Origin of the sequence: uncultured Brevundimonas sp., from assembly GCF_963975535.1 — a bacterium.
GTDB lineage: Bacteria > Pseudomonadota > Alphaproteobacteria > Caulobacterales > Caulobacteraceae > Brevundimonas.
Genome location: NZ_CAXBHE010000004.1, coordinates 164832 through 219559, shown reverse-complemented (window position 1 = coordinate 219559; position 54728 = coordinate 164832). Strand labels below are relative to the sequence as shown.

At 68.9% G+C, this 54728-nt stretch carries 59 protein-coding genes and 1 tRNA gene (2 of these 60 cut by a window edge); 29 read left to right on the top strand and 31 right to left on the bottom strand.

The annotated features are described in order from the left end of the window. The 7 genes from secF to serS all read right to left on the bottom strand — a co-directional run. Nucleotides 1–281, bottom strand: partial view of a protein translocase subunit SecF gene (secF, locus tag AACZ75_RS07335; protein WP_339872140.1) — the beginning only. The gene continues 688 nt to the left of window position 1, outside the view; 281 of the gene's 969 nt are visible here — the first part of the coding sequence; it begins with the start codon at nt 279–281; its stop codon lies off the left edge, out of view. Next, on the bottom strand, nt 281–1873 hold the full coding sequence (gene secD / locus AACZ75_RS07330; protein WP_339872138.1) for a protein translocase subunit SecD: 1593 nt from the start codon (nt 1871–1873) through the stop codon (nt 281–283). The genes secF and secD overlap by 1 nt, the downstream gene beginning before the upstream one ends. A 31-nt stretch (nt 1874–1904) precedes the next feature. Further along, nucleotides 1905–2210: a preprotein translocase subunit YajC gene (gene yajC, locus AACZ75_RS07325; RefSeq protein ID WP_339872136.1), complete on the bottom strand. Its 306-nt coding sequence runs from the start codon at nt 2208–2210 to the stop codon at nt 1905–1907. A 111-nt stretch (nt 2211–2321) separates the two neighbouring features. Further along, a complete protein-coding gene (locus AACZ75_RS07320; protein WP_339872134.1) occupies nt 2322–3380 on the bottom strand; it encodes a M23 family metallopeptidase in 1059 nt (352 codons plus the stop codon). 93 nt (nt 3381–3473) lie between these two features. Next, the gene (locus AACZ75_RS07315) at nt 3474–4118 is read right to left on the bottom strand and encodes a protein-L-isoaspartate(D-aspartate) O-methyltransferase (protein WP_339872133.1); all 645 of its coding nucleotides are present in this window, start codon (nt 4116–4118) and stop codon (nt 3474–3476) included. 163 nt (nt 4119–4281) lie between these two features. Next, nucleotides 4282–5073: a 5'/3'-nucleotidase SurE gene (gene surE / locus AACZ75_RS07310; protein ID WP_339872132.1), complete on the bottom strand. Its 792-nt coding sequence runs from the start codon at nt 5071–5073 to the stop codon at nt 4282–4284. 152 nt (nt 5074–5225) lie between these two features. Then, a complete protein-coding gene (serS, locus tag AACZ75_RS07305) occupies nt 5226–6674 on the bottom strand; it encodes a serine--tRNA ligase (RefSeq protein WP_339872131.1) in 1449 nt (482 codons plus the stop codon). Between the two features lie 183 nt (nt 6675–6857). On the opposite strand from serS, the gene AACZ75_RS07300 reads away from it, so the two are divergent. Further along, nucleotides 6858–7244, top strand: coding sequence for a VOC family protein (locus tag AACZ75_RS07300; protein ID WP_339872129.1), 387 nt, complete (start codon nt 6858–6860; stop codon nt 7242–7244). Between the two features lie 1403 nt (nt 7245–8647). Continuing rightward, nucleotides 8648–10504: a DNA mismatch repair endonuclease MutL gene (gene mutL / locus AACZ75_RS07295; protein ID WP_339872128.1), complete on the top strand. Its 1857-nt coding sequence runs from the start codon at nt 8648–8650 to the stop codon at nt 10502–10504. Nucleotides 10505–10507: 3 nt separating this feature from the next. On the opposite strand, the gene AACZ75_RS07290 is transcribed toward mutL, so the two are convergent. From AACZ75_RS07290 to AACZ75_RS07280, 3 genes are all read right to left on the bottom strand, one after another. Continuing rightward, nucleotides 10508–10723 carry a hypothetical protein gene (locus AACZ75_RS07290; protein ID WP_339872127.1) on the bottom strand — a complete coding sequence of 72 codons (216 nt, stop codon included), beginning with the start codon at nt 10721–10723 and terminating at the stop codon, nt 10508–10510. Nucleotides 10724–10817: 94 nt separating this feature from the next. Then, nucleotides 10818–11612, bottom strand: a complete 795-nt coding sequence (locus tag AACZ75_RS07285) for a MerR family transcriptional regulator (protein ID WP_339872125.1) — start codon at nt 11610–11612, stop codon at nt 10818–10820. 47 nt (nt 11613–11659) lie between these two features. Beyond that, the gene (locus AACZ75_RS07280) at nt 11660–11965 is read right to left on the bottom strand and encodes a hypothetical protein (RefSeq protein WP_339872124.1); all 306 of its coding nucleotides are present in this window, start codon (nt 11963–11965) and stop codon (nt 11660–11662) included. Between the two features lie 99 nt (nt 11966–12064). Here AACZ75_RS07280 and AACZ75_RS07275 point away from each other — a divergent pair, with 99 nt between their 5' ends. Both AACZ75_RS07275 and AACZ75_RS07270 read left to right on the top strand, forming a co-directional pair. Continuing rightward, the gene (locus AACZ75_RS07275) at nt 12065–12568 is read left to right on the top strand and encodes a sigma-70 family RNA polymerase sigma factor (protein WP_339872123.1); all 504 of its coding nucleotides are present in this window, start codon (nt 12065–12067) and stop codon (nt 12566–12568) included. After that, nucleotides 12565–13149 (top strand): hypothetical protein, encoded by a 585-nt coding sequence (locus AACZ75_RS07270; protein ID WP_339872122.1) that lies wholly within the window; start codon nt 12565–12567, stop codon nt 13147–13149. The genes AACZ75_RS07275 and AACZ75_RS07270 overlap by 4 nt, the downstream gene beginning before the upstream one ends. Here the strand turns inward: AACZ75_RS07270 and rsmD are convergent. Both rsmD and AACZ75_RS07260 read right to left on the bottom strand, forming a co-directional pair. Beyond that, nucleotides 13136–13699: a 16S rRNA (guanine(966)-N(2))-methyltransferase RsmD gene (gene rsmD / locus AACZ75_RS07265; protein ID WP_339872121.1), complete on the bottom strand. Its 564-nt coding sequence runs from the start codon at nt 13697–13699 to the stop codon at nt 13136–13138. The genes AACZ75_RS07270 and rsmD overlap by 14 nt on opposite strands. A 3-nt stretch (nt 13700–13702) precedes the next feature. Further along, nucleotides 13703–15295, bottom strand: a complete 1593-nt coding sequence (locus AACZ75_RS07260) for a pseudouridine synthase (RefSeq protein WP_339872120.1) — start codon at nt 15293–15295, stop codon at nt 13703–13705. Between the two features lie 12 nt (nt 15296–15307). Between AACZ75_RS07260 and tadA the strand changes: the two genes are divergently transcribed. Both tadA and AACZ75_RS07250 read left to right on the top strand, forming a co-directional pair. Continuing rightward, nucleotides 15308–15769: a tRNA adenosine(34) deaminase TadA gene (tadA, locus tag AACZ75_RS07255; protein WP_339872118.1), complete on the top strand. Its 462-nt coding sequence runs from the start codon at nt 15308–15310 to the stop codon at nt 15767–15769. 37 nt (nt 15770–15806) lie between these two features. After that, nucleotides 15807–16244 (top strand): MliC family protein, encoded by a 438-nt coding sequence (locus AACZ75_RS07250; RefSeq protein WP_339872117.1) that lies wholly within the window; start codon nt 15807–15809, stop codon nt 16242–16244. 7 nt (nt 16245–16251) lie between these two features. On the opposite strand, the gene AACZ75_RS07245 is transcribed toward AACZ75_RS07250, so the two are convergent. From AACZ75_RS07245 to AACZ75_RS07235, 3 genes are read right to left on the bottom strand one after another with little or no spacing between them, the layout of a single operon-like run. Beyond that, entirely contained in the window at nt 16252–16845 is a 594-nt protein-coding gene (locus AACZ75_RS07245) for a GNAT family protein (protein WP_339872116.1), read from the bottom strand. Beyond that, nucleotides 16842–17948 (bottom strand): 3-dehydroquinate synthase, encoded by a 1107-nt coding sequence (aroB, locus tag AACZ75_RS07240; RefSeq protein ID WP_339872115.1) that lies wholly within the window; start codon nt 17946–17948, stop codon nt 16842–16844. The genes AACZ75_RS07245 and aroB overlap by 4 nt, the downstream gene beginning before the upstream one ends. Beyond that, nucleotides 17945–18502: a shikimate kinase gene (locus tag AACZ75_RS07235; protein ID WP_339872114.1), complete on the bottom strand. Its 558-nt coding sequence runs from the start codon at nt 18500–18502 to the stop codon at nt 17945–17947. The genes aroB and AACZ75_RS07235 overlap by 4 nt, the downstream gene beginning before the upstream one ends. Nucleotides 18503–18624: 122 nt before the next feature. On the opposite strand from AACZ75_RS07235, the gene AACZ75_RS07230 reads away from it, so the two are divergent. From AACZ75_RS07230 to AACZ75_RS07215, 4 genes are all read left to right on the top strand, one after another. Then, nucleotides 18625–19530 carry a tyrosine recombinase gene (locus tag AACZ75_RS07230; RefSeq protein WP_339872113.1) on the top strand — a complete coding sequence of 302 codons (906 nt, stop codon included), beginning with the start codon at nt 18625–18627 and terminating at the stop codon, nt 19528–19530. An 88-nt stretch (nt 19531–19618) separates the two neighbouring features. Continuing rightward, a complete protein-coding gene (locus AACZ75_RS07225) occupies nt 19619–20569 on the top strand; it encodes an acetyl-CoA carboxylase carboxyltransferase subunit alpha (protein WP_339872111.1) in 951 nt (316 codons plus the stop codon). Nucleotides 20570–20655: 86 nt separating this feature from the next. Beyond that, nucleotides 20656–21249: a response regulator gene (locus AACZ75_RS07220; protein WP_339872110.1), complete on the top strand. Its 594-nt coding sequence runs from the start codon at nt 20656–20658 to the stop codon at nt 21247–21249. Beyond that, nucleotides 21246–21722 (top strand): chemotaxis protein CheE, encoded by a 477-nt coding sequence (locus AACZ75_RS07215; protein ID WP_339872109.1) that lies wholly within the window; start codon nt 21246–21248, stop codon nt 21720–21722. Before AACZ75_RS07220 ends, AACZ75_RS07215 begins: the two co-directional genes overlap by 4 nt. Here AACZ75_RS07215 and AACZ75_RS07210 read toward each other — a convergent pair. From AACZ75_RS07210 to AACZ75_RS07195, 4 genes are all read right to left on the bottom strand, one after another. Then, entirely contained in the window at nt 21719–23482 is a 1764-nt protein-coding gene (locus tag AACZ75_RS07210) for an ABC transporter ATP-binding protein/permease (protein ID WP_339872328.1), read from the bottom strand. The two genes, AACZ75_RS07215 and AACZ75_RS07210, sit on opposite strands and share 4 nt — an antisense overlap. A 174-nt stretch (nt 23483–23656) precedes the next feature. Then, a complete protein-coding gene (locus tag AACZ75_RS07205; protein ID WP_339872108.1) occupies nt 23657–24865 on the bottom strand; it encodes an acyl-CoA dehydrogenase family protein in 1209 nt (402 codons plus the stop codon). Between the two features lie 108 nt (nt 24866–24973). Beyond that, entirely contained in the window at nt 24974–25279 is a 306-nt protein-coding gene (locus AACZ75_RS07200) for an SCP2 sterol-binding domain-containing protein (RefSeq protein ID WP_339872107.1), read from the bottom strand. Nucleotides 25280–25310: 31 nt separating this feature from the next. Continuing rightward, nucleotides 25311–25658: a hypothetical protein gene (locus AACZ75_RS07195; protein WP_339872105.1), complete on the bottom strand. Its 348-nt coding sequence runs from the start codon at nt 25656–25658 to the stop codon at nt 25311–25313. A gap of 847 nt (nt 25659–26505) precedes the next feature. On the opposite strand from AACZ75_RS07195, the gene AACZ75_RS07190 reads away from it, so the two are divergent. After that, nucleotides 26506–26823 (top strand): autorepressor SdpR family transcription factor, encoded by a 318-nt coding sequence (locus AACZ75_RS07190; RefSeq protein WP_339872103.1) that lies wholly within the window; start codon nt 26506–26508, stop codon nt 26821–26823. Next, nucleotides 26820–27446, top strand: a complete 627-nt coding sequence (locus AACZ75_RS07185; protein ID WP_339872102.1) for a hypothetical protein — start codon at nt 26820–26822, stop codon at nt 27444–27446. The genes AACZ75_RS07190 and AACZ75_RS07185 overlap by 4 nt, the downstream gene beginning before the upstream one ends. A gap of 144 nt (nt 27447–27590) precedes the next feature. Here the strand turns inward: AACZ75_RS07185 and AACZ75_RS07180 are convergent. Beyond that, a tRNA-Ser gene (locus AACZ75_RS07180) sits at nt 27591–27682 on the bottom strand. A gap of 130 nt (nt 27683–27812) precedes the next feature. Between AACZ75_RS07180 and AACZ75_RS07175 the strand changes: the two genes are divergently transcribed. Genes AACZ75_RS07175 through AACZ75_RS07155 form a run of 5 tightly spaced genes read left to right on the top strand, consistent with a single transcriptional unit; the run spans nt 27813 to nt 33504 of the window. Next, nucleotides 27813–29414, top strand: coding sequence for an exopolysaccharide biosynthesis polyprenyl glycosylphosphotransferase (locus AACZ75_RS07175; RefSeq protein WP_339872101.1), 1602 nt, complete (start codon nt 27813–27815; stop codon nt 29412–29414). Nucleotides 29415–29427: 13 nt separating this feature from the next. Continuing rightward, nucleotides 29428–30879: a lipopolysaccharide biosynthesis protein gene (locus AACZ75_RS07170; RefSeq protein ID WP_339872100.1), complete on the top strand. Its 1452-nt coding sequence runs from the start codon at nt 29428–29430 to the stop codon at nt 30877–30879. Next, nucleotides 30876–31817 carry a glycosyltransferase gene (locus AACZ75_RS07165; RefSeq protein ID WP_339872099.1) on the top strand — a complete coding sequence of 314 codons (942 nt, stop codon included), beginning with the start codon at nt 30876–30878 and terminating at the stop codon, nt 31815–31817. Before AACZ75_RS07170 ends, AACZ75_RS07165 begins: the two co-directional genes overlap by 4 nt. After that, on the top strand, nt 31814–32557 hold the full coding sequence (locus tag AACZ75_RS07160) for a polysaccharide deacetylase family protein (protein ID WP_339872098.1): 744 nt from the start codon (nt 31814–31816) through the stop codon (nt 32555–32557). Before AACZ75_RS07165 ends, AACZ75_RS07160 begins: the two co-directional genes overlap by 4 nt. After that, entirely contained in the window at nt 32554–33504 is a 951-nt protein-coding gene (locus AACZ75_RS07155) for a glycosyltransferase family 2 protein (RefSeq protein WP_339872097.1), read from the top strand. The genes AACZ75_RS07160 and AACZ75_RS07155 overlap by 4 nt, the downstream gene beginning before the upstream one ends. 9 nt (nt 33505–33513) lie before the next feature. Here the strand turns inward: AACZ75_RS07155 and AACZ75_RS07150 are convergent, their stop codons facing one another. Together AACZ75_RS07150 and AACZ75_RS07145 are read right to left on the bottom strand one after the other, a co-directional pair. Further along, nucleotides 33514–34212 carry a hfsB gene (locus AACZ75_RS07150; RefSeq protein ID WP_339872096.1) on the bottom strand — a complete coding sequence of 233 codons (699 nt, stop codon included), beginning with the start codon at nt 34210–34212 and terminating at the stop codon, nt 33514–33516. Nucleotides 34213–34261: 49 nt separating this feature from the next. Continuing rightward, a complete protein-coding gene (locus AACZ75_RS07145; protein ID WP_339872095.1) occupies nt 34262–35707 on the bottom strand; it encodes a chain-length determining protein in 1446 nt (481 codons plus the stop codon). Nucleotides 35708–35836: 129 nt separating this feature from the next. Between AACZ75_RS07145 and AACZ75_RS07140 the strand changes: the two genes are divergently transcribed. After that, nucleotides 35837–36586, top strand: coding sequence for a polysaccharide biosynthesis/export family protein (locus tag AACZ75_RS07140; protein ID WP_339872094.1), 750 nt, complete (start codon nt 35837–35839; stop codon nt 36584–36586). A gap of 9 nt (nt 36587–36595) precedes the next feature. Here the strand turns inward: AACZ75_RS07140 and AACZ75_RS07135 are convergent, their stop codons facing one another. After that, nucleotides 36596–36904, bottom strand: coding sequence for an SEL1-like repeat protein (locus AACZ75_RS07135; protein WP_339872093.1), 309 nt, complete (start codon nt 36902–36904; stop codon nt 36596–36598). 191 nt (nt 36905–37095) lie between these two features. Next, the gene (locus AACZ75_RS07130; RefSeq protein ID WP_339872092.1) at nt 37096–37815 is read right to left on the bottom strand and encodes a glutathione S-transferase N-terminal domain-containing protein; all 720 of its coding nucleotides are present in this window, start codon (nt 37813–37815) and stop codon (nt 37096–37098) included. Nucleotides 37816–37990: 175 nt separating this feature from the next. On the opposite strand from AACZ75_RS07130, the gene AACZ75_RS07125 reads away from it, so the two are divergent. Further along, nucleotides 37991–38536: an RcnB family protein gene (locus AACZ75_RS07125; RefSeq protein ID WP_339872091.1), complete on the top strand. Its 546-nt coding sequence runs from the start codon at nt 37991–37993 to the stop codon at nt 38534–38536. Nucleotides 38537–38698: 162 nt separating this feature from the next. Further along, on the top strand, nt 38699–39640 hold the full coding sequence (locus AACZ75_RS07120; RefSeq protein WP_339872090.1) for an RcnB family protein: 942 nt from the start codon (nt 38699–38701) through the stop codon (nt 39638–39640). Nucleotides 39641–39704: 64 nt separating this feature from the next. Here the strand turns inward: AACZ75_RS07120 and AACZ75_RS07115 are convergent, their stop codons facing one another. From AACZ75_RS07115 to AACZ75_RS07090, 6 genes are all read right to left on the bottom strand, one after another. Continuing rightward, nucleotides 39705–39998 (bottom strand): hypothetical protein, encoded by a 294-nt coding sequence (locus tag AACZ75_RS07115; RefSeq protein ID WP_339872089.1) that lies wholly within the window; start codon nt 39996–39998, stop codon nt 39705–39707. Between the two features lie 2 nt (nt 39999–40000). Beyond that, nucleotides 40001–41515 carry an Asp-tRNA(Asn)/Glu-tRNA(Gln) amidotransferase subunit GatB gene (gene gatB / locus AACZ75_RS07110; RefSeq protein ID WP_339872088.1) on the bottom strand — a complete coding sequence of 505 codons (1515 nt, stop codon included), beginning with the start codon at nt 41513–41515 and terminating at the stop codon, nt 40001–40003. Nucleotides 41516–41559: 44 nt separating this feature from the next. Then, nucleotides 41560–41943: a DUF559 domain-containing protein gene (locus AACZ75_RS07105; RefSeq protein ID WP_339872087.1), complete on the bottom strand. Its 384-nt coding sequence runs from the start codon at nt 41941–41943 to the stop codon at nt 41560–41562. Nucleotides 41944–42111: 168 nt separating this feature from the next. Continuing rightward, nucleotides 42112–43590 (bottom strand): Asp-tRNA(Asn)/Glu-tRNA(Gln) amidotransferase subunit GatA, encoded by a 1479-nt coding sequence (gene gatA, locus AACZ75_RS07100; protein WP_339872086.1) that lies wholly within the window; start codon nt 43588–43590, stop codon nt 42112–42114. 2 nt (nt 43591–43592) lie between these two features. Beyond that, nucleotides 43593–43880 (bottom strand): Asp-tRNA(Asn)/Glu-tRNA(Gln) amidotransferase subunit GatC, encoded by a 288-nt coding sequence (gatC, locus tag AACZ75_RS07095; RefSeq protein WP_339872085.1) that lies wholly within the window; start codon nt 43878–43880, stop codon nt 43593–43595. An 82-nt stretch (nt 43881–43962) separates the two neighbouring features. Further along, nucleotides 43963–44496, bottom strand: a complete 534-nt coding sequence (locus AACZ75_RS07090; protein ID WP_339872084.1) for a hypothetical protein — start codon at nt 44494–44496, stop codon at nt 43963–43965. Between the two features lie 130 nt (nt 44497–44626). Between AACZ75_RS07090 and ruvX the strand changes: the two genes are divergently transcribed. From ruvX to topA, 7 genes are all read left to right on the top strand, one after another. Continuing rightward, a complete protein-coding gene (ruvX, locus tag AACZ75_RS07085) occupies nt 44627–45046 on the top strand; it encodes a Holliday junction resolvase RuvX (protein WP_339872327.1) in 420 nt (139 codons plus the stop codon). After that, a complete protein-coding gene (locus AACZ75_RS07080; RefSeq protein WP_339872083.1) occupies nt 45043–45963 on the top strand; it encodes an AEC family transporter in 921 nt (306 codons plus the stop codon). Before ruvX ends, AACZ75_RS07080 begins: the two co-directional genes overlap by 4 nt. Nucleotides 45964–45986: 23 nt before the next feature. Beyond that, complete coding sequence (locus AACZ75_RS07075; RefSeq protein WP_339872082.1) at nt 45987–46970, top strand: aspartate carbamoyltransferase catalytic subunit; 984 nt, start codon at nt 45987–45989, stop codon at nt 46968–46970. Nucleotides 46971–47112: 142 nt separating this feature from the next. Then, a complete protein-coding gene (pyrC, locus tag AACZ75_RS07070; protein WP_339872080.1) occupies nt 47113–48399 on the top strand; it encodes a dihydroorotase in 1287 nt (428 codons plus the stop codon). A gap of 14 nt (nt 48400–48413) precedes the next feature. Beyond that, nucleotides 48414–49052 (top strand): glycerol-3-phosphate 1-O-acyltransferase PlsY, encoded by a 639-nt coding sequence (plsY, locus tag AACZ75_RS07065; RefSeq protein ID WP_339872078.1) that lies wholly within the window; start codon nt 48414–48416, stop codon nt 49050–49052. Further along, entirely contained in the window at nt 49049–50134 is a 1086-nt protein-coding gene (gene dprA / locus AACZ75_RS07060) for a DNA-processing protein DprA (protein ID WP_339872076.1), read from the top strand. Before plsY ends, dprA begins: the two co-directional genes overlap by 4 nt. A 104-nt stretch (nt 50135–50238) precedes the next feature. Beyond that, nucleotides 50239–52842: a type I DNA topoisomerase gene (gene topA / locus AACZ75_RS07055; RefSeq protein ID WP_339872075.1), complete on the top strand. Its 2604-nt coding sequence runs from the start codon at nt 50239–50241 to the stop codon at nt 52840–52842. Nucleotides 52843–52849: 7 nt separating this feature from the next. Here the strand turns inward: topA and AACZ75_RS07050 are convergent, their stop codons facing one another. Next, complete coding sequence (locus AACZ75_RS07050; RefSeq protein WP_339872073.1) at nt 52850–53677, bottom strand: NAD(P)H-hydrate dehydratase; 828 nt, start codon at nt 53675–53677, stop codon at nt 52850–52852. Nucleotides 53678–53796: 119 nt separating this feature from the next. On the opposite strand from AACZ75_RS07050, the gene AACZ75_RS07045 reads away from it, so the two are divergent. Beyond that, nucleotides 53797–54135 (top strand): P-II family nitrogen regulator, encoded by a 339-nt coding sequence (locus AACZ75_RS07045; protein WP_339872072.1) that lies wholly within the window; start codon nt 53797–53799, stop codon nt 54133–54135. A 68-nt stretch (nt 54136–54203) separates the two neighbouring features. Next, nucleotides 54204–54728: the 5' portion of a type I glutamate--ammonia ligase gene (gene glnA, locus AACZ75_RS07040; RefSeq protein ID WP_339872071.1), read on the top strand. Its footprint extends 882 nt past the window's final position; only the first 525 of its 1407 coding nucleotides appear in the window; its start codon is at nt 54204–54206; its stop codon lies off the right edge, out of view.

Below are 54728 nucleotides of genomic sequence, written 5' to 3'. Positions count from 1 at the left end.
TCGGTATCGATGCCCTGCACCCCGACCTCGCCGATGTTCAGCGCGTCAACCGCGCCGCGCACCGCGCCCAGGTCCAGGGTCTGGCCGCCGCTGCGGGTCAGTTCCATCGCCGCGCCGCCGCGGAAGTCGATGCCCATGTTCAGGCCGGGCATGATGACGCTGACCAGCGACGCGACGCACAGCACCACGGAAAACACCGCGGCGACGCGGGCATATTTGACGAACTGGAAATTCGTCTTCTTCGGCAGAAGTTTGATCAGGGGCCATCCACGCATGCTCATCACTCCGCGATCGGCAGTTTCTTGGGTTTGGCGACCTTGAGCCAGAAGGCCAGCATGACCTGGGCCGTCAGGATCGCGGAGAGCATCGAGGTGACGACGCCGATGCTCAGCGTCCAGGCGAAGCCCCGCACCGGACCCGCCCCGAAGGCGAACATGATGGCCGCGGCCACCAGGGTCGTGACGTTGGCGTCCATGATCGTGCCCCAGGCCTTGCTGAAGCCGGTGTCCATCGAGGCGATCACCGAGCGACCGGCCCGGGCCTCGTCGCGCATGCGTTCATAGATCAGCACGTTGGCGTCCACGGCCACGGCGAACGTCAGCACCAGACCGGCGATACCGGGCAGGGTCAGGGTCGCCTGGGTCAGGGACATGGCAGCGATGATCAGCAGGCCGTTCAGGACCAGTCCCAGCACCGAGATGCCGCCGAACAGCAGGCCGTAGGCACCGAACATGAAGACCAGGATGATCATGAAGCCGATCACCGTCGACAGCTGGCCGGCGGCGACGGCGTCGGCCCCCAGTTCGGCGGTAACGGTGCGGCGCTCCTCGACCTTCAACGGGGCCGGCAGGGCCCCGCCGTTCAGCAGGTTCACCATCTCCGAGGCCGAGGCGATCGTATAGCCCCCCTCGATGATGCCCTGGCCGCCGGTGATCGCACTGTTGATGCGCGGGGCCGAGATCACCTTGCCGTCGAGGATGATGGCGAACGGCTTGCCGATGTTGGCGGCGGTGGCCACGGCGAAGCGGCGCGCGCCGGCCCCGTCGAAGCGGAAGCCGATGGCCGGCCGGTTGTTCTGGTCCGTGGTGACCGTGGCCTGGGTCAGGTTCTCGCCCGATACCAGTACCCGGCGCTTGACCAGATAGGGTTCGTTGGCCTCGCCATACATCAGCTCGGAGTCCGGCGGGATCCGCCCGGCCAGGGCGTCCTCGACCGAATTCTCGACATCCACCATCTGGAAGGTCAGCTGGGCGGTCTGGCCGATGATGCGCTCCAGCGCCTCGGGATCGCTCTCGCCCGGGGCCTGGATGACGATCCGGTCCGCGCCCTGGCGGGTGATCGAGATTTCCTTGGTGCCGGTCTTGTCCACGCGGCGGCGCACCACCTCGATCGACTGGTCGACCGCCGTGGCGCTCATGCTGTTCAGGATGGCGTCGGTAAAGCCGAAGCGGATGCGGTTGCCGGACAGGCGCTGGACCTGCCGCTCGGCCACGCCATTGGACCCCGAGCCGCCCGCCAGCGTCCGCAGGGCCGTGAAGGCCGCGTCATACTGACCGGCGTCGGACACGGTCACGATCACGCCGCCCGCTTCCCGCTCCAGGTTGTTGGTGCTGATCCGGGCCTCGCGCATGGTCGTGCGCACGTCCTCGATCAGGTTGGTGACCTTCTTCTCGCGCATGGCCGGCACATCGACCTCGAGCAGCAGGTAGGAACCGCCCTGCAGGTCGAGACCGAGGTTGAGGGTGTTCTTCGGCAGCCAGCCCGGCAGGGCATCGCGCTGCGCCGGGCTCAGCAGATTCGCGTAACCGAACAGCAGACCGAAGGCGAGCGTGGCGGCCAGAAGGATGACCTTCCAGCGTGAGAGATGGATCATTGGGAGAGTCCCGGGCCTTTACAGGGTGACGTCAGGCCTTGGCGTCGTTGGCGGCGATGGCGGTGCGATTCCGAACCTCGGCGATCATGGCCTTGATGACCCGGACGTTCACGCCCTGGGCGATCTCGACCATGGCCTCGTCGGTCTCGACGCGGGTGACCTTGCCGACCATGCCGTTGGACATGACCACCGTGTCCCCGCGCTTGACGGCGGCGATCATCTCGCGATGGCGCTTGGCCTGCTGCTGCTGCGGACGGATCAGCATGAAGTAGAACAGAACGATGACGGGGACGAAGAAGATCAGGGTCCCGAACGGTCCCTCCAGAATACCCTGCACAGCGTTCTCCTTGGTCGCGGAGCCCGTCGCCGGCGCTCCCTTAAAATGAGGCGCGGAAACTAGGGTGCGCCGACCGACATTGCAACGCGCCGTGCCGCCTGAATTTACGGTCTAGCGCGGCAGCACCGTCAGGGGGTCGATCGCCGTCGGCTCGTCCCCGCGCATCCGCCAGGTCTCGAAATGGATCGAGGGCCGTCCGTCGCCGGCCGTGGTGCCGACCGTGCCGATCTGCTGGCCGGCCCGCACGTCGTCGCCGTCGCGCACCGTGGCCGAGCCCAGATGGCCGTAGACCGAGCGCCAGCCGTCGCGGTGCACGACCAGAACCGTCAGCCCCTGCCCGGCCAGGTCGTCCCCGACATAGCCGACCCGACCCGGCGCGGCGGCGCGAACCTCGGCGCCGGCCGGGGCCCCGATATTGATACCGTTGTTGCGCTCGCCCATGCCGACCGGGCCGAAGCGCCGCAGGATGTCGCCCTGCACCGGCCATTCCAGGGTCACACCGGCGGCCGTCGGCGCGGCCGGGGTGGCCGTGGCCGCCGGCTGGCGGGCCGGCATGGCGGCATTGCCCGACGGCGGCGGGGGCGGCGGCGGCGGCGGGGTGCCGGCTTCCGGTACATAGACCCCGACCGGCGAGGGCCCGGTCGCATAGGGGTCGGGGCCCACATCGACCGCCGTGTCCGGCAGGGTTAGGTGCTGGCCCATGGTGATGGCCCCGCGCGGCCCCAGGTTGTTCAGGTCGATCAGCGTCTGGACCGGCACCTGGAAGCGACGGCCGACGCCCGACAGGGTGTCGCCGGGCTGGATCTCGTAGCCGGCGCGGGCCGACAGGGCGGCGCTGCCCGCCGGCGGCGGAGCCGTGCGGCGCGGGGCGTCATAGGCCGCGTCCGGATAGGCCGGGGTCACGCTGCCCGCGGCCGGCGGCGGCAGGGCCCCGCCGTCGATGCGTTCGCTCGGGGCCCGCGCCGGCGGCGGGGCCTCATACGGCGGCGGCACCGGGCGGGCGACGTCGCCCTGCGGATACGCTCCCTGCCCGGGCAGGGTCGGGCGGGTCGAATAGCGCGGCGCTTCGGGATAGCTGGCGCAGGCGGCTGTGGTCAGCACCGCCCCGGCGATGATCAGGACTCTGGTCCAGGTCTTGAAGCCGGTCATGCCGTCCCTTTCGTGTCGCACGCGAATAGTCCGTATCCGGTTTGCCCGGTCCGTCCCGACAAGCCAACCCGTCAAAACGTGCCAAAATTGGGCGAAAAGGTTAACCGTCCCCGGTCACCCCTCCTTGGCCGTGCCCTCGACCAGCGGCACGAACCGCACTTCGCTCAGGCTCTCACGCTGGAACGAGCCGTCCGGCTGGCCGGTGTAGCGGTGCAGCATCTGCACCGAGGTCCGCCCCACCGGGGCCACCAGAATTCCGCCCGGCTTCAGCTGTTTCAGCAATTCGGTCGGCTCGGTCGGCGAGGCGGCGGTGACCATGATTCGGTCGAACGGGGCCTGTTCCGGCCAGCCCAGGCCACCGTCGCCGTGGCGGGTGATGATGTTGTCGATCTCGAGCTGCCGCAGCTTGCCCTCGGCCTCGGTCAGCAGGCTGCGATAACGCTCCACCGAATAGACATAGCGGGCCAGCCGGCTCAGCACCGCGCACTGGTAGCCACTGCCGGTGCCGATCTCCAGCACCCGGTGGCGCGGCTGCACGTCCAGCGCCTGGGTCATCAGGCCGACGATATAGGGCTGGCTGATGGTCTGGGCACAGTCGATCGGCAGGGCCTGGTCCTCCCACGCCTGGTCGAGAAAGCGCGCATGCACGAACACCGCCCGGTCGATCGACTCCATCGCCGCCAGCACGCGCGGGTCGGTGACCCCCTGCTGCCGCAGCCCCAGAATCAGCCGCCCGGCGCGCTCGTCGTTCAGTTTCATTATTCCTCCCCCATCGGGGGAGGGGGACCATCCGAAGGATGGTGGAGGGGGCTGACCGCTACGCCGGAGTCGGGGGCTGCCCCCCTCCACCGCGAAGCCTGTCCTCGGGCTCGCGAGACGCGAGACCCGGGGGCGGTCCCCCTCCCCCTGGGCGGGAGGCGTCTCATGCCGCCACCGTCTTCGGGGCGGCCCCGCCCAGCAACCCCTTCAGGTCATTGACGCTCGGCATGTGGGTCAGGTCGATATGCAGGGGTGTGACCGAGATCCGGCCCTCGTCCATGGCCCGCAGGTCGGTGCCGTCGGCATGCTGCTGCTTCTCGCCGCGGAAACTCATCCAGTAATAGTCGCGTCCGCGCAGGTCGGTGCGTTTGACCGCATGCATCTCACCGGCCTGACGGAAGCCCTGCCGCGTCACCTCGACCGTGCGAACCGCCGCGGGGGCCAGGGCCGGGAAATTCAGGTTCATCACCACCCCGTCCTCCCAGCGATGCGCCAGCAGCCGGCTGATGATCGGCGGGCCATAGGCCTCGGCCGTCTCCCAGTGGGCGGTGACCGCGTCATGATAGCGCTCCAGCGACTGGCTCAGGGCGATCGAGCGGATGCCGAAGGCCATGCCCTGCAGCGCCCCGGCCACCGTGCCGGAATAGGAGACGTCCTCGCCGACATTGTGGCCGCGATTGACCCCCGACAGCAGCAGGTCCGGCCGCCGGTCGCCCAGCAGGTCATTGACCGCCAGCACCACACAGTCGGTCGGCGTCCCGGTCACGGCGAAGCGTTTCTCGCCCAGTTGATTGACCCGCAGCGGCTCGGTCAGGGTGATGCCCCGCCCCTTGCCCGACTGTTCGGTCTGCGGGGCCACGGTCCAGACGTCGTCCGACAGCACCCGCGCGATCCGCTCCAGACAGGCCAGCCCCTCGGCCTCGATCCCGTCGTCGTTTGTGAGGAGGATACGCACTCTAAACTCCGCTCATCCCGGCGAAAGCCGGGACCCAGTTCTTTGGATGATGCGCCGGTGCCGACATCCCGCCGGACTCGGTCCCGAAGCGCCGGCGTTCCCCTGGACAGCACTGGATCCCGGCTTTCGCCGGGAAGAGCGGGTTTTGAACATCACCCCACATGCGTCATCCCCTCGGGCATATAGCGTTTCAGCACCTCGGGCACCGCGATCCGCCCGTCCTCGTCCTGATAGTTCTCCATGATCGCCACCAGGGTCCGGCCGACCGCCAGACCCGAGCCGTTCAGCGTGTGCACGAACTCGGTCTTCTTCTCGCCCGCCCGCTTGAAGCGCGCATCCATGCGCCGGCTCTGGAAGTCGCCGCAGTTCGAGCAGGAACTGATCTCGCGATAGGTGGCCTGCGACGGCAGCCACACCTCGAGGTCAAAGGTCTTCCGCGCCGAAAACCCCATGTCGCCCTTGCACAGCAGCATTTTGCGATAGGGCAGGTCCAGCGCCTGCAGCACCGCCTCGGCACAGCCGACCATCCGCTCATGCTCGGCCCCGGAATCCTCCGGCCGGGTGATCGAGACCAGCTCGACCTTGTGGAACTGGTGCTGACGGATCAGGCCGCGCGTATCGCGCCCGGCCGACCCGGCCTCGGCCCGGAAGCACGGCGTCAGGGCGGTGAGGCGCATCGGCGTGGTGATCTCGTCTTCCGACAGGATCTGCTCGCGCACGAGATTGGTCAGGGAGACTTCGGCGGTGGGGATGAGGTAGCGTCTACCAGCGTGCTTGCTCGCCAGAGCTCTGTAGATATCGCTGAAGACAGCACGCGATTTGTCTTCAACAAATATGCTGCTTTCGCCCACAAACCTAAGATTTCCGCCCAACGCGATATTGGCTTCGTCCAGTGCTTGTTGAACCAGAGCAGGCTGGTCAGGCAGCTCCGTAACGAACAGATCCTCCTCAAATTTCGGAAGTTGCCCCGTCCCGAACATCGCCTCATCGCGCACCAGATAGGGCGGATTGACCTCCAGATAGCCGTGCTGGACCGTCTGCATATCCAGCATGAACTGGCCGACGGCGCGTTCCAGCCGCGCCAGCCCGCCCTTCAGCACCGCAAAGCGCGACCCCGACATCTTCGCCGCAGCCTCGAAATCCAGCAGCCCCATGGCCTCGCCCAGATCGGCGTGGTCCTTGGCCGGCCCGGTCCGGCGCGGCGTGCCCCAGGTCGAGACCTCGACATTGGAATTTTCATCCGGGCCGTCCGGTACATCGGCCGCCGCCAGATTCTGCTGTTTCGCCAGCAGGTCCTTCAGGGCCTTGGCCTTTTCGGCCTCGACCTCACCCGCCGTGGCGATCACCGCTTTCAGGCTCTCGACCTCAGCCTTCAGCCGCTCGGCCTCGGCGGTGTCCTTCTTCGCCATGGCCGCGCCGATCAGCTTCGACGCCGCATTGCGCTGCGTCAGCGCCTCCTGCCCCGTCGTCTGCGCCGCGCGCAGGTCGACATCCAGCGCCAGAAGGGTGTCCACCACGCCCTGCGCGTCCGTCACCCCACGCGACGCCCATCCGGCCACATAGGCGTCGGGCGTCTCACGGATGGCTTTGATGTCGTGCATGGCGAAGTCTCTCGGAAGGAAGCGATGCTCTAACGCCCCGCGCAGAGTCGATCAAACCGGGATGTGGCGACCGGCCGCCTTCCCCCGCTCGGTTTGACCAACGTCAATGCACGGTGTCGCTGACGGTGCCCCTGTCAAACCTGCAACCCCGGGTGCCGGTCGGGGGCTATGGAGGAAAGCCGCATGCCGAAATTCGTCCACATCGATATCTCCGCCGACGATCCGCAACGCGCCGTCGACTTCTATTCCCGGGTCTTTGGTTGGGCGGCCCAAAAGCTGGACGGGCCGATGCCCTATTGGCTGATCCGCACCGCCCCAGCGACCGAGGACGGGTTCACCATCAATGCCGGCGTCGCCAAACGCGAACAGCCCTGGCAAACCACGACCCCGACCATCGAGGTCGCTTCCGCCGACGACTACGCCGCCAGGATCGAGGGGGAAGGCGGTTCGATCATCCAGCCCAAGACCCTGATCCCGGACGTCGGCTACCTGGTCTCTTTCAGGGACACGGAGGGCAATGTCTTCGCGATTCTGGAGCCTGTCGAAAGCAACCCGTTCGTCCCCCACTAGCGTCTCCGCCGCCGTCGACTACGCCCGGTCCCTCTCCGCGTCGCTGGAGGCCTCGGCCTCAAGCCCCTCTCCCGGCGGGAGCCATCGGTTTGGGAGAGGGGGGTGTGGGCTTACGGTGCCACCTGTTTCGCCCCGTAGCCCCCCTTTGACGCTTCGCGACGCCCTTCGGGTCGCGCCAGAACCCTCACGCATAAATGCTGTCGTCATCCCGGGGGCGCGCAGCGAACCCCGGGACCCAGCGGCGCGCGGAGCGCGATCTGTTCAGGCACGGTCGGTGCGGTGCTTTTCGCCTTCGCTTCGCTGCGGCGCCGCTGGCTCCTCCGGTCTCGGCTACGCCTCACCGGGGGATGACGACGGCGAGAGAAAAGCCCCTCTCCCGGCGGGTGAGGGGTTGGGGAGAGGGCGTACGGTCTCACCCCGGTCGCACCGTAGGCCCTCGCTTATAATGGCTTTCGTCATCCCGGGGGCGCGTAGCGAACCCCGGGACCCAGCGGCGCCGCAGCGGAGCGGAGGCGACCTTGCCCCCGCACGACCAGCGGCGTTCGCGGCAGGGTCGCGCTATTGCGCGCCGCTGGGTCCCGGGGTCTGCGCGGCTGCGCCGCTGGCCCCGGGATGACGAAAGCAGGCGGGAATGCGAGGTGTTTGCGCAAAACCCCCCTATCGGCGCTGCCCAAACCCCAACCCGATCAACCCACTAACCAAAACCACCCGCCAATCTTCCCGCCTCACCTCCAGCCGCGCCGATAATGCCCCGGTCCCGTCGCACGGGGGCTCGCTCGGCCGGCGATCCGCAGCGGCGGCGGGAGCGGATGGAGCGGGCGCAACCCGGAGCCGGATCCCCTGTCGGGGTCGCTGGCCGCGGGGATGCGAGGTCGAGCCGGGTGAAAAGCCGGACGGCCGAGGGGGCGGGGCGGAGACCCGCACCGGTCCAGGAGATGGTCGCTGCCATCCCTGCCCGCCGTGTGCAGAAGGACCCCTCGTCAACAGCGAGGCCCACGGTCCGCGCATGTGGAAACCCGTCCGCGCGGAGCGTCTGACGTTCGCCGAAACATATACCCACACGGTCTCCGGGCGTCCGCCCGGCGCTCCGCCCATGCCCCCATCACCGCAGCCGGTCCGGCGCGCGGAGCCTGCGCGTGCCTGCCTGCTCAATTCCCTCTGCTTTCGTCATCCCGGGGGCGCGAAGCGAACCCCGGGACCCAGCGGAGCCGCAGCGGAGCGAAGGCGAAAACGGGGCCACCGCTCCTGGCTGAACAGATCGCGCTGTCGCGCGCCGCTGGGTCCCGGGGTCTCTCCCGGCTTACGCCGGGATCGCCCCGGGATGACGACAGCAACAGGACACAACGACGCCTTCGCGTGCCCCCTCGCCCCGCCCCCGACAACCGCCTATCCTGCCGAATCCCATGCCCATCCGCCGCCTCCCCCCCGAAACCGTCAATCGCATCGCCGCCGGCGAGGTGGTCGAACGTCCGGCCAGTGCCATCAAGGAACTGGTCGAGAATGCGCTCGACGCCGGGGCGCAGCGCATCGAGATCCAGGCCGACGGCGGCGGCCTGACCCGCATCCTGATCGCCGACGACGGCCACGGCATGGCCCCGGACCAGCTGGCCCTGGCGGTCGAGCGTCACGCCACCTCCAAGCTCCAGGCTGACGACGCCGGTGACGTCGACCTGCTGCGCATCTCCACCCTCGGCTTCCGCGGCGAGGCCCTGCCCTCGATCGGCTCGGTCGCCCGCCTGACCATCACCAGCCGCGCGCGGCCGGAACCCGGGGCCGGACCGTCCGAGGCCTGGGCCATCACCGTCGAGGGCGGCGACCAGCGTCCGGTCAGCCCCGCGGGCTTCCCCGGCCCGCACGGGGCCCGGGTCGAGGTCCGCGACCTGTTCTACGCCACCCCGGCCCGGCTCAAATTCATGAAGTCCGAACGGTCCGAGGCCATGGCCATTTCGGAAGAGATCAAACGCCAGGCCATGGCCCATGAGGCGGTGGCCTTCACCCTCGATCTCGACGGCCGCACCACCCTGCGCCTGCCGGCCGAACATCCGGGCGACGAAGGCCGGCTGAAACGACTCGCCGCCCTGCTGGGTCGCGATTTCGAGGCCAATGCCCTGCTGATCGACCAGTCGCGCGACGGTGTGCGCCTGACCGGCTATGCGGGCCTGCCGACCTACAGCCGCGGCAACGCCGGCCACCAGTATCTGTTCGTCAACGGCCGCCCGGTGCGCGACCGGCTGCTCCAGGGGGCCCTGCGCGGAGCCTATGCCGACTTCCTCGCCCGCGACCGCCACCCGGCCGCCGTCCTCTTCCTCGAGGTCGACCCCCTCTATGTCGATGTGAACGTGCATCCGGCCAAGGCCGAGGTGCGTTTCCGTGATCCGGCCATGGTGCGCGGCCTGATTGTCGGCGGTCTGCGTCACGCCCTGCACGCCGCCGGCCATCGGGCCTCGACCACGGTCGCCGCCGACGCCCTGGCCGGCTTCCAGGCCCACAGCGGCGCGCCGGCCTACAGCCCGTCCTCGCCCTCGGCCGCCGGGTTCAGCGGCTGGACCGGCTGGAATTCCGCCGCCCCGACCACTGGCGTCATCCCCGGCCTGAATGAGCGGTCGGCCCGGTTCGAGGGCGGACCATCGTTCGCCGATCAACCGTTGACGAACGCCGGTCCTGGACCCGACCCCGTCGACTTTCCGCTCGGGGCCGCCCGGGCCCAGCTGCACGGCACCTATATCGTGGCCCAGACCCGCGACGGCCTGATCGTCGTCGACCAGCACGCCGCCCACGAACGCCTCGTCTATGAGAAGATGAAGGTGCAGATGGCCCAGGGGGCCGTCACCCGCCAGGCCCTGCTGACCCCCGAGGTGGTCGAGCTGGACCCGGCCGAGGCCGACCGCGTGCTGGCCCGCGCCGACGAACTGGCGGCGCTCGGCCTGGTCGTCGAACCGTTCGGCGGCGGGGCGGTGCTGGTGCGCGAGACCCCGGCCCTGCTGGGTGACACCGACGTCCAGGGCCTGATCCGCGACATCGCCGATGACCTGTCCGAACACGGCGCGGCCCTGGCCCTGACCGAACGGCTGGGCGAGGTCTGCGGCACCATGGCCTGCCACGGCAGCGTCCGCGCCGGCCGCGTCCTCTCGGCCCCCGAGATGAACGCCCTGCTGCGCCAGATGGAGGCCACCCCCCATTCCGGCCAGTGCAACCACGGCCGCCCGACCTATGTCGAACTCAAGCTCAACGACCTCGAGAAACTGTTCGGCCGCCGCTGAGCCTCAGAATTTGTAGCTGTCCTTGCCCTCGGGCTTGGGAAAGGCGGCGGTGCACATATTGACCAGGGTCGGGACCGGATCGCGCTTCAGATCCGCCTGGACCCGTTCCCGGTCCGGCGACACCAGCAGCAACCAGGCCAGGGCCGCGGACTGGACGACGACCACGATCGACAACAGCGCCATGACCACGGGGCCTATGCCGGACTGTCTGGTGGTCATGCCTCGCTCCCGGTGTCGCAGAGCATTGTTCTGTAAGATTTCTCCCCGAATCGCAAGGGGCGGCCGGGGCATGGGGACCCCGGCCGGTCAGGGGTCAGCCTTGCAGGGCACGTCCCCCGTAACTCTTCATGGCCGCAGCCATCCAGTCAGCCAGGCCGGGACGGATGCCCTCATACCGCGCCCGGAACTCGGGATTGGTGCTGTAGAGCACGCCCAGCTCGGCATAGGCCGTCGCGGTCGGCGGGACCTTCCACATCCGCCCGACCCAGGCGTGGTGCGCGGCCATCACCGGATCCAGAGCCGCATCGTCGGCCGCGAACCCCTCGGCCATCGCCCGCGCCAGGTCGCCTTCGATGCCGGCGACCTCCGCCATCCAGTCCTGTTTCTGCTCCGGCGACATGGCCGCCAACGCCGCCCGTCCGGCGTCAATGCGCGGCCGGGCCTGCTCGCCGTATTTGTCGATGATCCAGGCCTCGTAACCGGCCTGTTTCTCCGGGCTGAAGCCCTCGTACAGTTGCTTGTCCATGACGGTGTCTCGTCCTTCAAGTTCGGCGATCGTGCGGTCGATCGTCCGGGCCAGTCGACGATAACGGTCCGCCTCCCCCGCGATCCGCGCCCGCTGCTCACGCAGCATCGTCAGACGGTCGGGACCGACGCGATCCAGCAGGGTCCCGATCTCGCCGAGGGCGAGGCCGAACTCCCGGTGCAGCAGGATCTGCTGCAGTCGCAGCATCTCCTCGCGCCCATAGTAGCGATAGCCGTTGTCGCCGACCGACGCTGGCTTCAGAAGACCGATCTCGTCATAGTGATGCAGGGTCCGGACCGAGGTTCCGGACAGCCGCGCCAGCTGGCTGACGGTATAGGTTCTGAGGCTCGCATCGTTCCGCATGGACAACCCTATCGGGCCTCACGCCGCGTCAGGGTCAAGCGGTCATTTTACTCCACGGCTGTCGGCGCGGACGGGGCCCCCCGCCCCGTGATCTTCCGCCAGATGCGCTTGCGCGCTTCCAGCACCGAGACGCCCAACGCCGTCGCCACCGTCCAGAACAGGGCCTCGGTCGCGACCGCGGCGACAATCGCCAGGATCAGCCGGGTCGTGCGCTCCACATCCATCCAGAGGCCGATCCCCAGCGCCCCCCATCCGCACACCGCCGCCACGCCCAGGAAGGCCGCCAGGGTCCACAGAAAGCCCCGGCCCTTTTTCAGCAGGCCCGGCTTGGTGTTTTCAACTTCGATCGTCATGAGCAACTCCTCTTCATCTTTTTTGATGCCTGACCTGAAAGTCTCGCCCTGAGTCCGAGTCTTTCATCGCGACCGATATTTTTTTGGAGAGCCCCCCGCTTGGGACGTGACCAGACCTTCGAGGCCCTGCTCGATGAACACGGGGCGATGCTGCGCCGGATCGCCTCGGCCTATGAGGCCGGGCCTGCGCGTCGACATGAATTGGAACAGGACATCCTGCTGGCCGTCTGGCGCGCCATGCCCCGTTACCGTGGCGAGGCCCCGGTACGCGCCTTCATCGCCCGGGTGGCCCACAACCGCGCCGTGACCCATGTGGCCCGCGAAGCCGCCGAGCCGCGCCGTCAGCCGCTGGACGAGGCAATGCCCAGCGCCGCCCCCACGCCCCATGACGCCCTTGAGGCCCGCGACCTGCAGGCCCGTCTGACCGTCGCCGTGCGCGATCTGCCCCTGTCCCTCCGGCAGCCGGCCCTGCTGACCCTCGAAGGCTTCACCCCGGCCGAGATCGCCCCGATGCTGGGGCTGAACGCCAATACCGTCTCCATCCGCCTGACCCGCGCCAAGGCGGCGCTGCGCGACGCGCTCAACCCGCAGGATCGCCCATGACCATGCCCCCGAACGACGACTGGTCCGACCTGACCCGGACCTGGACCGACCGACCCGCGACGCCGCCGCGGCTGGATCCGAACCTGTTTCGCGCCGTGCGTCGCCGGGACCGCCTCGCCCGACTCAATTTCGCCGGCGAGATCGCCGGCGGGGTCGTCACCGTCGGCGTCGTGCTCTGGGCTACCCTGGTTCGCGACCTGCCCTGGACCATCGCCCTGGCGGCCATCGCCTTCGTCGGCGTCGCCCTCGCCGGTACCCTCTGGTCCCGCCGCGGTGACCCCGGTGTTTTGACCGGAACGCCCGAAGCCGTCGTCCTTTCGGCGATCGCCCAGGCCCGGACCGGCTACCGCTGGGCCTGGGCGGGCGTGGCCACCAGTCTGGCGGCCTTCGTCTTCGTTACCACTCTGGCCGGGCTTTCACCGACAGGCTCAGTCACCACCAGGACAATGCTGATGATGGCGGCCTTCCTGCTGGTCTGTATCGGACTCTACGTCGCGCACGCCCGGCGGTGCCGTCGGCGCATGACGGCCCACGCGGCAACCCTGCGGGCGCTGCGCGATGACCCGGCTACTGAGCCTTGAGGAACAATACCCGCGCCGCGCCATAATCGCGGGCGTCGAGTCGCGCATAGCCGGGCGTCTCGATCTCCGGCTCGCCCGCACCGCGTTCGAACACGACGATGGCCCCCGGCTTCAGCCAGTCTTCCGCGATCAGCCGGGCCAGCGCCTGTTGTCCCAGGCCCTTGCCGTAGGGCGGATCGAGAAAGACAAGATCGAACGGCTCGCCGGCCGAGCCAGGACGCACGCCCAGATCGGTCGCGCTGCGCCGATGCACCCGGGTCTGGCCGAACAGGCTGAAGGCGTCGACATTCTCGCGGATGGCTCCGCGCGCCGCATCATCGGTCTCGACGAACAGGCAGAAGGCCGCCCCCCGCGAGATGGCTTCGAACCCGAGCGCCCCCGAGCCCGCGAACAGGTCCAGCACCCGCGCCCCGGCCAGCGGCCCGGCCCAGGCGGCATGCTCCAGCATATTGAACACCGCCTGCCGCGCCCGGTCGGACGTCGGCCGCGTATCCTGCCCTTCCGGCGCGACGAGGGTGCGGCCCTTCAGGGCTCCGGCGACGATCCGCACGGATCAGCCGCCCGAGCGGGGTCCGCGGGGACCACCCGGACGCGGTCCGGTCGGCTTGCCGCCGGTGGGGCGCGGACCGGTGCGGGGCTTGAAATCGCGCTTGGGACCATCGGTACCCCGAGGACCGGCACCGTCACGTGTGGCGAAGCTGCGGGTCGGACGATCGCCCGGCCCCCGCGACGTCCCCTTGGGGCCGATCATCTGATCCTCGCGCGGCTTGAAGGCTCGCCTGGGTCGTTCGCCCTCGGGAGCCGACGGAGCCGTGCCGGCCTTGAAAAAATGCCTGGGCTTGTCGGCGTCGCTGCCCTCGCGCGGCTTCCAGGCCTTGTGTGGCGAGGCGGTGCGCGGTGCGGCCTTGGCCCAGCCCTCCTTCTTCGGCGGACGCTTGCCCGTCTCGGCCCGGGCGCTGCCGTCTGCGGCGGCGTCCTGCGCGGCCCGGATGCGGCTGGGCTTGCGCGACGGATCGGAGATGGCCGATCCCGAATTGCCCTTGACGATCGGCGCATTGCTGCGACGACCCGGCACCGGCGTCGGGGTCTGGACCGTATTGCCCTGGGGCAGGCTGTCGGGGCGGATATGTTCGGACAGCATCTCGCGGATCACGCGAGGGCCGACCTCCTCGACCGAACCGACCGGCAGGGTGCCGAGCTGGAACGGACCATAGGCCAGGCGGATCAGCCGGTTGACGGTCAGACCCAGCGACTCAAGCACCTTGCGGACTTCGCGATTCTTGCCCTCGGTGATCGAGACGCTGATCCAGAGATTGGCTCCGGCGCGTTCACCCTCGCCGAGGGTCTTGGCCTTCTCCAGCCTGGCGTCGATCGGGCCGTAGCGGACACCGTCGACTGTGACCCCGTCCTGCAGCTTGTCGAGGGCTTCCTGGGTGACACGACCGCGCGCCCTTGCCCGGTATTGACGCACCAGGGCCGAGGTCGGCAGTTCCAGCGCCCGGCTCAGCTCACCGTCGTTGGTCAACAGCAGCAGGCCTTCGGTATTCAGGTCCAGGCGTCCGACCGAGATCACCCGCGGCAGGCCGCCCGGCAGGGCGTCAAACACGGTCGGCCGTCCGGCCGGATCCTTGTGCGAGGTCACCAGTCCGGCGGGCTTGTGATAGCGCCAGACCCGGGTCGCCTGGGCCGAGCCGATGGTCTTGCCGTCGACGGTAATCACGTCGTCGCGCGTCACCAGCACCGCCGGGGTCGCCAGAATCTTGCCGTTCAGGGCCACCTTGCCCAGACCGATCAGTCGTTCGACCTCGCGACGCGAGGCGATGCCGGCGCGGGCCATGGCCTTGGCGATCCGTTCGCTGCGCTTGGGTTCAGCCGGAGTCTTGGCGTCCTTGCTGTCCTTGCGCGGCCCATCCTTGCGCGGCGGGCCATCCTTGCGGGGCCCATCCTTGCGAGGGAAGTCCTTGCGCGGACCGTCCTTGGCGAACGCGCCCTTGCCACCGGGCCGTTCGGGCCGCTCGTCGACGATCCTCGGCCTTGCGACCGAGTACCGGGGACCGCTGGTGGCGGGATCGGAATTGGGTTTGCGCGCCCGGTCATCTTGACGGGGGCGGGCGTTCTTGTCGTTGTCATCTGTATGGCGGACCATGATGAGCGGTTCATGCGCATGGCACTCGAGCTTGCGCAAGCGGCAGCGGACACCGGAGAGGTGCCCGTGGGGGCCGTCGTGGTCGATGAGGCCAGCGGAGCTGTCATCGCCGAGGGCCGCAACGGTCCGATCGGAGCCCATGATCCCACGGCCCACGCTGAAATTGTGGCCCTGCGCGCGGCGGCTCAAGCCCTCGGAAACTATCGGCTCACTGACCTGACACTTTATGTGACGCTTGAACCCTGCACGATGTGCGCCGGGGCCATCAGCCACGCCCGAATCGGCCGGGTGGTCTGGGGAGCCAACGATCCCAAGGGCGGCGCGGTGATCCACGGTGCCCGGGTTTTCGACCAGCCGACCTGCCACTGGCGGCCCCGCGTCGAAGGCGGGCTGCTGGCCACCGAAGGGGGAGAACTGCTCCGCCAGTTCTTTCGCAGCCGCCGCACAGGAACGGCGATCATGGCCGAACGTTAGGTCGAGGGTTTTCCGGCGCAACCAGGCCGGACTCCAGATGAAGAGGATATCTGCCATCCGCATCCCCCATCTTTCCGGCCTGACCGCCTTGCTGGGCTTGGCCTTGGCCGTGTCCGGCTGCGACCAGCCGTCCCGGGCGGCTCCGACCGACGGGGAAGCCATCCAGGCGCGCGCCCGCGACACGCAAATGCCCCGGCACCAGACCGGAGCGGAGCTCCAGGATCGCGCCCTGAATCGGGTGGTTCGGGCCCTTTACCTGTGTGACAACGGGGACCGGATATCGGTCGACTTCGATAATCCCCGGATGATGGCGACGGTTCGAAACTCGATGGGCGAAGCCGTTGACCTGCATCAGGAACGCGCCGCCGACGGCATCTGGTACAAGGCCAGTGGTTCGGAGCTGCGCGGCAAGGGCGACACCGCGCGCTGGACCGCCGACGGTCAGGCCCCGACCGAATGCCGCGCGATCGACTGAGCAGCGCTCAGCCCGCGTCGAAACGCGCCAGCCGGTCATCCAGCTTCTGACGCACCCCGGGCCAGTCGGTGTCCAGGACGGCGAACTGCGCCGTGTCCCGGACCCGACCGGTCCAGGTGATCTTGTGACGGGCCAAAATGCCTTCATCCCGGGCCCCCAGTTTGCGAATCGCCGCCTGGCTCGACAGGTTCAGGGCGTCGGTGATGATCTCGACCCGAACCGCGCCGGCGGCAAAGGCATGCTCGAGGAGCAGCCGCTTGCACGCTGGATTGACCGGGCCGCCACGCGCCTCGGGGCGATAAAAGGTTGAGCCGACTTCACACCGCCGATGCTCAGGTCGAATTTCGTACAGGCTGGTCGTACCGACCACAGCGCCGTCATCCCTACGGCGGACGGCCAGCGGAATTCTCGAACCGGTGGACATGGCAGCGCTTGCCGTTGCCCACCAGGAGTCGAAATGGGGACCATAGGCCGCGGCCACCATTCCGTCCCAGGCGGCCGGATCGCAATCCAGCGCCACCCGAACCTCGTCTTCGATGGCCGGTGCGAAGGGCTCCAGCCGAACGAACCTGTTCTCCAGGACATCAGCCTTCAGAATCACCGGGCACCCTCGGATCGAAGGAATTCTGCCAGACTCGCGACATCCACAGCCCGCTCTACAAACGCTTCCCCGATTCCTCGCGCCAAGATCAGGGTCAAGCGGCCATTCTCCGCCTTCTTGTCCCCGGCCATGCGCCTGACAAGCGCCTCCGCGCCGACATCGCCGACTTCCGCCAAACTCGTGGGCAGGCCTGCCGCGGCAAGCCCGGCCACCGCGCGCCGGGCCTGATCGTCCGAGCAAAGACCGAGCGCCGCCGAATAGCGGAAGGCCATCGCGCAGCCGAGCGCCACGGCTTCGCCATGGGTCAGAATTGTTTCGTCAAAACCCAGTTCGGCCTCAAGGGCATGACCAAAGGTGTGGCCGAGGTTCAGCAGGGCGCGTCGTCCAGCCTCGCGCTCGTCCTCGCTGACAATGGCGCTCTTGATCTGGACCGACCGGATAACCGCCCGTTCCAGCGCCGCCGCGTCGCCGGTCGCACCGATCGCCCCTTCGTCCGTCAGCCAGTCGAAGAAGGGCGCGTCGCAAATCAGGCCGTGCTTCAGAACCTCGGCCCAGCCCGAGCGCAACTGGCGGGGCGGCAAGGTGGCCAGGACATCGATATCAACAGTCACCCGGCGCGGCTGGTGAAAGGCCCCGACCAGATTTTTGCCACGGGGCGTGTCGATTGCCGTCTTGCCGCCGACCGAGGAATCGACCTGGGCCAGCAGGGTGGTCGGCACCTGTACGAAATCGATGCCCCGCATGTAGAGCGCCGCCGCCAGCCCGGTGAGATCCCCGACGACGCCCCCTCCCAAGGCAACGATGATGTCCTTGCGGTCCAGCTCGTAGGCCAGCAGCCGATCGATTACCCTCTCCAGTTCGGCGAAGGATTTGGACGCTTCGCCGGGCGGTACAGTGAGGATCCGGGGTTTCAGCCCGGCACTTTCCAGAGATGCCAGGACCGCCGGGCCATGCAACGCAGCCACTGTCTCGTCGCTGACCACCACGACGCGTCCCCCGGTCAGCGCGGCGATCTGAACGCCCAGACCAGCAATTACACCTCGCCCGACCTCGACTTCGTAGGGGGTGAAGCCCGCACCCGAGACAGAAAGGAGCGTGCTCATGACGACGGATCCTGGGCCCAGAAAGCCTCCAGGGTGCTCACGATCGCCTCCACGGCGTCAGCATGAGCGCCGCCGGCAACATCCACCGTGACGTCGGCCGTGGCGTAGATCGGATAACGGATGGCCGCCATGGCCTCCAGAGCCTCGAGCGGGTCGCGACCGCGCAGCAGCGGCCGGGTGTCCCGGCGCTGCACGCGTTGCGCTACAACCGCCAAGTCCGCCCGCATCCAGACCGTGGTCGCCCGGCTCTTCATCAGGGCTCTGGTCTCCGGGTTCAGGATCGCTCCGCCACCGGTCGCCAGAACCCGCCGTTCGCCCTGCAACAGCCTCCGCATGACCCTGGCCTCCCCCGCCCGGAACTCCGGTTCGCCCAGTTCGGCGAAGATTTCGGATACTGTCATTCCGGCTGCCGCCTCGATTTCCGCGTCCCCATCGGCAAACGGCAGATGAAGACGACGGGCCAGCCGCCGCCCGACGGTGGATTTCCCCACTCCCATCAAGCCCACCAGCGCAATGGTGCGTCGTGGTGCCGGAATCGGCGCATCATCGCTCATGCGGACCGCTCCGCAGGCAAAGGTCGGTCGGGAACGGCGAGGCAGGCACACATGATCGCTTCACCCTCTACATCAAGATGGAGCCCCGCAAGGGAGCGCGTTGCCGGGAATGGCGGGTTTTCGTGAGCACCCCGCAGATCGAAGCCTTTCTGGAGATGATGGCGGTCGAACGGGACGCCTCGCCGCACACGCTGTCGGCCTATGGGCGGGACCTGGCGGACGCCGAGGCCTGTCTGTCCAGGGACGGCGGACTGATGGCCGCCGATGCAGCCGCGATCGAGGTCTGGTTCGCGGGCCTTGCCGCACGCGGACTGTCGCCAGCGACGACTGCGCGGCGACGCTCGTCCATTCGCCAGTTCTACCGATTCATTCTGGCCGAGGGCTGGCGGACCGATGATCCGTCCCGCCGCCTGGACGCCCCCAGACGGGCGCGGTCCCTGCCCCGCACCCTGTCCATCGTCGAGATCGGCCGACTGATGGCAGCGGCCTCGGCTCGCGACGGGAGCAGTGGTGTGAGAATGGTCGCCCTGGTGGAGCTGGCCTACGCTTCGGGTATGCGGGTCTCGGAGCTGCTCAACCTCAGGGTCGAATCGGTCCGTAGGGACCCCGCCTTTGTGATCGTGCGGGGCAAGGGCGGCAAGGAACGACTTGCGCCGCTGAATGCCGCGGCACGCGAGGCCGTTCGCGTCTGGCTGACCGTGCGTGACGCGGGTCGCAAACCCGGCATACCGGACAGTGTCTGGCTGTTTCCGTCCGGGCGTGGCCGCGGTCATCTCACACCGCGACGTTTCGCACAGATGCTGGATCAGGCCGCCGTTACTGCCGGGATCGAACCGACCCGGGTCAGTCCCCACGTTTTGCGCCACGCCTTTGCCACCCATCTGCTGGAAGGTGGGGCCGACCTGCGGGTGGTCCAGACCCTGCTGGGTCATGCCGACATTGCCACGACCCAGATCTATACCCATGTCACCTCCGATCGGCTCAGTCGGGCCGTGCAACAGAATCACCCGCTGGCGCGGGAAGACTGACGCCTCACTTGCCCGCGCGCGATTGCCCCACTAGGTTCCGCCGCCTTCCCGTGGCGCATCTGTCGCGCCTGCCGCACCGGACGCCTTCATGGCCACCCACTACCTCGAGTTCGAAAAGCCGATCGCCGATCTGGAGGCCAAGATCGAGGAATTGAGCCTGCTGTCCACGACGTCGGGTTCGTTCGAGACCGAGATCGAGGGCCTGCGCCGCAAGGCCGAGCAACTCCGCACCAAGACCTACGCCAACCTTGACCCCTGGATGAAAACCCAGGTCGCGCGGCACCCGCAGCGCCCGCACCTGATCGACTACATCGATGGCCTGTTCACCGACTTTGTTGAACTGCGCGGCGATCGACAGTTCGGCGACGACCAGGCCATCCTCGGCGGCCTGGCCCGATTCCGCGGCGAGGCTCTGGTGATCATGGGCCACGAGAAGGGCAATGACACCGAGTCCCGCCTGAAGCACAATTTCGGCATGGCCCGGCCGGAAGGCTATCGCAAGGCCGTGCGCCTGATGGACATGGCCGAACAGTTCGGGCTGCCGGTCCTGACCTTCGTCGACACCGCCGGGGCCTATCCGGGGCTCGGTGCCGAGGAGCGCGGCCAGGCCGAGGCCATCGCCCGCTCGACCGAACGCAGTCTGACCCTTGGCGTCCCCTCGATCGCGACCATTACCGGCGAGGGTGGATCCGGTGGCGCCATCGCCATTGCCGGTGCCAGCCGCGTGCTGATGCTGGAACACTCGATCTATTCGGTCATCTCGCCCGAGGGGGCGGCCGGGATCCTGTGGCGTGACGGGGCGCGGGCACGCGACGCCGCCATGGCCATGAAGATCACCGGTCCCGACCTGATCGGACTGAAGATCGTTGACCGCCTGATCACCGAACCCTGTGGCGGAGCCCATACCGACCCGGATGCCGCCGTCGCCGCGGTCGGGGAGGCGCTGGCTGAGGAGTTGCGCGATCTGTCGGGCCTGTCGCCCGACGCCTTGCGACGGCATCGTGCCGACCGGTTTTACGCCATCGGCCGCGCAGGTTGAACCGTTAACCCCCTCGCCACCCAAGAGGGATAGTTATCGAACCAGGTGGCGGAAGCCAGTTGTCAGATCTCAGGGGTTTCCGCTCGATGAGTGGTTTCGATACCTCCCTCCGGGCCAGTTCCGTCGTCAATCTCAGCAGTGCTGTGACCATGGTCGTCGACGACTCCCCCTTCGCCCTGGATCTGACCTGTCAGGCTCTGCTCGGCTTCGGGATCCGCACCCGCTACGCCTGCCGCAGCGCCGCCGAGGCGATCCGCATTCTCAAGGAGTCCCCGGTCGATCTTGTGCTGGTCGACTGCGAAATGCCCGGCACGGACGGGTTCGAAATGGTCCGCTGGCTGCGTCGCTCCGGACTGGACCCCAATGCCTTCACGCCGATCATCATGACCGCCGCCCACCTGCGCCGCTCACGGGCCACCGAGGCGCGGGACTGCGGGGCCAGCTTCGTGATCGTCAAACCCTTCAGCCCGGTGACGCTGCTGGAACGCATCGTCTGGGTCTCGCGCGACCAGCGCCCGTTCCTCGAGGTCGGCGACTATTTCGGACCGGATCGGCGCTTCCGCGACGGTTCCCCGCCCGGTGACGAGCGCCGCGAGCAGATGATCCGCAAGGCCGCCGCCCAGGCCGAGGCCGCCGCCCAGGGGACCGCCGAGGTGATTGAGAGCAGCGTCCCGTCATGACGGTCATCACGCACAAGCGCCGCAAGTCCCGCCTGACTGAAATGATCGACAAGCCCGGCGGCATCAGCATCGGGGCGGCGCTGGTTCAGGCCCAGGCCAATATCGAGGAACGGCGCGCGCCCAGCCTTGAAGCCCTGGCCGGGATGATCAAGGCCCTGCTGGCGATCCCGCGCCCGACATCCCTGGAAGACAATTTCAACCGGTTGATCGAGGTCTATCGCGGCAGCAATGCCATCATCGATATCGCCAGCCCGTTTGGCCTGAACCAGTTGTGCGAGGCGGCGAGCCACTTGTGCAACCTGGTCGATGCGGCCCCCGCCGGCGAGCTGTTCGACTGGCGGATTGTCACGGTCCACGCCCAGGCGATGCAGATGCTGCTGCGCCTGCCCGACGACGCCGAGGTGGAACGCCGGACCGTCCTGGCCGGCTTGCAGACGGTACGGAAACCCGGAAGCGCGACGCTGGAGGACTAGGGTCGGGTGCGCCCTCCCCGGGTCTGTTTGCGCCACAGGGCCGCATATTCGCCGTCAACGTGAGCGACCAGTTCATGGTGGGCCCCGCGCTCGACAATACGCCCGGCCTTGAGCACCAGAATCTGGTCCGCGTCGGCGATCGTCGACAGCCGGTGGGCGACGACCAGGGTCGTGCGACCGGTCCGCACCTTGCGCAGGGTTTTCTGGATCGCCGCCTCGGTGCGACTGTCGAGGGCGCTGGTGGCCTCGTCGAGGATCAGGATGCAGGGATCGGCCAGCAGGGCCCGGGCGATGCCGACGCGCTGACGCTCGCCGCCTGACAGTTTCAGCCCGCGTTCCCCGACCCGCGTGTCCAGCCCCTCGGGCAGGTCGCGCAGGAAGGCCGTCAGCTCGGCCGCTTCAGCGGCGGCCCAGATGGCGGCCTCGTCGGCATCGGGGCGGGCGAAGCCAATGTTGGCCCGGATGGTGTCGTTGAACAGGGCCACGTCCTGGGGCACCAGGGCCACGGCCGCGCGCAGCGAGGCCTGGGTGACCTGGCGCACGTCGTGACCGTCGATCAGCACCCGGCCCTCCTGGGGGTCGAGCAGGCGCAGGGCCAGCTTGACGATGGTCGACTTGCCGGCACCGGACGGACCGACCAGGGCGGTCGTGGTCCCCGGTGCGGCGCTGAAGCTGATGTTTTCCAGGCCATTGGCACGGGCATCGTGGCGGAAGCCGACGGCTTCGAAGGCGATACTGCCGCCGCTCTGGGCCGCGTCCCGCGGCAGCGGCACGGCGTCGGCGGCGTCGGCGACCTGCGGGGTCTGGCGCGTGACCTTCAGCATCTCCTCCATGTCGATGAAGGACTGGCGCACCTCGCGATAGGCGAAGCCGAGGATGTTCAGCGGCCCGTACAGGGAGATCATGATCAGCACGGCGGCCATCACATCGCCCGGCCCCATGCGACCGGCGGCGGCCTCGAACCCGGCCATCACGGCCATGATGCCGAGACCGAGGTTCATGATCCCGGCCTGGATGGTGTTGAGCAGGGCCAGGGAGCTGTTGGCCTTGAGGGCGGCGCGGGTGTAATCGCCAAGCGCCCGGTCATAGACCTGGGCCGAACGGGCCTCGGCTCCGAAGGACTTGACCGTCTCGTAGTTGAGCAGGGCATCGACCGAGACGCCGGCGGCCTCGGTGTCGGCGGTGTTCATGGTCCGCCGATGCTCCAGCCGCCAGTTCGACAGGGCGAAGGTCGAGGCGGTGTAGACCAGCACCACGACCACGGCGACGGCCCCGAAACGCCAGTCGTAGTGCGCCCCCAGCACCCCGGCGGCCAGAACCAGCTCAACCCCGGTCGGCACCAGGTTGAACGCCAGGATGCGCAACAGGAAGTCGACCGAGCGCGCGCCGCGCTCCATGGTTCGCGACAGCGACCCCGAGCGCTTGGTCTGGTGGAAGTCGAGCGACAGGCTGAGCGCATGGGCGAAGGTTTCGGTCGCGGCCCGGCGCTGGGCGGCGGAGCGGACCGGCGCGAACACCACATCGGCCAGCTGCGGCGCGGTCGAGGCCAGCATCCGCACCAGGGCCCAGCCGACCGCGAAACCGGCGAAGCCCCAGCCGAGGGCGACGGCCGTGCCCTGTCCCTGGGCCAGGGCGTTGACGGCGGCCCCCAGCACCAGCGGGGCCAGCACCCCGAGCGCCTTGCCGGTCAGGGTCAACAGCACGGCAGTCACCAGGCGCAATTTCAGCTGCGGCGCATTCGACCGACCGACCAGCCCCATCAGGTCCGCCAGCGCCTGAAGCGTCGACGGGCCTCTGGGCTTCAGGCCGGAATCGCCGGCGGCCGCAGCGGCCCCGGGGTCGCTGCGGTGACGTCCGGAGCGGCTACCATGCATCGTCATGCGGCGTCCTATGGACTGTGCCGCCCCGGACCGGAAGGCCCGATCCGGCCGGGATCAGCCGCCACGGCCGCCGTGTTTGGCATATTCGAGCCGGGCGATCGTACGGTTGTGCACCTCGTCCGGGCCGTCGGCGATGCGCAGGGTACGGATCATGGCATAGGTCTCGGCCAGCGGCGTGTCGCTGGAGACCCCGGCCCCGCCGAACGCCTGGATGGCGTCGTCGATAATCTGCAGGGCCATGCGCGGGGCCGCGACCTTGATCTGGGCGATCTCGGACTTGGCGTTCTTGGCACCGGCCTCGTCCATCATCCAGGCGGCCTTGAGCACCAGCAGCCGGCACATCTCGATATTGGTGCGGGCCTCGCCGATGCGCTGTTCCCAGACCGAATGCTCGGCCAGGGGCTTGCGGAAGGCGGTGCGGCTGAGCAGGCGCTGGCACATCAGTTCCAGGGCCACCTCGGCGGCCCCGATCACGCGCATGCAGTGGTGGATCCGGCCGGGTCCAAGCCGCCCCTGGGCGATCTCGAAGCCGCGGCCCTCGCCGGCGATCAGGTTCTCGACCGGGACGCGGACATTCTCGAGCACCACCTCGGCATGGCCGATCGGCAGTTCGTCATAGCCGAACACCGACAGCATCCGGTCGATGCGGAAGCCGGGCGTGTCGGTCGGGACGATGATCTGCGACTGCTGGGCGTGTTTGGCGGCGTCGGGGTCGGTCTTGCCCATGACGATCGACACGGCCACGTTCGGATGGGCCATGTTGGTCGACCACCATTTGCGGCCGTTGATCACATAGTGGTCGCCGTCGCGCTCGATCCGGGTCTGGATATTGGTGGCGTCGGACGAGGCCACCTCGGGCTCGGTCATCAGGAAGGCCGAGCGGATTTCGCCGGCCATCAGCGGCTTGAGCCAGCGGTCCTGCTGGGCGGCGTCGCCGTACATATGGAGGACTTCCATATTGCCGGTGTCGGGCGCGGCGCAGTTGTAGACCTCGGCCGACCACAGGGCCCGGCCCATCAGTTCGGCCAGCGGCGCATATTCCAGATTGGTCAGCCCGGCCCCGTGTTCGCCCGGCAGGAACATGTTCCACAGACCGGCGGCCCTGGCCTCGGCCTTCAGCTCCTCCATCACCGGTGGCTGCCGGCGGGCGTTCTCGCGCACCTGGGCCCGGTATTCGGCCTGGCGCGGCAGGACCCGGTCGTCCTGGAAACGGCGGACCCGCTCCTGCCAGTGCTGGGCGCGGTCGCTGGGCTTGAAGTCCATGGCATTCATCCTTCCGGACGACGACGACCGCGGCCCCGGCAGCGCCGGGGCCCGGCCCTCACCGCCAGTGGCGGTTGCTCGCTTCCCGACGCGGGAAGCGGGTCGACCTCAGCGCTTCAGCAGCGGGGCCAGTTTCTGGGCGATCATCATGTCGCCGGCGATCTTCAGCTTGCCCTGCATGAAGGCCATCATCGGGTCCAGCTTGCCGTCCGACAGGGCCATGAAGTCGTCCCAGGTCATGGAGACGGTGGCGTCGGCGGGCTTGTCCTCGTTGGTCACGGTGTTCGGGCTGGACGCGCCGTCGATATAGATCTTGCCGACATCGCCAAGGTCCAGCTTCACGGTCTTGCCGAGACCGGAATCGTCGCCCACGGCGCCGCGGATGTGTTCGGTAACCTGAGCCAGATCGGCCATGATTTCGTCTCCTGAGGATTGAACCCCAGACCTAGACCGCTCCCGCCCCGGTGCCAAGATCACCCGAGGTCAAGTTGGGGTCGGGGTCCTCGATTTGAGGCTCTGGAAGCCACGACGGTCGGGGGCGATCCAGCCAGGCCTCGGGCGGACGCGGATGACCGGAGGCGATGACATCCGCCTCGGCCTGGTCGAACTCGGGCGTGCCGCACCAGCGTGTGCCGTTGGCCCAGGCCGTGCGCCAGGCCTGGACATGGACAGCTTGGCGCCAGCGGGCGGCCTCGACGTATTGCAGCAACTCGGTGCGCATGGCGCGGAGCTCGGCCCGCGTCGGCTCACGCTGTGGATGATTCCGGATGGTCGCGGATCGGACCTTGGGCATGACGGACTCCTGGACAGGCCCTGATGATGGGCGGGATACCGGACAGGCCGGCGTGACACCCCGGACGACCGGGATGGTCGGGAAGGCATGCGGAGCGCCGGACCGCGGCCCGGAGTTCTGATGAAATACCGTTTCGGCCGGGGCCGATCGCTCCGCACGGAGAGTTTTCAGAAGCTTGCGTCGGGTGGCGATGTTTAGCGCCTTACCGCAGCGCCCCTGACGGGCGGGCCATGCTTGCTTCATGGTCCCGGGCCGGATGCGTATCCCCCGCATCCCTGACATCCGATCATCCCGATCAGACCCCGGGCGTCGCCTGCCTTGCGCTGGCAGACCGGAACCGGGCCCCCGCTTCTCCGCATCCCGCCGCCCAGAGCTCGCAAGGCCTCTGCGCCCTCCCCCACGACGAAACCGGGGTAGTATGGGGCTGGTTGGAACCAGGGCGGGAAGATTGGGGGCAGACAAGGTTAGTGAGTCGAATGGGAAGGGGTTTGGGGAGCGTTGATAGGGGGATTTTTCGCAAACATGTCGCATCGCGTCCCTCTCCCGGCGGGAGAGGGCTTGAGCGCACCCGAGCGTCAGCGAGGGTTCTGGCGCGAAAGGGAGAGGGCTTACGGTGCGAAACAGGTGGCACCGTACGCCCACACCCCGACCCCTCTCCCCCGGGAGAGGGGCTTGAGAAGGGCCGCACCGACCGTGCCTGAACAGATCGGGCTGACGCGCGCCGCTGGGTCCCCCGGTCTGCGCCGCGAAGGCGCGGCTTGCCGGAGGATGACGACAACATTCGATCATTTCGACATCCATCAAATTGTACTGGACATCACTTTGATGGTTAGCTAATCATCCAGACATGAGTACGATCTTCAAGGCCCTGGCGGACCCGACGCGGCGACGGATCCTGGAACTGTTGCGACGTCAGTCGATGACCGCCGGGGCCCTGGCAGCCGAGTTTCCGATCTCCGCCTCGACCATGTCGTCGCATTTCACGGTCCTGCGGGACGCCCATCTGGTCGTGTCGGAAAAGCAGGGAAAAACCGTCGTCTATCACCTGCAACTTTCCGTTCTGGAAGAGGCGTTGCTGGGCTTCGCCGACCTGCTGGGTCTGCAGCATCGCGCCACCGCGACGGCGGCGTCGCCGTCCGAGTCAAACAAGGAACCTCACCGATGACCGCATCCCCACATCCGGCACTCGGCCGATCGAGCTCGGTCGCCCTCGTCGTCCTGTTCCTCGCCTTCGTCGGGGTGGTGATCGCCAAGGAAACGGGCCAGATCGACGGGGTGATGGCCAAGCGTGGCGTGGGGGCCCTCCTGGGCCTGATCATGGTCGTGACCGGAAACTTCCTGCCCAAGCTGATCTTCCCGCTGAACCGCGCCGCCCCGGTCGGCGCGGCCGAACGTCTGTGCGGCTGGATCCTGGTGCTGACCGGCCTGGCCCTGGTCGCGGCCTTCGTCATCCTGCCGGATGCGGGTGTGGCCCTCCAGGGGGCGCTGATCGGCCTGGCGGGCTTCGCCGGGGTCGGCCTGACCCTGATCACCTCGGGCGGGTCCGCGCCGCGGGACGCGGCTGCCGACCGCGCAGAACCGGCCGGGATCAGCCCCGTGGCCCAGCGCAGCGCCAGGGCGCGGGTCAGCGCGATCTTCATCCTGCACGCCATCGCCTGGGCCCTGGCCATGTTCGTGGCCGATGCGATCTGGGACGATCCGGCGGCCATCTGGATGGTGATCGGCTTTACCATCGCCAACTCCCTGCTGGCCCTGGCCCTGCGGAAGCATTGGCGGCCGGTGGGGTAGAGGGCGGGGGCGCGACAAAACCCTGCGCCGGAACACCGTTGGCAAGCTCGACCCTCTCCCGGCGGGAGAGGGCTCGAGTCATGCCCCGCTCCCTGCCTGCGCAGGGATCAGCCGGTGTTTCGATCGCGAGGTTCGGGGAAGGTCTGGCGGAGACGCAGGGATTCGAACCCTGGGTACCCCTTACAGGGTACGACGATTTAGCAAACCGTTGCCTTAAGCCACTCGGCCACGTCTCCAGCAGGCACGGCAGATAGCCGAGGGCGCGGCGCGGCGCAACCGGGTTTGGGTGCCGGTGACGGCGGCAGCGTTAACGCGACAGTGAGGGCCGCTGTGCATGATCAGCGCGCATCCGACCCCCCGAGGCCCATGACCCAAACCGTCCGCCGCCGTTCCCCTGCCCGATCGCCCTCGCCGTCCGGCGAGTCGGCGAGGCTGGACGCCGCCGGCCTGCAGGCCATGGCGGCCGGGGCAGCCGGGGCGGACAACGATCCCGACGCCGACGGCGACAAAGCCGCCGCCGGGGCCGCCCGGCGCGGCCCGTTCCGGCCCGGGGTCTGGCTCAATGCCCGCGAGCGCAATACGGCGCGGCTGGCCGTCCACTATTTCCGCGCCTTCGACGTGCTGGCCGTGATCGCCGTCAGCCTGCTGTGCGCCTGGGCGGCGGTGCCCGGCAACCTGGCCGAGGCCCGGCTGTGGCAGGTGCTGCCGTTCGTGGCCGGCGCCGTCACCGTGCTGGCCCTGATGCGCTCGCTGGGCCTGTACCGCTTCAACCGCAGCCACCGGGTCGGCCTGCATCTGACCGCGGTGGCCGGGGTCACCCTGGCCGGGGCGGTCGCCACCCTCGGTCTGGGGGCGCTGATGCGCGGGGCCGCCGCGCCGTGGTCGGCCTATCTGGTGTGGACGGGGCTGATCCTGATCAGCCTCAACGGCCTGCACATGGGCTGGAGCGATCTGGTCAGTCGCTGGCGCGGGTCCGGGGCCCTGACGCCCAGCATCGTGCTGGTCGGGGCGACGCGTCATGCCGAGGGCCTGATCCGCGAGGCGCTGACGCGGCGCGACCTCAATGTGCTGGGCATTTTCGACGACCGGCTGGCCCGGTCGCCGCGCGCCATCGAGGGGGTGCCGGTGCTGGGCCGGGCCGACGATCTGCTGACCCATCACATGACCCCCTATGTCGACCGCATCGTGCTGGCCATCGACCCCAAGGCCGAGGCGCGGGTGCGCGACCTGACCACCCGGCTGCGGACCCTGCCCAATGAGGTGACCCTGCTGGTCGAGCCCGCCGACGCCGACTGGGGCAAGGCCGTCGACCGGCTGGCCCGGACCTCGCTGGCGCAGCTGGACGGGCCGGTCGACGACGAGCGCCGGGCCTTCAACAAGCGGCTGCAGGACCTGATCGTCGGCCTGACCGCCACGGTGCTGCTGGCCCCGGTCATGGCGCTGGTGGCGCTGGCCGTCCGGCTCGACGGCCCGGGCCCGGTCCTGTTCCGTCAGACCCGCCATGGCTTCAACCAGGAAGAGATCGTGGTGTGGAAATTCCGCTCGATGCGGCCCGAGACGGCCGACGCCACGGCCTCGCGTCAGGTTACCGCCGACGATGACCGCGTCACGCGGGTCGGCCGCATCCTGCGCTCGACCAGTCTGGACGAGCTGCCGCAGCTGCTGAACGTGCTGAAGGGCGAGATGTCGCTGGTCGGGCCGCGGCCGCACGCCATCGGCATGAAGACCGGCCATGTCGAATCGGCGCGGCTGGTGGCCGAATACGCCCATCGCCACCGCATCAAGCCGGGCATGACCGGCTGGGCCGCCGTCAACGGCTCGCGCGGGCCGCTGCATTCGGCCCAGGACGTGCGCCGCCGCGTGCAGCTGGACATCGACTATGTCGAGCGCCAGTCGCTGTGGCTGGACCTGTGGGTCATGCTGATCACCGTGCCCGTGCTGCTGGGCGACCGGCAGGCCATCCGTTGAGCGGGGCAGACTGATGTTCTGGCGCGGCGTCTGGGGCTATCTGCCGGCCAATATCGTCCAGGGGGTGGTCGGTTTCCTGGCCATCGTCATCTTCACGCGCGTGCTGAGCCCGGAGGATTTCGGTCGCTATGCGCTGGCCTATTCGATCCTGACGCTGAGCCATGTCGCGGTGTTCAGCTGGCTGGAGGCGGCCATGGCCCGGTTCTGGGCCGCCGAACAGACGCCGGACGGGCTCTCGGCCCATTTCGCCAGCCTGTACCGCACCGCCTTTCGCCTGACCCTGCTGTTCCTGCCGGCGGCGGCCCTGATCCTGTGGGTCTGGCCGATGGATCCGGGTTTCCGCACGGTCGTCGCCGTGGCGGTCGCCGGCATTCCGATCCGCAGTTTCGCCAAGCTGGCCATGGAGCGTTACCGGGCGGCGGGCGAGGTCACCCGGGCCGCGCGCCTGGACATGGCCACGACCGTCGGCGGGCTGGTCATCGGGGTGCTGTTCGCCCTGGGCGGGGCCGGCGGGGCCGCGCCCCTGGCCGGACTGCTGCTGGCCCCGCTGATCACCCTGCCCTTCATCCTGCCCGGCGAGCTGAGACACATCCGGGGCGCGCGCGTCGACCGCGTGCGGCTGCGCAGCTATGCCGTCTATGGCTATCCGATCGCCGCGTCGCTGGCCCTGGCCGTGGTGCTGTCGTCGACCGACCGGTTCCTGCTGGCCGCCTTCATGAACGAGGCGGCGGTCGGGGCCTATCATGCGGGCTACAGCCTCGCGAACCGGACGCTGGACGTGCTGTTCATCTGGCTGGGGGCGGCGGGGACCCCGGCCCTGGTGATGGCGCTGGAACGGGGCGGAGGCGAGCGGCTGAAGACGGCGGCGCGGGAACAGGCCGCGACCTTCCTGCTGATCGGCCTGCCGGCGGCGGCCGGGGTGGCGCTGGTGGCCGGGCCGCTGACCGAGGTGATGATCGGCGAGGACCTGCGCCGCGTCGCCGCCGCCATCACCCCGTGGATCGCCCTGTCGGCCCTGTTGTCGGGCCTGACCACCTATTATTTCCACCAGGCCTTCACCCTGGGGCGGCGCACCGGCCTGCTGCTGGCGGCGATGGCCGTGCCGGCGCTGGCCAATATCGGGCTCAACCTGCTGCTGATCCCGGCCTTCGGGGTGATGGGCGCGGCCTGGGCCACGGCGGCGAGTTTCGGCCTGGGTCTGCTGGCCTCGATCGCCATCGGCCGCCGGGTGCTGGCCCTGCCGGTGCCGTGGGAGACGCTGGCCCGTTGTGGCGTGGCCACGGGAGCGATGGCCCTGGCGGTCTCGGCCCTGCCCGCGCCGGGCGGCCTGATCGAACTGATGCTGGATGCGACGATCGGGGCCGTGGTCTATGCCCTCGTCGCCCTGACCCTGAATGCGGCAGGCGTCCGCGATGTGGCCGGGCGGATCCTTGCCACGGCCCGAACCCGGAGCGTACCGTCATGACCGCCAAAGGCCGCGTCTTTGCCAATCCGACCTGGAAGGTCGCCAGTCCGGTCGTGTCGGTATTGATTCCCTTCCTCCGCGACGATCCCTCGGCCCTGCTGATCCTGCTCAATGAGGAGGCCGGGGCCGTCGACGGCTCGGTCGAGATCGTGGTGCTGGACGACGGCACCCGTGACCCCGAACTGACCCGGCGGCTGACGGCCCTGATCAAGGGGATGACCCTGCCCGCCCGGCTGATCACCCTGCCCCGCAACGAGGGTCGTTCGATCGGTCGCAACCGGCTGGCCACGGCGGCCCGCGGGGGCAGCCTGCTGTTCCTCGACAGTGACATGCGGCCCGACTACCGGCGCTTCCTGCGCGACTGGGCCGATCTGGTCGCGCGCGAGGATCCGCCGGTGGCGTTCGGCGGCATCTCGCTGCTGCAGGCCCCGGTCGAGCCGCGCTTCGCCGTGCACCGCGCCATGGCCACCAAGTCGGAGTGCGTGGCCTATACGGTGCGCGCCCGGCAGCCCGAGAAATATGTCTACACCTCCAACCTGCTGGTGCGGCGCGACGTGTTCGCGGCCGAGGCCTTCGACCCGGGCTTCACCGGCTGGGGCTGGGAAGACGTGGAATGGGCGATGCGGGTGTCGCAGCGGTTTCGCGTGCTGCACGTCGACAATCCGGCCACCCATATGGGGCTGGATACGGTCGCCGACCTGGCCGGGAAATACGAGCAGTCGGCCCCCAATTTCGCCCGCGTCGTCGATCGCCATCCGGCCATCGTCAGCACCTATCCCAGTTATCGGGCGGCGCGCTTGCTGAAACGGCTGCCCGGACTGGGCCGGTTGCGCCCGCTGCTGCGCCGGGCGGCCGAGACCGAGGGGCTGCCGGTCGCCACCCGGGCCTTTTCGCTGCGCCTGTACCGGGCCGCCCTCTATGCCGGGGCCATCGCGTGACGCCCCAGCCCTACAGCGCCGACGCCGGCCTCGGGGCCAAGCTGCGCCGCCGTTACGCGCGGCTGGTGCACCGGCGACCCGCGCGGCTGGCGCTGACCCAGCCGACCGTCAGTTTTACCTTCGACGACGCCCCGGCCAGCGCGGCGACGGCCGCCGCCATCCTGGAACGCCACCAGGCGCGCGGCACCTATTATCTGTGCGCCGGCCTGTTCGACGAAACCGGCCACATGGGCCGCTACATCAATGCCGCCGAAGCCGCCGACCTGGCCGGGCGCGGGCATGAGATCGGCTGCCACAGCCACGGCCATATCGACGCCCACCGCGCCGGCGAGGTGGCCCTGCTGGCCGACAGCGAACGCAATGTCACGCGGCTCACGGCGCTCGGCGGCAGCGCCCGGCATTTCGCCTTTCCCTATGGCGAGGTCTCGCCGGTGGCCAAGGCCAGGCTGGCGGACCGCTACGGCTCCCTGCGCGGCGTCCATGCCGGTCTGGTCCGTGACGGGGGCGACCTGAACCAGCTGCCCGCCGTCGGCATCGAGGGCGACAGCGGCGAGGCCGTGGCGCGTCAGTGGATCGATCGTGCTGTAGAAACACACGCCTGGTTGATCCTGTTCACCCATGATGTCAGCGATACCCCGTCGCCCTGGGGCTGTACCCCGGCGGCCCTGGACCGGCTGGCGGCGCATGCGCGGGCCGCCGGCTGTGCGCTGAAGACCGTCGGGGAGGTGCTGGACCGATGACCCGTGCCGCGCCCGTCGCCGTCATCGTCCCGACCCTGCGTCGTCCCGAGGGGCTGGGCCGGGCGCTGGAGTCCCTGTTCGCCCAGACCGAGGTCGCCGATCGCCTGCGCGAGATCGTGGTGGTCGACAACGATCCGGCCGGATCGGCCGCCGCCACCGTCGAGTCCCTGCGCGGGCGGTCGCCGTGGTCGCTGGTCTATCGCCATGCGCCGGTGCCCGGTGTGGCCACGGCCCGCAATGTGGGACTGCAGGCCACGGACGCCCCGCTGATCGCCTTTCTCGACGACGACGAGGTCGCCGCGCCGGACTGGCTGGCCCAGTTGCTGGCGGCCCAGGACGAGACCGGCGCCGACGTGGTGTTCGGGCCGATTCGGGGCCGCGCGCCCGGGGCCGCCGACTGGCTGAGGCCCTACCTCGAGGACTTCTTCGGCCGGGCGGGCCCCGCCTCGACCCGGTTGATCGACCAGCCCTATGGCTGCGGCAACTCGCTGATGCGGCGCCGGACCGCCCTGCCCGGCCCCGCGCCGTTCGACGTGGGCGCGGACCAGGCCGGGGGCGAGGATGACGCCCTGTTCGCCGCCCTCGCCGATCGCGGCGGCCGGTTCGGCTGGGCCGCCGGAGCCTGGGTCGACGAGATCGCCCCCGCCCACCGGGCCACGCTGCGCTATGCCCTGGCCCGGGCCTTCGCCTTCGGCCAGGGGCCGAGCCAGACGGCGGCGGCGCGCCGGGACTGGCCGGCCGTGGTGCGCTGGATGGCGGTCGGGGCCGTGCAGATGCTGCTGTGGACCTGCGCCGCCGTCCCCTATCTGATCGTGCGCAGTCCGCGCCGGGCCTGGGCCCTGGACCGGCTCGCGCGTGGCCTCGGAAAACTGTTCTGGATGAAGGGGCTGGAGCCCCATTTTTATGGAACACGCGAACTGGCCAGGCTCGACGCCGCCGCGCGCTGAATCCGTCGGTCAGCCGGTCAGGCGCGTCAGGAAGCCGGGCGCGCGATAGGTTGAGCGGTTGACGACGACGCCCGCGATCCGCCCGCCGACCGCCTCGATTTCGTCACGCAGGATCATCGGGTCGGCGGCCCGGGTCGACTCCGACACCACCAGAATCGTCGCATCGACGAACGGGGCCAAGGTCAGGGCCATGTCACTGCGATCCGTCGAGGGCGCATCGATGACGATGGTGTCGGCATGTCTGCGCAGCGCGTCCCAGTAGCGCGGATCGGCGACCGCCTCGGCCCGCTGTCCCGAGCGCAGGCGCGTGGTGTTGAACCGCGATACCCAGAGGCGTCCGCCCAGACAGGACCGCGCCGTCAGCAACCGGGCCGGTGAGACGGGACGGCCGTCCGGTCCCGTCACGCGCGGGGTCACCGCGAAGAAGCTGGATCCGTCGGGTGAGGCCTGGGCCGGACGACCGAGGCGACCGAAGCGGTCCGGCTCGTCGGCGATGGCCTCCAGCTGGCCCTGCTGGGCCAGATCCCCGTCGATCAGCCACACCGGCCGACGGGCCCGCACGGCGGCGAGGCGGGCGTATTCCCGGGCGACGGTCGAGGCCCCCTCGCCGGAATTGGCGGCGACGACCTGGATCACCCGTCCGCGATGCGACGGGGCCGGCCCCAGTGCCGCCCAGAGGCCGGCCATTTCGGTTGTGAGATCCACCATCGAATCGATTACGCGCCTAACTCGCCAGGCCACAGACTAACATGCGGACTCACCGGGCCTTCACCGGCGCGACGGCCAGCACGGGCATTTCCAGGGTCCGGCCGACCGAGCCGGCGGTCGCGAAGCTGCGCCGGGTGAAAATCCGCAACAGGCCGACGCACAGGGCGGTGAAGCCGGCGAACAGGAAGACGACGATCAGCAGCGGTGCCTTCAGGCTCTTGCCGCGGGTCGGGGCCTGGGCCCGTTCGATGACGGTGACATTGTCGGCCCCGGCCCTGACCAGGGCGCTGTCGGCGCGGCTCTGGGTCGCCCGCTCCTGGAAGTCGCGGATATTGGCGGTCAGCACCTCGCGGTCGCCGGCCAGGGTGGCGTTGGTCGATTCGATCTGGGTCAGCAGGGCCTGGCGCGACCGCAGCTCGCCGACCTGGCGGTCCAGTACGGCCAGACGCGCCCCGAGCGAGGCGGCCTCGGCCGCGGCGGCGATCCGGTCGCTCTCGGTCTGGATCCAGACGGGATTGGGGCCGGTGCGGACCTCCTTGGCCCCCACGGCGGTGCCGGTGCCGACAAAGGCCTGCAGCTGGGCGATCTGCTCCTCTATGTCCTTCACCGGCTGGGCGTCGGGCTGGTAGCGTGACAGCAGCTGTTCGCGCTGGGTGCGCAGCTGCAGCACCTGATCCTGGGCCGCGATGTTGAGGTCCTGCTGCAGGGTGACCTGGGCCGGGATCGCCGCCTGCTGGGCCTGCAGGGTCGACAGGCGCTGGCGCGCCTGGTTCAGCTGGGCCTGAACCGACAGGCGCTCGGTGAACACCGTCTGGTAGGTCGCCGCCAGCGTCGCCTTCAGGGTGGCGAAATCGCCGATGTCGTTGGAGGTGAGAAACGCCTCATAGGCCGAATCGGCGCTGGCCAGTTCGTCCTCGAACACCTGACGCTGCTGCTCGATGGCCGGGGTCTTGTTGTCCTGGAACACTTCGCGGCGATAGGTCAGATACTGGGCGATCACGGCGTTCAGCACCCGGGCGGCGGTCTCGGGATCGTCGCTCTCATAGCTGACACCGATGATGGCGCTGCCGGGCGTGGTGCCGACCCCGAGGCCGGCGTCCAGCACCTTGAGGGCGTCGGTCTGGCGTTTGGCGGGGGTCTCGCTGGACGGCTTGTCGCCGAGGAAACTGTCGACGCCCAGGGCCGCGACCGTGCGCTGCTTGACCTCGAGACTGTTCAGGATCGCGGCCTCGGATACGGCGACCGCGTCGGCGTCCGGGGCCTGGCCGCGTTCGGCCGTGCCGACCCGCGGCTGGTAGACATATTCCTGGCCGACCCCGGCATAGACCTTGCCGGTCGCCGTATAGGTCTTCTTCAGGGTCAGAACCGCCGCCGTGCCCAGCACGAAGATGAGCAGAAAGACCAGAATCATCGGCAGCAGTTCGCGGAACAGCAGCCCCACGATGTCGAGGAGTCCGTAGCGCGGGCGGGCTGTGGCATAGGCCGTCGTGCGCATGGGCGGCTGGTGATTCCATCTGGTCGCGGTGACTGTTGTCCCAGACTTGACCCAGCGGCGTTAACCACTGGTTACCCATAAGCGGAGACCCTGTGTCGAACGCGCCCGTCCGTCACGGATTCCTGACCCATGCCCATCGACCGCCGCCTGCTTCTGCTGTCCCTCGGTGCCGCCGCCCTCAGCGGCTGCGCCAGCGAGAACGGCGGCCGCATGCCCCTGCCCGCGGCCGGAGCCGCCGGCGGGCGGGTCCAGCCGGTCGAGGCGGCCGGCTTTCCCGAGATCGCCTTCGCCGACTGGACCGAGGCCGAGCCGGAATATCTGCTGTATCCGGGGGACGAGATCGAGGTGGCCACGCCGACGGCGGCCGAATTGACCCGGACCCAGAAGATCGGTCCCGACGGCCGAATCGCCCTGCCGCTGATCGGCCAGGTCATGGCCGCGGATCGCACGATCGCCGAGCTGGAATCGGATGTGGCCGGGGCCTATGCCTCGCAGCTGCTGCGGCCCGTGGTCGAGGTCACCCTCAAACAGGCGGGGCCGCTGAAGATCTGGGTGGACGGCGAGGTCCGGACGCCGGGCGTCTATGACATGCCGGGCGATATCGACGCCTATCAGGCGGTGATCATGGCGGGCGGCTTCCTGCCGACGGCACGCCAGAAGGAGGTGGCGCTGATCCGGCGCGGCCCCGGCGGCGTGCGCATGATGCGGGCCGCCGATCTCAGGCCGCGTCGCGGCGATATCATCGCCCTGCGCCGCGGCGACATCCTGTTCGTGCCGCGCACGACCCTGGGCGAGGTCGCCAATTTCGTCACCCAGATCCGCAACGCCCTGCCCGTCGGCTTCACCTATGCGATCAACGGGCAGTATCAGTCGTTCTGACGGCGCAGATCAGGCGGCCAGGGTCACCACGCCGGCATCGATCCAGCGGCGCGCGGCGCGCTGGGCGTCGGCGATCTCGTCCTGTTCCATCTCCAGCGACATCTCGCGGCGATAGATCCGGGCCTCGGTCGAGCCCTTCATGGCCGCCAGGTTGAAGATCATATGGGCCGAGACCCGATCCATCGGGCAGCCGGCCTGGCCGGTTGAGTACATCATGCCCAGACGAAACAGGGCATCGCCATCCATGTCCGCGGTCGGCAGAGGCAGGGCGGCCTCAACTTCGATCTCGATGTCCGACGCCAGTTCTTGCGCGTTCATAACCGTATCCTCCGGACGACGGCCGTTCTGGCCCCGTCTCCTGAGGCCTGATCAAATACCCGCGGTTTGAAGTTAAAGTTAACAGCGGCGGGTCGATTCGATCTTTTAAGTAAAGCAAAGATAAAGACTGTCGCCCGGGTTCAGACCTGAGAAACTTATTGGAAATCTTGCGGTTACACCTTCCCGGAAGGTTAACGTCCGCGCTGGCCGAACAGGATCTTGCGCGCCGCCTCAGCCGACCGACCGGAGGCCGCCAGATTGCGGCGCATCTCGTCGCCGACGGCACGGCCCGCGATCACCGCCGGACGCGCACCGACCCGGTCCATCCAGGCCCTGAGGTGGGGGAAGGCCTCGAGCGACTGGCCCTGGTGTTCGGGCAGGATCCACGGCCAGGCGGCCATGTCGGCGATCGAATAGTCACCGGCCAGATAGTCGCGGTCGGCCAGGCGACGGTTCATGACCCCGTAGAGGCGGTGGGTCTCGTCGGTGTAGCGGCGCACGCCATAGGCGATCTGGCGCTGGTCGCGGATCAGGGCCGGGGCGTACTGGCGGAAATGATGGGTCTGGCCCGCCATCGGTCCCAGACCGCCGACCTGCCAGAACAGCCACTGGTCGATCTCGACCCGGGTGCGGACATCGGCCGGATAGAACTGGCCGGCCTTGTTGCCCAGATACTGCAGGATGGCCCCCGACTCGAAGATCGACAGCGGCTGTCCGTCCGGGCCGTCGGGATCGACGATGGCCGGCATGCGGCCGTTGGGACTGATCGCCTGGAAGGCCGGCTCGAACTGTTCCCCCGCGCCGATGTTCAGCAGCTTGACCACATAGGGCAGGCCCATCTCCTCGAGGGCGATGGAGACCTTCCAGCCGTTGGGCGTGGGCCAGTACCAGAGTTCGATCGGTCGGGTCATCAAGGGGGTCCTGAGGCGGTCCCCTGATCTGGGGCGTTGGCAGCCCCGGCGCAACCCGGCCGGGGGCAGGCTGACCGGCTTGTTCAGCGCCAGTTCATTTTGCGCTTGCGACCCTTCGGGGCATTCAGGAGCCGGACCCCCAGACCCGCCCCCGGCCCGCCACGGGAGAATCCGCATGAACCGCCTTGCCCGGGCTGCCGTCATCGCCGTCGCACTGACGACCACGGCCGCCCCCCTCGCCGCCGAGGCCCAGAGCCGCCGCGACCGCCACGAACAGCGCCAGGATCGCCGCGATGATCGCCGGGATCACCGTCAGGACCGCTGGAACGACCGCCGCGACCATCGCGCCGACCGCCGCGATCATCGCTGGGAAAACCGCCGCGACCGCCGCGACTACCGCGCGCACCAGCGCTGGGACCGCACCCACCGCGACTGGTATCGCGGCCGGAGCGATTTCCGCGACTATCGCGGGGTCCGCAACGGCTACTGGTACGCGCCGAGCTACGGCTACTACCGGGTCAACCCGCGCTACACCCGTCACCGCTGGCAGCGCGGCCATACCCTGCCCGCCGCCTACCGCGGCTATTATGTGCGCGACCCCTATGTCTACGGCCTGCGCCCGGCCCCGCGCGGCTATCGCTATGTCCACGCCGGCAACGACATCGTGTTGATGGCGGTGGCCACCGGCCTGATCATCAGCGTGCTGTCCGGCGCCTACTAGCCGGTCAACCCCTGTCGGATCAGCCCCCACGGACCCGGTCCGTGGGGGCTTTTTCATGCCGGAGCCACGCCGTGACCCGGCATTATCGTTCAGTTAAGGTTCATGCGCCGGGCGCGATCCTGTCATCGAGCCGCCCGTTACGGGTGTGCGGGGAAAGAGACCATGAAACGCAATCTGATGGTGTTCACCGCGATCGCCTCCCTCCTGCTGCCGCTGGCCGCCCCTGTGGTGGCCGCCGCCCAGGATCGTGGTGAGCGTGGACGACAGGCCCAGCGCGAGGGCGAAGGCCGACCGCAACGGGGCCAGACCTATGTGGAACGTCGCGCCGCCCAGGCCCAGGCCGAGCGTGACACCATGCCGACGCCGGAACCGGAGCGTCGCCGGGAACGTCGCGACGATCGTCAGGACCGTCCTGACCGTCCGCAGCGTCCGTCCGAGCCGCAGCAGCCGCAGCGGCCCGACCGGCCGAACCGCCCGAGCCAGCCCCAGACACCGGACCGTCCGACCTCGTACGACCGGGGGGACCGCTACGACCGGTCCGGCCCCGGGCGGGATCAACGGCCCAGCCGCCCCGACACCCGGCGCGATGACCGTCAGGACCGCCGAGGCGACAACCGCTATGACCGGCGCGACGAGCGCCGGGACGAACGTCGCTATGATCGTCGCGATGACCGCCGCGACGACCGCCGGGATCGCCGGGGTGACAGCCGGTACGAGCAGCGGCACGACCGCCGCGAGTACCGGGAGTTCCGCAACCGCTTCAACAGCAGCCAGTGGCACAGCAACTGGAACCGGAACCATCGCTCCGACTGGTGGCGCAACGACCGGCGGTTCCGCAGCTATACGGGCGTCCGCATCGGCTTCTATTTCGCGCCCGGCCACGGCTACTACAGCGTGCCCCGCTCCTACTGGGGCCAGCGCTGGCGGGTCGGGGACTATCTGCCGTCCATGTTCTGGCGCTACCAGCTGGACGACTGGCGCACCTTCGGTCTCGGCTATCCGCCGGCCGGAACGCGCTGGGTGGTGGTCGACAACCAGATCTATCTGATCGACCAGTACGACGGCTACATCATCGACGTCATCTACGACGCCTGGCGCTGGTAGTCCCGCCGCCCTGAACGAAGGCCCCGCGGAGCGATCCGCGGGGCCTTTTTCATGGTTTCAGACTTCAGCCCACCCGACGCCAGCGCAGGGGTTTGCCGGTGTCGCGGACGACCTGGCCGACGGCTTCGAGGTGCAGCTGGGCGCTCTTGATCCACCAGCCCTGGGTCGCGCCGGGGAAGTCGGTGTCGGGCATGACGGCCCGCGCCGCCGCGATCATTTCGGACTGGTTCAGGCCCGGGGCCTCGGTCGGAAGCACGGCGAGCAGCCCGTCGCAGGCCTTGCGAAACTTGACCGCGTCCACCCGGTGGACCTTGCCCGGATGGTTGACGTTCAGCGCCTCGAAGATTTCGCCCGCCATGATCAGAGCCCCAGTTTGGCCTTCAGGATGTCATTGACCGAGGCCGGGTTGGCCTTGCCGCCGGTGGCCTTCATCACCTGACCGACGAACCAGCCGATAGCCTGGGGCTTTTCGGCGACCGCGGCGGCCTTGTCCGGGTTGGCGGCGATGATCTCGTCGACGGCCTTCTCGATCGCCCCGGTGTCATTGACCTGGACCAGACCGCGGGCCTCGACCACCTGACGCGGCGAGCCTTCGCCGGCCCAGACGTGGTCGAACACCTCCTTGGCGATCTTGGAGGAGATGACCCCCTCCTCGAGCAGGGCCACCAGTTCGGCGACATGGGCGGCCGGCAGCGGGCTCTGCGAGAAGTCGAGATTGTCGGCGGCCAGACGGGCCGACAGTTCGTTGGTGACCCAGTTGGACACCAGCTTGGCGTCGCGGCCCTTGGCGGCGGCCTCGAAATAGTCGGCCTTGGCCTGTTCCGAGATCAGCACCACGGCGTCGTATTGCGACAGGCCGTAGTCGGCCATCAGCCGCTTGCGCTTCTCGTCGGGCAGTTCCGGCAGGGAGGCCCTGATGTTGTCGATCCAGGCCTGTTCCAGCTCGAGCGGCAGCAGGTCGGGGTCAGGGAAGTAGCGATAGTCGTTGGCCTCTTCCTTGGAGCGCATCGAGCGGGTCTCGCCGGCCGTGGGATCGTACAGCCGGGTCTCCTGATCGACCTTGCCGCCGTCCTCGAGGATCTCGATCTGGCGGCGGGCCTCATGGTTGATGGCCTGGGCGATGAAGCGGAACGAGTTGACGTTCTTGATCTCGCAGCGCGTGCCCAGATGGCTGAAGTCGCCGGTGGCGCGGAATTGCTCGTAGCCACCGACGCGGCAGACCGAGACGTTGACGTCGGCGCGCAGGTTGCCCTTCTCCATGTCGCCGTCACAGGTGCCCAGATAGACCAGGATGGTGCGGATCTTCTTGACGTAGGCGACCGCCTCTTCCGGGCTGCGCATGTGCGGCTTGGAGACGATCTCCATCAGGGCCGTGCCGGCGCGGTTCAGGTCGACATAGGATTCGGTCGGCGACAGGTCGTGGATCAGCTTGCCGGCGTCCTGTTCCAGATGCAGGCGTTCGACGCCGACGGTGAAGAAGGTGCCGTCCTCGGCCTCGACCTCGACCTCGCCCTCCCCGACGATGGGGAAATACAGCTGGCTGATCTGATAGCCCTGCGGCAGGTCGGGGTAGAAATAGTTCTTGCGGTCGAACTGGCTGCGTTTGTTGATCTGCGCCTTCAGGCCGAGGCCGGTGCGCACCGCCTGTTCGACGCAATGGCCGTTCAGGGTCGGCAGCATGCCGGGAAAGCCCGCGTCGACCAGCGACACCTGCTCATTGGGCCCCGCGCCGAAGCCGACGGCCGCGCCAGAGAACAGCTTGGCCTTCGAGGCCACCTGGGCGTGGATCTCCAGCCCCATGACGATTTCCCAGGCCCCGGTGCGGCCCTGGATGAGGTTGGTGGGGGTGGTGGCGGTGGTGTCGGTGTCGGTCATGGTCTTCTCTTACCCCTCTCCCATCGGGAGAGGGAGGGGCCCGTTCAACGAAGTTGAACGGGAGGGTGTGGGGTTACGGTGCCGGCCAGTTTCGCGTGGGCGCGGATGGTATCGAGGACCGTGTGCAGACTCGTCATCACCTCTTCATTGCGAAACCGCAGCACAGCCCAGCCGTGGGCCTCGATCTCCTGCTGGCGGACATGGTCGTTCAGCTGATTGTCGTCCTCGTCGTGAACCGCGCCGTCCAGCTCGACGACCAGCCTCAGGCTTTCGCAGGCGAAATCCGCGAAATAGCGGCTGATCCCGTATTGCCGCCGGAATTTCAGCCCGTCCAGCCGCTTGCCCCGCACGGCCTTCCACAAGGTTCGTTCAGCCAGGGTTTGCCGTCGCCGCAACACCCGCGCGAATTCGGCCCGGTCCCGCGTCAACGTCCCTCTCCCGAAGAACCCTTCTCCCTTGGGAGAAGGTGGCCCGAAGGGCCGGATGAGGGGTTACGGTGTGGCCGTCAACGCCGACCGGCCAGACCGTAACCCCACTCCCTCCCACGCCTTCGGCGTGGGCCCCTCCCTCTCCCTCAGGGAGAGGGATTCAGCTCATCACCACCACGTCTCCGGCCTGGCGACGAACCCGGCCGCGTCTTCCAGCACACTGGCCACCTTGAACACGGTCGCCTCGTCGAGCGCCTTGCCGATGACCTGCAGGCCGAGCGGCAGCCCGCCGCTGTCGACGCCGGCGGGCACCGAGATGCCCGGCAGGCCGGCGAGGTTGGCGGTGACGGTGAAGATGTCGTTCAGATACATCTGCAGCGGGTCGATCTGCCTGTCGCCGATCGCAAACGCCGCTGAGGGCGTAGAGGGCGTCAGGATGGCGTCGACCTGGCCCCAGACCTTGTCGAAATCCTCGGCGATGCGACGCCGGACCTTGAGGGCGCGGACATAGTAGGCGTCATAGAATCCGGCCGACAGCACATAGGCCCCGATGATCAGGCGGCGTTTGACCTCGCCGCCGAAGCCTTCGGCGCGGCTGGTCTCGTACAGGTCGGTCAGGCTGGTCGTGCCCTCGGCGCGGTGGCCGAAGCGCATGCCGTCATAACGGGCCAGGTTGGAGGAGGCCTCGGCCGGGGCGATGATGTAATAGGCCGGCAGGGCGTATTTGGTGTGCGGCAGGCTGATCGGCACGATCTCGCAGCCGGCATCCTTCAGCCAGGCGATGCCCTGATCCCACAGCTTCTGGATCTCGGCCGGCATGCCGTCGACGACGTATTCTTTCGGCACGCCGATGCGCAGACCCTTGACCGACTGGCCGAGCGAGGCGGTCCAGTCCGGGGTCGGCACGTCGAGGCTGGTGGAGTCGCGGACGTCGAACGAACACATCGACTGCAGCATCAGGGCGGCGTCGGCGACGGTTTTGGTGATCGGTCCGGCCTGGTCCAGCGAACTGGCGAAGGCGACCATGCCGAAACGGCTGGCGCGGCCATAGGTCGGCTTGATCCCGACGGTGCCGGTGAAGGCGGCGGGCTGGCGGATCGAGCCGCCGGTGTCCGAGGCCGTGGCGGCCAGGCACAGGTCGGCGGCGACCGAGGCGGCCGAGCCACCCGAGCTGCCGCCCGGCGTCAGGTCAGCGTTGGAACCGGTTGATTTCCATGGGTTGACCACGGGACCGAAGGCGCTGGTCTCATTGGACGAGCCCATGGCGAACTCGTCCATGTTCAGCTTGCCCAGCATGACCGCCCCGTCGCGCCACAGATTGCCGCTGACGGTCGATTCATAGGGCGGCACGAAGCCGCGCAGCATGTTGGAGCCGGCCGTGGTCTGGACCCCGTCGGTGCAGAACAGGTCCTTGATCCCCAGCGGCGCGCCCTCGAGGACACCGCCCTGCCCCTTGGCCAGTCTGGCGTCGGCGGCGCGGGCCATGTCGATCGCCTTGTCGGCGGTAACCGTGACGAAGGCGTTCAGGGTCGGGTTGGCGGACTCGATGGCCGTCAGGAAGGAGCGGGTGATCTCTTCGGAAGAGAACTGCTTCGCCTTGAGGCCGTCCACGGCGGCCTTGAGGGTGAGTTTGGTCAGGTCGCTCATGGCTATTCGACCACCTTGGGCACGACGAAGAAGCCATCGGTCGCCTGCGGGGCATTGCCCAGCACATCGGCGACCCTGTTGCCGTCGGTGACCGCATCGGCGCGCAGGCGCAGGGCCTGGGCGACGTTCGAGGTCATCGGCTCGACGCCGTCGACGTCGACCTCGTTCAACTGTTCGATCCAGGCCAGGATGCCGGTCAGCTCGCGCGACAGGGGCTCCAGCCGGTCTTCCGGGGTCTTGATACGGGCGAGGTGTGCGACCTTGCGCACCGTCGCAGCGTCGATGGCCATGCGGCTCTCCAGACGTGACAGGTCAAGCGGGCGGATTAGCCGCCCGGCGGGCCTTTCACAAGACGGGAGGCCGCTTTGGCCCTCAGGTCGCCGGGGTGACGGTGATCGCCGACGGCGGCGGTGAGCCGGCGACACGCGCGTCATAGGTGACGATGAAGCGTTTGACCTCGCCGGTCACCATCTGGCCGTCGTCACCCATCCGGCCCTGGGTCGTTTCCAGAACGAAGCGGCCGGGACCCTGTTCGCCGACACTCCAGCGTTCGAAATCGCCGAGCGGGAACACCCGCCAGCCCTCGGACGGGTCGACGAAGAAGGCCAGATAGGCGTGGTCGCCGTTCAGGGCGGGGTCGCCGCCGGCCAGACCGAACAATTTGGCGTCGGCGGCGCGATCGCTCAGCGGGACAACGGCGAGGACCGAGGCGGCCGATTGCAGATAGTCGTCGGCCTGGGCCGCGACGGCCTGAGCGGGCCCGGCGGCGGTGGCCGGTGTGGTCGGAGCGGCGCGGATCGCGGCCGAGCCACCATCCGGAACGGCGTCCTTGCGGGTTTCCACGCCGGAATCGCAGGCGGTGACCAGGCCGGCGATGGCCAGAAGCAGCAACGGATGTCTGATCATGTCAAAACTCCCCCTTTGACGTTGCGCCATCTTGGCCTTTGACACACGGCGACGCCAGCCCTACCGCCACACTGTGTCCATCGTCCCCCTCCTCGACCTGCCCGCCGCCTGCCCGCCGCAAACCGCGTGGATGGGGCTGGACCTCGGCGAAAAGACCATCGGCGTCGCCGTCTCGGACGTGACCCGGATGATCGCCAGCCCGCTGGAACTGATCCGCAAATCGAAATTCACGATCGAGGCCGAACAGCTGTTCAAGTTGATGGGGCACCGCAAGGTCAGTGGCCTGATCATCGGCCTGCCGACCAATATGGACGGCACCGAAGGCCCCCGGGCCCAGTCGTGCCGGGCCTTCGCCCGCAACCTGCTGCGGCTGCGCGACATCCCGATCGCCTTCTGGGACGAGCGGCTGTCGACCAGTGCCGTCGAACGCTTCCTGATCGGCGAGCTGGACCTGACCCGCAAGCGCCGCGCCGGCGTCGTCGACCGGACCGCCGCCGCCTGGATCCTGCAGGGGGCGCTGGATCGCATCCGCGTCGCCGAACAGCCGTGACGGCCCTGCTGGCCGGTATCGTGCCGGTCTTCGCCATGATCGCCCTGGGCTGGGGGCTGAAGATGCGCAGCTTCCTGGCTGACGACGGCTGGCGCGCGGTCGAGCGGCTGACCTATTTCATCTTCTATCCGACCTTCCTGATCCCGGCTGTCTGGGGCGCGGACTTCAGCGCCGGCACCGCCGGGCCGGTGGCGGTCGCCACCATCGCGGTGTCCTTCGCCGTCGCCGGCCTGACCCTGGCGGCCAAGCCATGGCTGGGCATCAGCGATCCGGCCTTCACCAGCGTCTTCCAGGGCGTGATCCGCTGGAACGGCTTCGTCTTCCTGCCGGTCGCCGGGGCGGTGTTCGGTCCCGAGGGGCTGGGCACGGCGGCGGTGGCCTTCGGCGTGCTGGCCCCCGCCCTTAATGTCATCTGCGTGCTGGTGCTGGCCCGCTGGGGGGCCGGCCAGGGCGGCGGCTGGCGGCTGGCCCTGCGATCGCTGTCCCGCAATCCGATCATCTGGGCCTGCGGCCTGGGCGCGGCGCTGAACCTGACCGGTCTGGTGCCGCCGCTGCTGCTGAGCCGCATCTTCGAGCTGATGGGGCCCGGTGCCATCGCCCTGGGTCTGATCACCGCCGGGGCCGGGCTCAGCTTCCGCTATGCCGCCACCCGGCCGCTGATGATCCTGGCCATTTCCGCGGTCAAGCTGATCGTCCTGCCGGTCGGGATGTATTACCTGGCCGGGCTGCTGGGCGGTGACCGTCTGGCCCAGGGCGTGGCCCTGCTGGCGGGATCGGCCCCCGGGGCGGCGGCCTCCTATGTGCTGGCGCGGCAGATGGGCGGCGACGCCCCGCTGATGGCCGGGGTGGTCGCCTTCACCACGGTCGGCAGTGCGATTACCATCCCGATCCTGCTCGGCCTGTTCCATTTCCTCTGACTCAGCCGTATAGGCGGGCCTCGATGACCCAGCCCAACGCCGTCACCGATATGATCACCGAGCGGCTGGCCCCGTTCCCCCGCCCCCATTTCCTGTCGTCCGGCGATCTCAACGCCCAGACGACCCGCGATCTGCTGGACCTGGCCGACGCCTTCGTCGCGCTGAACCGCTCGTCGGCCAAGACGCTGGACCTGATGCGCGGGCGGACGGTGATGAACCTGTTCTTCGAGAACTCGACCCGCACCAGCGCCTCGTTCGAGATCGCCGCGCGGCGGCTGGGGGCGGATGTCGTCACCATGAGCCCGCGCACCTCGTCGGTGGCCAAGGGCGAGACCCTGATCGACACCGCCGTCACTCTGAACGCGATGAAACCCGACATCCTGGTGGTGCGTCACGGGGCCTCGGGGGCCGCCGACCTGCTGTCGCAGAAGGTCGGCTGTGCCGTGGTCAATGCCGGGGACGGCCGCCATGAGCATCCGACCCAGGCCCTGCTGGACCTGCTGAGCCTGCGCCGGGCCTTCGGCGATGTGACCAGCCTGACCGTGGCCATCTGCGGCGATGTGGCCCACAGCCGCGTGGCCCGCTCCAATGTGGCCCTGCTGTCGATGATGGGCGCGCGGGTGCGGCTGATCGGGCCGCCGACCCTGGTGCCCGGCGACGCCGACCGTTGGGGCTGCGAGGTGTTCCACGACATGCGCGAGGGCCTGAAGGGCTGCGACGTGGTGATGATGCTGCGCCTGCAGCTGGAGCGGATGGAGGGGGCCCTGGTGCCGTCGACCCGCGAATATTTCCGCTTCTGGGGCCTGGATCGCGAGAAGCTGTCCTGGGCCAATCCGGGGGCGAAGGTCATGCATCCGGGGCCGATGAACCGCGGCGTCGAGATCGATTCCGACGTGGCCGACGACCTCTCCGTCTCGCTGATCCAGGACCAGGTCGAGATGGGCGTGGCCGCGCGCATGGCGGTGCTGGCCGCCCTGTCGGCACGGCTGGACGGAGACACAGCATGAGAGGCTCACCGGCATTCCTCCCCCATCGGGGGCGGGGGACCGCGAAGCGGTGGAGGGCGCCATCCGCCGTCACCGGCCTCTGGGCCTGCCCCCGCCACCAGCCTTCGGATGGTCCCCCTCCCCCCGCAGGGGAGGATTTCGCTTGAGCGTCCTGGCCCTGGTCAACGCCCGGCTGCTGGATCCGGCCAGCGACTATGACGGCCCGGGTGCCGTCCTGATCGAGCACGGCCGCATCGTCGAGGTCATCCACGGCACAGCTCCGCCGCAAGCGGCCGAAATCGAGGTCATCGACGTCCACGGCCTGTGCCTGGCTCCCGGGCTGATCGACATCCGGGTCAAGACCGGCGAGCCCGGAGCCGAGCCCAAGGAGACGCTGAAGTCGGCCAGCCTGTCGGCCGCGGCCGGCGGGGTGACCACCATCGTCATCCAGCCCGACACCGATCCCGCCGTCGATGATCCGGCCATGGTCGACTTCATCCAGCGTCGCGGGGCGGCGCTCAATCTGGTCAACGTCCATGCCGCCGGGGCCGCGACGCGCACCCTCGACGGTCAGCGCATGGCCGAGATCGGCCTGATGACCGAGGCCGGGGCCCTGTATTTCACCGACGGCGACCGGGTCATCACCAATACGCGCACCCTGCAGCGGGTGATGAGCTATGCCGTCGCCTTCAACGCCCTGATCGCCTGCCGCCCCAGCGAGCCGTGGCTCGGCGAGGGCGCGGTGGCGACCGCGGGCGAGCTGGCGACGCGGCTGGGTCTGTCGGGATCGCCGGCCATCGGCGAGCGCATCCAGCTGGAGCGCGACCTGGCCCTGGTCGAGCAGACCGGCGTGCGCTTCCTCGTCGACCAGATATCGACCGAGGGGGCGCTCGAGACCCTGGCGCGGGCCCGGGCCCGGGGTCTGGAGGTCGCCGCCTCGGTGTCGATCAACCACCTGTGCTTCAACGAGATCGACATCGGCGAGTACCGCACCTTCTACCGGCTGGATCCGCCGCTGCGCGCCGAGAGCGACCGTCTGGCCCTGATCGAGGCGGTGCGCGACGGCCTGATCGACGTGATCACCTCGGCCCATGCCCCGGCCCCGGCCGAGGACAAGCGCCGCCCGTTCGCCGAGGCCGCGCCGGGGGCCGTGGGTCTGGAAACCCTGCTGGCCGCGGCCCTGAGCCTGCACCATGAGGCCGGACTGGACCTGCTCGACGTGCTGCGGCCGCTGACGCACGGCCCGGCCACCCTGCTGGATCTGGAGTCCGGCGTGCTGGAAGCCGACGCCCCGGCCGACCTGGTGCTGTTCGATCCGGGCGCGCCGGTGGTGATCGACGCCGCGACGCTGAGATCCAAGTCGCGCAACTCGCCGTTCGACGGCCGCCGTCTGCAAGGTCGGGTCTTGCTCACCATCGTCGGTGGACGCATCGTCCACGACGCCCGCTAGACGAGAGAATCACCGTGCAGGATCTGGTTGCCCCGGCCCTTCTGACCCTCGCCCTGGTGGCGGCGGGCGGCTATCTGCTGGGCTCGATCCCGTTCGGCGTGGTCATCACCCGCGCGGCCGGAGCCGGTGACGTGCGGGCCATCGGCTCGGGCAATATCGGCGCGACCAATGTGCTGCGCACCGGCCGCAAGGACCTGGCCCTGGCCACCCTGCTGCTGGACGCCGGCAAGGGGGCGGCGGCCCTGCTGCTCGCCCGCTGGCTGTTCGACAGCGAGGTGGCGGGAGCCATCGCCGGCGGCGCGGCCTTTCTGGGGCACCTGTTCCCGGTCTGGCTGGGCTTCAGGGGGGGCAAGGGCGTGGCGACCTTCTTCGGCCTGCTGCTGGCCGCCTGGTGGCCGCTGGGGCTGATGGCCGGGGCGGTCTGGCTGATCGTCGCCCTGGTCCTGCGCTATTCGTCGCTGGCGGCCCTGGTCGCGGCCGCGATGGCCCCGATCCTGGCCACCCTGACCCTGCCGGCGGTGGGCCTGCCCGCCCCGGCCCCGATCCTGCTGCTGTCGGCCTTCACAGCCGTGCTGATCTGGATCCGTCACCATCAGAACATCGCCCGGCTGCTGAAGGGGACCGAACCCCGGCTGGGTGCCAAGAAGACGTGAGCCCGCCGGACGCGGCGGAACGGTTCGCCCGGCTGCGGCTGGCCCGGGCCGAGCGCGTCGGTCCGGTCACGTTCCGGCAACTGCTCGAGCGGTTCAGCAGCGCCCTTGCCGCGATCGAGGTCCTGCCCGCCATGGTCCGACGCGCCGGCGGGGCGGGATTCACCCTGCCCCCTGTCGCGCGCATCGAGTCCGAGATGGCCGCGGCCGAGGATGTCAACGCCCGGCTGATGGTGATCGGCGACCCCGACTACCCGCCCCTTCTGGCCGCCGTCGATCCGCCGCCGCCGGTGCTGTGGACGCGGGGGGACCCGGCCCTGCTGTCGCGGCCCTGCGTCGCCGTGGTCGGAGCCCGCATCGCCTCGGCCGGCGGGCAGCGCATCGCCCGTGGTCTGGCGGCCCAGCTGGGCGCGGCCGGGCATGGGGTGGTGTCGGGCATGGCCCGCGGCATCGACAGCGCCGCCCACGCCGGAGCCCTGCCGACGGGGACGGTGGCGGTGCTGGGCGGCGGCGTCGACGACATCTATCCGCCCGACAATGCCGAACTGTACGACCAGATCGTCGACCGGGGCTGTGTCGTCTCCGAGAGCCCGATGGGGGCGCGGGCCCAGGCGCGGGACTTCCCGCGGCGCAACCGGATCATCTCGGGCCTGTCGCGTGGCGTCGTGGTGGTCGAGGCCGAACTGCGCTCGGGCTCGCTGATCACCGCCCGGCTGGCGGCCGAACAGGGCCGCGACGTATTCGCGGTGCCGGGCTCGCCGCTGGATCCCCGCTCACGCGGCCCCAATGAATTGCTGCGTCAGGGCGCGATCCTGTGCGAGGGCATCGAGGATATCGAACGCGCCTTCGAGACGCTGCGCCGTCTGGACGAGCCGCCGGTCGACCGCCCCTTCGGTGACGGGGCCGATGATGTCGACGCGGCCCTGATCGAGCGGGTCGCGGCCCTGCTGTCGCCGACCCCGACGCCGCGTGACGAACTGGCCCGGGCGCTGAATGCCCCGGTCGGGGCGGTCGCCGCCGCCCTGCTGGAGCTGAGTCTGGTCGGGCGGGCGACCCTGCTGCCGGGCGGCCTGGCCTCGCTCTGATCCGCCTGCCCACCGTCGGTCCGGGGACCGGGTTTCAGATGGCCGATTGACACGGGCCGTCCGGCCAACCACGTTCCCGGCCCCTTTCCGAGAACCCGTCCATCATGAATCTTGTCATTGTCGAAAGCCCCGCGAAGGCCAAGACCATCAACAAATATCTGGGGTCCGAGTTCGAGGTTCTGGCCTCCTACGGCCACATCCGCGACCTGCCGTCCAAGGACGGATCGGTGCTACCCGACGACGATTTCGCCATGTCGTGGGAGATCGACGCGCGGGCGTCCAAGCGGATGTCCGAGATCGCCGAGGCCGCCAAACGCGCCAGCCGCGTCATCCTGGCCACCGACCCCGACCGCGAGGGTGAGGCGATCAGCTGGCACGTGCTCGAGGTGCTGACCAAGAAGAAGGCGCTGAAGGACACCCACGTCGAACGGGTCACCTTCAACGCCATCACCAGGAACGCCGTGCTCGAGGCCATGGCGGCCCCGCGCCAGATCGACATGGAACTGGTCGAGGCCTATCTGGCGCGCCGCGCGCTCGACTATCTGGTCGGCTTCACCCTGTCGCCGGTCCTGTGGCGCAAGCTGCCGGGGGCCCGCTCGGCCGGTCGGGTCCAGTCGGTCGCCCTGCGCATCGTCGTCGATCGCGAGATGGAGATCGAGAAGTTCAAGGCGCAGGAATACTGGTCGGTCGAGGCCGACCTGGCCGCCGACAGCCCGCCCTTCACCACCCGGCTGGTCAAACATCTGGGCAAGCGGATCCAGCGTCTCGACATCCCGTCGGAGGCCGTGGCCTTCGCCGCCCGTGATGCGATCAACAGCGGTGCGTTCACGATCAAGTCGATCGAGAAGAAGCCGATCAAGCGCAGCCCGGCCCCGCCCTTCACCACCTCGACCCTGCAGCAGGAGGCCAGCCGCAAACTGGGCTTCACCGCCCAGCGCACCATGCAGGCGGCGCAGAAGCTGTACGAAGGCGTCGACGAGACCGGCGGTCTGATCACCTATATGCGGACCGACGGCCTGTTCGTCAGTCCCGAGGGCATCGCCCAGGCGCGGGAGGTCATCGCCGACCGCTTCGGACCGGCCTTCGTTCCGTCCGAACCGCGCTACTACAAGACCAAGGCCAAGAACGCCCAGGAGGCCCACGAGGCCATCCGCCCGACCAACATCACCCGCGCGCCGGAAACCCTGCGCCTCGATGGCGACCTGCAGCGGCTGTACGAGCTGATCTGGAAGCGGATGGTCGCCTCGCAGATGGAATCGGCCCGCATCGACCGCACCACGGTCGAGGTCGAGACCCCGGACGGCCAGACCGGCCTGCGCGCCACCGGCCAGGTGGTGACCTTCGACGGCTTCCTCGCCGTCTATGAGGAGGGCCGCGACGAGCGCCAGAAGGGCACCGAGACCGACGAGGACGACGACTCCACCCGTCTGCCGACCCTGAAGGAAGGGGCCACGGCGAAGGTCGAGGCCGTGCGCACCGACCAGCATTTCACCGAACCGCCGCCGCGCTTCTCGGAAGCCACTTTGGTCAAGAAGCTGGAAGAGCTCGGCATCGGCCGTCCCTCCACCTATGCCTCGATCCTGACCACGCTGCGCGACCGCGAATATGTGCGCACCGACAAGAACCGCTTCTATCCCGAGGACAAGGGCCGGCTGGTCACGGCCTTCCTCGAGCAGTTCTTCGCCAAATGGGTCGAATACGATTTCACCGCCGCGCTGGAGACCCGGCTCGACGAGGTCTCGGCCGGCAAGCTGGACTGGAAGGTGCTGCTGCGCGAGTTCTGGTCGGACTTCCATGTCGCGGCCCAGGCCGCCGGCGAGCTGCGCACCACGGCCATCCTCGACGCCCTCAATGAGTCGCTGGGACCGCACATTTTCCCGGCCCGGGAAGACGGCGGCGATCCGCGCGAATGCCCGCTGTGCAAACAGGGTCAGCTGTCGCTGAAGACCAGCCGTTTCGGGGCCTTCGTCGGCTGCTCGCGCTATCCCGACTGCAAATTCACCCGGCCGGTGGCGTCGCCCGACGCCGACGGGGGCGGGGCGGACGGCGGTGATCGCGAGCTGGGCGTCGATCCGGTGACCGGCCAGCCGGTCCAGCTGAAGATCGGCCGCTTCGGCCCCTATGTCGAAGTCACCCCGCCCGGTGAGGAGAAGCCGAAACGGTCTTCCCTGCCCAAGGGCTGGAGCCCCGCGACCCTGTCGCTGGAACAGGCGCTGCGCCTGCTGGCCCTGCCGCGCGAGGTCGGGGAACACCCCGAGGACGGCAAGATGATCACCGCCGGCCTCGGCCGCTACGGGCCGTTCGTGCTGCACGCGGGCACCTATGCCAATGTCGCCGACATCGACGAGGTGTTCGAGGTCGGCCTGAACCGCGCCGTGGTGCTGCTGGCCGAGAAACGCGCCGGAAAATTCGCCGGACGCGGGGCCGCCGTGGCCCCGCTGAAGGACCTGGGCGCGCACCCCGAGACCGGCGATCCGATCCATGTGATGGCCGGCCGCTTCGGCCCCTATGTCAAGTCGGGCAAGATCAACGCGACCCTGCCCAAGGGCACCACGCCCGAGGACCTGACGCTGGAGCAGGCCCTGCCCCTGCTGGCCGCCAAGGCCGGGGCCGCGCCCAAGAAGAAGGCTCCGGCCAAGAAGGCTGCCGCCAAGAAACCGGCGGCGAAGAAGAAGCCAGCCGCGAAGAAGGCCGCGGCCGCCGACTAGGATTGCCTCACCGGCCCGGCCACAGCCCGGCCAGAACCGCCGGCAGCCGGTCGGGCAGATCCTCGGCAATCAGGCCGGGCCCGAACCCGGCCGCGGCCTCGGCATGGATCCACACCGCGGCGCAGGCGGCGTCGAAACTGTCCATCCGCTGGGCCAGCAGGCCGCCGATCATCCCGGCCAGCACATCGCCGCTGCCGGCCGTCGCCAGCCAGGGTGTGCCGTTGTCATTGACGACCATCCGTCCATCGGGGGCGGCGATGACCGTCTGCGGGCCCTTCAGCACCACCACGGCCCCGGCCCGTGCCGCGGCTTCGGCCGCCGCCCGCTCGCGCCCATGGGTCAGCAGATCGGGAAACAGGCGGCGGAACTCGCCTTCATGCGGGGTCAGGATGTCGTCCCGGTCCAGAAGGGCGAACAGATCGGCCGGCCAGCCCTCGAACACCGTCAGCCCGTCGGCGTCGATGACCAGGGCGGCCCCGGTGCCGGCCAGGGCATGGACATTGGCGACGGTGGCGTCGTTGATCCCGGCCGCCGGTCCGACCACCACGGCGTCCATCCCGTCGGCCAGTCCGGCCAGGACCTCGGGGTCGGCGAACGGCTTCAGCATCACGGCCTCGACCGCCGGGGCCAGCACGGCGACCGCCTCGAGCGGACACAGCAGACTGACCACCCCGGCCCCGATTCTGAGGCCGCCGCGGGCGGCCAGTCGCGCGGCACCGGTCTGGCCGGCCCGGCCACTGACGACCCCCAGACGCCCCCGGGCGTGTTTGTGCGTATTCAGCCCCGGCCAGGGCAGCACGGCCCGCCAGTCAGGGCGATCTTGACCTTCGGTCATGGGCGTCGCCCGGTCACCGATGATGACAAAATCGAAAAGAGGCTTGCCTTATTGTGCAATGCAATGTCCCTTTGCTGCCCGAGTGACGGGGTCTTCAACCCGCCCGTCCCGGGGTCGCCATGAAGAAGATTGAAGCCGTCATCAAGCCATTCAAGCTCGATGAAGTGAAGGAAGCGCTCCAGGACGTGGGCGTGCAAGGGATGACCGTTCTGGAGGCCAAGGGATATGGTCGCCAGAAGGGGCATTCCGAACTCTATCGCGGTGCCGAATACGTCATCGACTTCCTTCCGAAGATCAAGATCGAGGTCGTGGTGCCCGACGACATGGCACCCGCCGTGGTCGAGGCCATCCAGTCGGCGGCCCGGACCGGCAAGATCGGTGACGGCAAGATCTTCGTCTCCGACATCGTGGACGTCATCCGCATCCGCACGGGCGAAACCGGTCCCCAGGCCGTCTGAATTCATCGTCGCCGTCCCCTCCCGGGGTGGCGTCCTCTCTCCCCTCCCCTACGAACAGGACTTCGATCATGAGCGCCGCCAAGATCCTTCAGGAGATCAAGGACAAGGACGTCCGGTACGTCGACCTCCGCTTCACCGACACCAAGGGCCGGCTGCAGCACATGACCTTCGACATCGACCTGATCGACGAGGAGCTGCTCGAGGAAGGGACGATGTTCGACGGCTCCTCCATCGTCGGCTGGAAGACGATCAATGAGTCCGACATGCTGCTCAAGCCCGACCTGAGCACGGCCTATATCGATCCCTTCTACCAGCAGACGACGATGTTCCTGTTCTGCGACGTGCTGAACCCGGACACCAACGAGCCCTACAATCGCGACAGCCGCTCGATGGCCAAGAAGGCGCTGGCCTTCGTCCAGTCGTCGGGCGTGGGCGACCAGGTGTTCTTCGGCCCCGAGGCCGAGTTCTTCATCTTCGACGACGTGCGCTGGAGCACCGCGTCGCACGACACCGGCTACAGCTTCGATTCGATTGAACTGCCGTCCAACACCGGGTCCGAATATTCCGAAGGCAACATGGGCCACCGCCCGGGT

What these genes read in the sequence shown, in the direction of transcription:
- AACZ75_RS07130 (WP_339872092.1), bottom strand. Translation starts at nt 37,815, where the DNA reads ATGACCCGACCGATCGAACTCTGGTACTGGCCCACGCCCAACGGCTGG.
- gatA (WP_339872086.1), bottom strand. Translation starts at nt 43,590, where the DNA reads ATGAGCGACCTGACCAAACTCACCCTCAAGGCCGCCGTGGACGGCCTC.
- AACZ75_RS07215 (WP_339872109.1), top strand. Translation starts at nt 21,246, where the DNA reads ATGACGGTCATCACGCACAAGCGCCGCAAGTCCCGCCTGACTGAAATG.
- AACZ75_RS07170 (WP_339872100.1), top strand. Translation starts at nt 29,428, where the DNA reads ATGTTCTGGCGCGGCGTCTGGGGCTATCTGCCGGCCAATATCGTCCAG.
- AACZ75_RS07115 (WP_339872089.1), bottom strand. Translation starts at nt 39,998, where the DNA reads ATGGCGGGCGAAATCTTCGAGGCGCTGAACGTCAACCATCCGGGCAAG.
- ruvX (WP_339872327.1), top strand. Translation starts at nt 44,627, where the DNA reads ATGGGGCTGGACCTCGGCGAAAAGACCATCGGCGTCGCCGTCTCGGAC.
- AACZ75_RS07050 (WP_339872073.1), bottom strand. Translation starts at nt 53,677, where the DNA reads ATGACCGAAGGTCAAGATCGCCCTGACTGGCGGGCCGTGCTGCCCTGG.
- AACZ75_RS07205 (WP_339872108.1), bottom strand. Translation starts at nt 24,865, where the DNA reads ATGGACTTCAAGCCCAGCGACCGCGCCCAGCACTGGCAGGAGCGGGTC.
- AACZ75_RS07175 (WP_339872101.1), top strand. Translation starts at nt 27,813, where the DNA reads ATGACCCAAACCGTCCGCCGCCGTTCCCCTGCCCGATCGCCCTCGCCG.
- AACZ75_RS07235 (WP_339872114.1), bottom strand. Translation starts at nt 18,502, where the DNA reads ATGAGCGATGATGCGCCGATTCCGGCACCACGACGCACCATTGCGCTG.
- AACZ75_RS07290 (WP_339872127.1), bottom strand. Translation starts at nt 10,723, where the DNA reads ATGACCACCAGACAGTCCGGCATAGGCCCCGTGGTCATGGCGCTGTTG.
- mutL (WP_339872128.1), top strand. Translation starts at nt 8,648, where the DNA reads ATGCCCATCCGCCGCCTCCCCCCCGAAACCGTCAATCGCATCGCCGCC.
- AACZ75_RS07165 (WP_339872099.1), top strand. Translation starts at nt 30,876, where the DNA reads ATGACCGCCAAAGGCCGCGTCTTTGCCAATCCGACCTGGAAGGTCGCC.
- AACZ75_RS07195 (WP_339872105.1), bottom strand. Translation starts at nt 25,658, where the DNA reads ATGCCCAAGGTCCGATCCGCGACCATCCGGAATCATCCACAGCGTGAG.
- AACZ75_RS07145 (WP_339872095.1), bottom strand. Translation starts at nt 35,707, where the DNA reads ATGCGCACGACGGCCTATGCCACAGCCCGCCCGCGCTACGGACTCCTC.
- AACZ75_RS07135 (WP_339872093.1), bottom strand. Translation starts at nt 36,904, where the DNA reads ATGAACGCGCAAGAACTGGCGTCGGACATCGAGATCGAAGTTGAGGCC.
- AACZ75_RS07190 (WP_339872103.1), top strand. Translation starts at nt 26,506, where the DNA reads ATGAGTACGATCTTCAAGGCCCTGGCGGACCCGACGCGGCGACGGATC.
- AACZ75_RS07285 (WP_339872125.1), bottom strand. Translation starts at nt 11,612, where the DNA reads ATGCGGAACGATGCGAGCCTCAGAACCTATACCGTCAGCCAGCTGGCG.
- tadA (WP_339872118.1), top strand. Translation starts at nt 15,308, where the DNA reads ATGCGCATGGCACTCGAGCTTGCGCAAGCGGCAGCGGACACCGGAGAG.
- serS (WP_339872131.1), bottom strand. Translation starts at nt 6,674, where the DNA reads ATGCACGACATCAAAGCCATCCGTGAGACGCCCGACGCCTATGTGGCC.
- gatB (WP_339872088.1), bottom strand. Translation starts at nt 41,515, where the DNA reads ATGACCGACACCGACACCACCGCCACCACCCCCACCAACCTCATCCAG.
- AACZ75_RS07185 (WP_339872102.1), top strand. Translation starts at nt 26,820, where the DNA reads ATGACCGCATCCCCACATCCGGCACTCGGCCGATCGAGCTCGGTCGCC.
- topA (WP_339872075.1), top strand. Translation starts at nt 50,239, where the DNA reads ATGAATCTTGTCATTGTCGAAAGCCCCGCGAAGGCCAAGACCATCAAC.
- secD (WP_339872138.1), bottom strand. Translation starts at nt 1,873, where the DNA reads ATGATCCATCTCTCACGCTGGAAGGTCATCCTTCTGGCCGCCACGCTC.
- AACZ75_RS07280 (WP_339872124.1), bottom strand. Translation starts at nt 11,965, where the DNA reads ATGACGATCGAAGTTGAAAACACCAAGCCGGGCCTGCTGAAAAAGGGC.
- AACZ75_RS07045 (WP_339872072.1), top strand. Translation starts at nt 53,797, where the DNA reads ATGAAGAAGATTGAAGCCGTCATCAAGCCATTCAAGCTCGATGAAGTG.
- AACZ75_RS07120 (WP_339872090.1), top strand. Translation starts at nt 38,699, where the DNA reads ATGAAACGCAATCTGATGGTGTTCACCGCGATCGCCTCCCTCCTGCTG.
- AACZ75_RS07300 (WP_339872129.1), top strand. Translation starts at nt 6,858, where the DNA reads ATGCCGAAATTCGTCCACATCGATATCTCCGCCGACGATCCGCAACGC.
- gatC (WP_339872085.1), bottom strand. Translation starts at nt 43,880, where the DNA reads ATGGCCATCGACGCTGCGACGGTGCGCAAGGTCGCACACCTCGCCCGT.
- AACZ75_RS07200 (WP_339872107.1), bottom strand. Translation starts at nt 25,279, where the DNA reads ATGGCCGATCTGGCTCAGGTTACCGAACACATCCGCGGCGCCGTGGGC.
- AACZ75_RS07210 (WP_339872328.1), bottom strand. Translation starts at nt 23,482, where the DNA reads ATGGGGCTGGTCGGTCGGTCGAATGCGCCGCAGCTGAAATTGCGCCTG.
- AACZ75_RS07075 (WP_339872082.1), top strand. Translation starts at nt 45,987, where the DNA reads ATGACCCAGCCCAACGCCGTCACCGATATGATCACCGAGCGGCTGGCC.
- AACZ75_RS07315 (WP_339872133.1), bottom strand. Translation starts at nt 4,118, where the DNA reads ATGAAACTGAACGACGAGCGCGCCGGGCGGCTGATTCTGGGGCTGCGG.
- AACZ75_RS07225 (WP_339872111.1), top strand. Translation starts at nt 19,619, where the DNA reads ATGGCCACCCACTACCTCGAGTTCGAAAAGCCGATCGCCGATCTGGAG.
- AACZ75_RS07150 (WP_339872096.1), bottom strand. Translation starts at nt 34,212, where the DNA reads ATGGTGGATCTCACAACCGAAATGGCCGGCCTCTGGGCGGCACTGGGG.
- AACZ75_RS07125 (WP_339872091.1), top strand. Translation starts at nt 37,991, where the DNA reads ATGAACCGCCTTGCCCGGGCTGCCGTCATCGCCGTCGCACTGACGACC.
- AACZ75_RS07155 (WP_339872097.1), top strand. Translation starts at nt 32,554, where the DNA reads ATGACCCGTGCCGCGCCCGTCGCCGTCATCGTCCCGACCCTGCGTCGT.
- aroB (WP_339872115.1), bottom strand. Translation starts at nt 17,948, where the DNA reads ATGAGCACGCTCCTTTCTGTCTCGGGTGCGGGCTTCACCCCCTACGAA.
- AACZ75_RS07140 (WP_339872094.1), top strand. Translation starts at nt 35,837, where the DNA reads ATGCCCATCGACCGCCGCCTGCTTCTGCTGTCCCTCGGTGCCGCCGCC.
- AACZ75_RS07250 (WP_339872117.1), top strand. Translation starts at nt 15,807, where the DNA reads ATGAAGAGGATATCTGCCATCCGCATCCCCCATCTTTCCGGCCTGACC.
- AACZ75_RS07220 (WP_339872110.1), top strand. Translation starts at nt 20,656, where the DNA reads ATGAGTGGTTTCGATACCTCCCTCCGGGCCAGTTCCGTCGTCAATCTC.
- AACZ75_RS07090 (WP_339872084.1), bottom strand. Translation starts at nt 44,496, where the DNA reads ATGATCAGACATCCGTTGCTGCTTCTGGCCATCGCCGGCCTGGTCACC.
- AACZ75_RS07270 (WP_339872122.1), top strand. Translation starts at nt 12,565, where the DNA reads ATGACCATGCCCCCGAACGACGACTGGTCCGACCTGACCCGGACCTGG.
- AACZ75_RS07260 (WP_339872120.1), bottom strand. Translation starts at nt 15,295, where the DNA reads ATGGTCCGCCATACAGATGACAACGACAAGAACGCCCGCCCCCGTCAA.